Origin of the sequence: Chryseobacterium sp. Leaf405, from assembly GCF_001425355.1 — a bacterium.
GTDB lineage: Bacteria > Bacteroidota > Bacteroidia > Flavobacteriales > Weeksellaceae > Chryseobacterium.
The window spans coordinates 1-41215 of record NZ_LMQN01000009.1; the positions used below are offsets into that span (position 1 = coordinate 1).

Sequence of the window (41215 nt, forward strand, 5' to 3'; positions counted from 1 at the left end):
AAAGTAAACGTTCGTATTATTGTAGCAGACGATCACACTGTATGATATGGGAGGAAGGCGGTTTTACACAATGAAAACAAAGAATAAGGTAACCAAGATCAATACCCAGGCTTTGATTCAGGGGGCTTATCTGGTGGTGATAAAGACAGACAATGACAAAACAGCGAATGCGAAACTCATTAAGAAGTAAACTAAGATGAAAAAGAATATCTATAAAATTTTGTTTGTAGCAAGCATATTGTCGTTCAGCACTTACAAAAGCCAATCAGAAACAGCAGAGTTTCAAAAAAATACTTTCCTGACTAACTCAGAGAGTAATATCCATACCGGAGTTCCTAATATCAATCTGCCATTAGCCAATATATCCGTAGCTTCCGATAATATCAATATCGGAGTGTCATTGTCCTATTCCACCGAAGGAATATCTGCTTTCAAGATGATCAGTGACGTTGGAAAAGGATGGAGTCTTCAATATGGAGGGACTATCTTTAGAGGCACTAGTATATATGATAAAGATTATATTGTTGAAAGTACTTATCCAACAGAAACCATATCTCTGGTGTATAATTATAATTTTTTAGGAAGTTCCGGAAAGTTCTATATAACCAAGGACGAAAATACAGGTCAATTAACAACTGTGCAATTGCAGCCTTCAAAGAATAAAATATTACTTACCAAAGACATTAGTAATCCTGATAAAATCTCATCATTTACCATTATTGACGATAAGGGAAATACTTACATGTTTGATAAGATTAATATAGGCTACATGAAATTCCTTAATATGTTTTCATCTCTTCCTTCCTCCCGTGAAAAAATCTATAACAGTGAATTTTTACTCACCCAAATTACAAATAGTAAAAACCAGCAGGTTGCTACCTTTGAATATGAAACGACCACTGAACTGATCAATCAAACTGTAGGAACCATACAGGAACATAAAATCAAGAAGATTAATGTTAATAATTATGGGAGCATTAATTTTTTATATTATTCTAATACCAATCCACATTCTCTAAAAAATAAAGGAGATAGAGATTGGTATCAGATGGATAAGCTGATATTAAAAGATAAAAACAATAATATCATCAGCCAATATGCCTTTTCAGGTAATGGAGACAGTTTTTTAGGGGAGCTTTCCAGTCTGGATAAAGATAATAATGTACTTCAGAAATATTCTTTTGATTATAATAGAGTATATGGAAGTCATAATCTAGATGGTTCAGGATATGTTAACGGCTATGCTCCATGCAGTTTAGGAGGAGGTGTTTTAATGACTCCAAATATGACCACTCCAGGCACAGTCACTTCAAACGCTTTGAAAAGTATCACCCTTCCCACAGGAGGAAAAGTAGAATATGAGTTTGAAAGCAATTCTATAGCCTTAGATGTTCCACCCTGTACAAGCGGCAACTGCTACAATTATTACGATCTGGATAAAATTTATACATGGACATTCGACAGCACCCAGTCTGCATCCAGCGAGGTCTTTAATTTTCCGAATGGATATCAGGGAGATGTATATGTTGTGCCTTCAATTTCATCATACCCTCCGCTTCATGCCCCGCCTCCCGGAGTTACATATTCTGTTGATATCGATTTGCAGCGTTTAGGCGGTAATATCATAGGATATGAGCCTTTTATTAACGGAAACAATGGTTCTGATTGTTCCTCGATCAGGGTGTATCAAGGTCCTTTATGGCAAATTAATAAAGGTATTGTGAGAGGAAATATATCAGGATACGGCAAGGTAGATTTTTATGCGGTCAAGCAGATAAGCCAGCATAAAAATGCGTTTGGCGGTGGTTTAAGAATCAAAAGTATCAAGAATTATGATGCGGGATCAGTCACTCCGGCAAAATGGGTACAATATGAATATAATAAATTTTCAGACCCTTCAGTTTCCAGTGGATTGACATTAGATCCTGATAATTTGGGAGAAATGGCAATTCTGGGAGGAAATAATGATATTAATGTCATGCAGTATGCGAATGTAAAAGTTATCAATATGTTGGATAACAGCTTTACGAAATATACCTACTATGATGAAACAGATTTGTATAATTTAACAGGATTAAATAATCCTTCAATTGATCTTGGTGGTTATTTAAAAAGGAAGGGATTATTAAAAAAACAGGAAGTCTATGGAGTTAATAATAACCTTTTGCAGGAAACCATATTGACACATGAACCAGATATTGCACCACTTGCTAATGTGAAGTATCACGGAGATCCTGTAAAAAGAGTTTTCATAAAAAAAGAAACTAAAACTGTAAAAGATTATGTAAACGGAAGCTCACAGGCATTGACAAGTTCCGGCGAAAACACTTATGAAAGTCAGTATAACAATTTAGTGTATAGTAAAGAAACATTGCATGACGGTACCATTGTTGAAAAAAGTATTAAGTATGCCTTGGAAAAAAATGTTCAAAAGCTTCTTAATGCCAATATGGTAGGGACACCCTTGGAAACTGAAGTGAAAAATGACGGAAAACTGGTAGGTAAGACGGAAACTAAACTTGATGATCCGGCGACATTATATCCTACTTCTGCTTTAAGCTATAATATTTCCAATCAGAATTCTTCAAAGAAAGTTACTTTTGATAATTATGACAGCAAAGGAAATTTAAGACAGTTCAAATCAGAAAACGGAATTCCTACAGCTACCATTTGGGGCTATCATCAGACGCAGCCTATTGCAAAAATAGTTGGGGCATCTTATGCAGATATTTCAGGTCTCAGCTCAGTAACGGCAGCAATTTCTGCTTCAGATGCAGATGACAATGACTCTTCGAATGAACCTGCTTTGCTTCTGGCACTGGATAATATGAGGAAAGATGATGCTTTAAAAGCATATCAGATTGAAACTTCTACCTATGATCCTCTTATCGGAATCACCAGTAAAACTGCTGCCAACGGATTAAAGGAAACGTATGTGTATGATTCATCACACAGAATGTCTCAGATTCTGGATAAAGACGGAAAAGTTCTTAAAACCTATGATTATCACTATGCGTCTCCGATCTATGCTAATGATGAAATTGGAGCGGATTATATAACCGATAATTGTGGTCCCGGACATTTACCCAACAGATATTTTTATAAGGTTCCTGCCAACAAATATTTCTCTTACATAAGTGAGATCGATGCCTATCAACAGGCATTGCAGGATATTGAAGCTAATGGTCAGAATTCTGCTAATCAGCAAGGGGGATGTACACCTGTAGCCTGTACGATTACGAAAGGATATGATATTCCTACATTCATCAGTGGTTCTGTTACCATGCCGGACTCCTCGAATTTCAGGATTCAGATGAGTTTTCCTTATGACAGCAGTATAAGCTGGATAACAGAAAAGTCAATAGGCAAACTGGATGAAAATTGTATCGACGTAATAGGTGGATATATTGCAAGAACCTTTACTTCCGGACAATGGAAAATCACGATATATCCCAACGGAAATATCCGAGCCAGACGTCCTTCCACGGTTTCGATTCCCAATGGTACGATCATTAATATCGATGTGACAACGCCTGTTGATTATATTCCGGATATTGATGTCCCTTAATAGTAAACCTCTGTTTATAAATAATTAATAAAAAATCATGAAAAAAATACTACTCATCGGAGGTTTGTTAATGACTTTTGGGCAATTAGCTGCCCAGAGTTTTTCACCTACCGGGACAAAAAATTATATATATACCAAGGACTGCCTGGATGCAGACTGTGTAAAAAAAGCGGAAACGGTTCAGTACTTTGATGGATTGGGAAGACCTAAGCAAATCGTTGGCATAAAAGCCTCTCCCGCTCAGAAAGATGTGGTTGGGCATATCGAATATGATCCAGATGGCAGGGTTTCAAAATCTTATTTACCCGTTTCTCAAACTGGAACGCAAAATGGAGCGATTTATGAAAATCCTTTAAGCAATGCTACCGATCCTGAAATTTACGGATCAGAAAAGATTTATTCCAAACAGATTTTGGAGAATCTTCCGTTGGCAAGAGTGAAGGAAGCCTACAATGTAGGGAATGCGTGGTCTGATAAACCTGTAAAGTATACTTACAATACCAATACTTCAGCCTCTGAAGTTAAAAAGTATGGTATCTCAACGGGTTGGGCAGAAAACAGGACGGATTCTCAATTAATTTTTTCAGGAGCATATTATCCTGTTAATTCCTTGATGAAAACCTCTGTTACGGATGAAGATGGTAATACTTCGGTAGAATATAAAAACGGGAAAGGACAGGTTGTACTCACCAGAAAGAATGACGGAACACATAATCTCGATACGTATTATATTTACAACGAATACAATCAGCTGGCATTTGTGATTCCTCCTTTGGCATCGGTTTTAGCAACTATTGATGAAACAAATCGAAACAGCCTTTGCTACCAATACCGATATGATGATTTCGGGAGACTGGCAGAAAAGAAACTTCCGGGAAAAGGTTGGGAATATCTGGTGTATGACAAACAGGACAGAGTGGTTCTGTCTCAGGATGCGATGCTGGGAACTACCACTAATAATTTCGGAACCAAAGGCTGGATGTTTACCAAGTACGATAAGTTCGGAAGAGTGGTGTATACAGGATTCTTTTCCAATACATCTACAAGATCGGCAATGCAGACTGCGATCAATAATATGTCTGCCAATGCAGGAAACAATGAAGAGAGAAGCACTACTCCATTCACCCTAAACGGAATGGATGTCTATTATACCAAAAATGCCTTTCCTACCGGAAGCATGACGGTTTTAAGTGTTAATTATTACGATACGTATCCTCCGCTTCCTTCAGACGTTACTATTCCAACTAATGTATTAGGACAGGATGTTTTAACGCAGGATGCCCAGAATGCTTCTGTAAGTACCAAAACATTGCCTACCGCTTCTTATGTGAAGAATGTAGAAAATGACAGCTGGACGAAAAGCTACAGTTTTTATGACAAGGAAGGAAGATCAATCGCAGTATATTCTATGAATCATTTGGGAGGCTACACAAAAACAGAAACCGAAATCGATTTTGCAGGAGTTACCCGGCGTGCTGTTACCAAACATAAAAGAATAGCCGCAGACACCGAAAAAACGGTTACCGAAACCTTTGAATACGATTCTCAAAACAGGTTATTAGCTCACAAACATCAGGTAGACAGTAATCCCGTTGAGATTCTGGCGCAGAATGTGTACAACGAACTTTCTCAGCTAAAAAACAAGAAAGTGGGCGGAACTTCAGCGAATACTCCTATACAGGATATTAATTATGCCTATAATATCCGGGGGTGGATGACCAAAATCAATGATCCTAAAAACCTGAACGGGAAGTTATTTGGCTACGAGATCAAATACAACAACGTAGAAGGACTGGAAACTCCGAATCTTGATTTTTCTGATTTGAAGGTAAAACCAAAATACAACGGAAATATTTCCGAAGTAGACTGGAGAACCAATACTACCACGGGAGACAACCTCAGAAGATACGGCTATGTGTATGACGGACTGAACAGACTTTCGGCAGGATTTTACCAGAAAGATACCAACCCTTCGGCAAAAGAATATTTTGAGAAGATGGATTATGACCTGAATGGCAATATCAGCCACCTTCAAAGATCGGCAGATGCGCTACAGGGAGCTCCGGCGTTTAGGATAGATGATCTTACGTATGGTTATTCCGGGAACAGGATGACTTCAGTGACCGATTCTTCCACCGGAGATTACCGTGGGTATCCTGATGTATCGGGAATTCCCATCACCTATTACGAGGAAAGCGGAAGCATGAAAAGCCATAAGGACAAAGGGATTCTGGATATTACGTACAACTATCTGGATCTTCCGAATCGTGTAACTTTTGATAAAACCTATGTTCCGAGATTGCCGATTTTTACAGGAGATTATAATGTTAATACGCAATATCTGTACAGAGCGGACGGTGTAAAGCTTAGAAAAGTCTACACTTACGGCAGTGGAAAAGCCAATTCTGAAATTAATGACATCACAGAATACTTAGATGGATTTCAGTATCAGGCGACAGATACAGGAGGAAAACCTTCCCAGTCTATGCCGCTGAAGTTTATTCCTACTGCAGAAGGCTATTATAATTTTGAAAATAATCAATATATTTACAGTTATACTGACCATTTGGGAAATGTGCGTCTGAGCTATTTTAAAAACGCCAACGGCAGCGCAGAAGTTCTTGAAGAAAACAATTATTACCCGTTTGGTCTGAAGCATGAAGGCTACAATCCTACACAGGGAAACCTTTCTTATCAGTATAAATACAACGGCAAGGAACTCCAGACTGAAACGGGAATGTTGGATTACGGATGGCGACAGTATATGCCCGAACTCGGACGATGGAACGGGATGGATCAATTATCGGAAGATTATGATTCTTTTTCTCCGTATGCGTATGTAATGAACAGTCCGATGATGTTTACAGATCCGAATGGAATGTTATCTCAGTCTGTCATGGATCAAATCGCAAGTTCTCCACACGGAACAACTTGGTACAATACAGGATCAGGGTTTACCAGCAATTGGGGGAATTCTATGGACTTTGATGGAAATTCTATCAATTGGAGTAGCGGTTATACCAATGGTTTGTTAGCTGGTGCAGGTGCAGGTCCTGCAACACAATATAATGGTGCTACAGGAGGATTTGGTATTTATAATAATATTTTGTGGTCGTGGACAAATCCTACTTCGACCTTTCAAGGTGGATCAGCTAATATGCTGAAATTACAAACTGAAATTTCGCTAAATAGTAATGTAGGATTGACTGCTAGTTTATCGAATAATATGGTTGGTAAGGAAGTACTTGAAGCTAAAACTTCATTTTTAGGGAGATTATGGGCAACAGGACAACCAAGAACTTGGAGTGGAAATGGAATAACATATAATGTTAATGCAGATGGAAGAATAACAGGAGTTACACCTTATCAAGGAGATGTACCTCTTGGACCAGCTGGGAATGGTAAAAATATAATAAAATTATTATCTAAGGAAAATCTTAAATCAATAAATACATATAAGGGTTTAATAATTGAGCATAAGCAAAAGTTAATAAAATATATTATTAATCCAGATAAGTATGATAATTTAGGTATTTTGAAAAATGCCCCTAGTGAATTAGTACGAAATAAAATAATTCAATCAAGAATTAATCATTTAGAACATGAAATAAGAACATTTCATAGCAATATAATTAAAATATTAAATGGAAAATAGTATAAAGATTCAAAAAGAAGAGTTAAAGCAGGTTTTTTTTACATTAATTAATAAAATTGATAATTTAAACGAAGATGAAATTTATTTTCAAAAAGATTTGTATTGGAATATTAATGATGAAGAATTATATAATGTATATGAAGAACCTAAAAATATTACTATTGGAAGTATAAAAGAAGATTGGGATTTTCTTCAAAAAATATTAACGAGTGATAGGGAAATCATTAATTATGATTTTAATAAAATAGCTAATATTCTTAGATTAATAGGTGAGAAAATATAGTATCATAAATCAAAATTAGTGAAGGATCATGTATCAGATTTAGTGATGGGATGATTTAAGTAATTAACATCTTAGAAACCAACTAAAATTAAAATCAAATTAATACAAAACGAGAACGGGTTATCCTGTTCTCGTTTATTTTTGCTAAAAAAAATATCTCTAAATGATTGAATATTATTTTTATAGTTAGGGATAGGAATATTTTGAGAAGAATCAATATATTTACAGCTACAGCGACCATTTGGGAAATGTGCGTTTAAGCTATTTTAAAAATGCCAACGGCAGCGCAGAAGTTCTTGAAGAAAACAATTATTATCCGTTTGGGTTGAAGCATGAAGGGTATAATCCTACACAGGGAAATCCTTATTATAAATATCAATTTGGAAGCAAGGAACTGCAAACTGAAACGGGTTAGAATGACTTTGGAGCAAGGATGTACATGAGCGATATCGGGAGATGGGGCGTAGTAGATCCAATGGCAGAAGCAAATCCGGGGCTTACTACTTATCGATATTGCTTTAATAACCCAATCATGTTTACCGATCCTAATGGAATGCTTGAGGATGCTGCAATAAATGAGATGTGGAGGATAGGAGGCGAATGGAAAAACAACGGCAGTGGTGGATTTGATTACGGAAGCCATACGGTAAGCTATAGCGGAAGTTATTCTTTTAATCCCGTCGATGTAGATATTCCTGAGCTTAAAATGACTGCTCCTAAGAGTTATCAGGGAAACAGGGCTTTAATGGGATTGATTCTTGGCTTTGAAATACCAAAGCATCTAAGAGAGTATATTGGAGTACAGCCACAGTATACAGACTTTCGTCCGGTTTTGCATAACGGCTCTGCCTATATGATGGGAGGTGATATGTTTGGTATTACAGATTTATTAGGATTGGCATTTTCCAGTATGAAACCTGAAAACCGTGAGTCTGCAATTGGTTTGGCTGCCATTGCGGTAATTCTTACAAAAGGAAGAGCAGCGCCTGCAATTCTTAAAACGGAATTGGCGGTTGAGCAAGGATTATTAAATGAAGAGATCCATGTTATAAGAGGTGGGACTTGTTTGGCTTGTCAATTTGAAAATGGTTCGGGTGTAATAATCGATGCAAAAGGATTACTTAATGGCGTTTCAGTAAATAGTGCAAAAGGCTTAAGTATAAGTGATTTATCTGTGGGAATACCAAATGGAAAAATTGGAACAACAACAGTTAGTCAAATTAAAGCATTGGGAGGGAAAGTTATAGCTTCTCCAACTAAAAATAATCCTTTTCATTCTACATTATCTGGTATAACAGCAGCGCAGGCAGAAAAGTTATTTAACCCTATAATTAAAAATCCTTTAAAATAAAAATAGTTATGACAAAATCAGATTTAGAAAATATTCTTGAGATTTGTAGTAAAGCAACACCTGCTCCTTGGACTTCTTACATTGAGGGAAGAGATTTTGATTCTGGCTCAAGTTTCATAATGACAGGTGAAAATAAAACCAGAAATTATGATATTGAGTTTGTAAAAATAAAACCAGAAGATCAAGATTTTATTGCCATGGCAAGAAATGTTATTCCTATGTTAATTGATGAAATTATTACATTAAAATCAAGAATTGAATAACCATTATTTGGTGACAAAATATAACGTTAGAACTTAATGGAGTTATTATCTTTTTTGAGACAAAAAGTTGATCACATATCAATTTTTGGACATACTCATCCTTTTGTAACTGGTCCAAGCGTTGGTGATTTTGAATCTCTTAAAATTTTAAATCAAAGTAGACAATATATTATAGAAGGATTTAATTCCCCTTTTATGATTAGAAAACCTTAGTTTATGGCAATAATAATAGAAAACGAAAGTAGATGCCCGATATGTGGTGATGTGCTAAATAAATCAAAAGAATATATTTTACTTCCACCTCTAACAAGTAATACATTAGACGAGCTTTTTAAACTAAGTGATTCAGCTATACATTTGGCTTGTTTAGATAAATCTTACTTAAAAAATAAAATATTAGAAAATTTAGAATTAACAAAACAATATTCAGATAGGATTAGAACCCTAATGCTTGAAAACAATCCAAGAGATGTTATTGGATTCAGTTTACTTTCTTCGGATGAAAGTGAATTGATAAGTAAATATAATTATTTTATAGTTTTAAGAAAAGATATTTCAAATTGGAATGAACTTAGTAATTTCAAACATATCGCTCACAATTTTTTAAATGATAATAAATGGAGAGGACTTTCTGAATTTAACCACCTTCAAAATCTTTTAGATAATATTAATATAAAATAAAAGAAGTTCATGTATCACCATCTATAAAGAATACTGGTGGTAAATTTTCAATTCATCCAAATCAATTTCAAGGTAAACAATTTTGGGTTGGTGAATCAGGTTTGAACATGTGGACTAATAGTAGATTTTCAAAACCATTTACAGTAAAGGTTTCCATTCCAAAATCTTTTGTTACTCCAGGAAATAAAAATTATATTTTCATGGAAGCAGATATGACAATTGATGGATTTCCTGGCGGAACGGTATTACCTAATAGTTTAGAAAAGTTTAATTCAGCAATAAGCATTGATTGGATTCGTTATTAAATAAAATATTAAAAAAATGAGAGAGATTAGTCTTATTGCTGATATCGTCTTTTTTGAATCAGCGCAAGAAAAATTTAATTTTGCTTTAAAAAATTCAATAAGAATTTCCTTTTGGTTACCTGACTCCACAGTATCTACTTTTTCTGAGATAATATTTGATAACGAAAGAATTGAATTGAATAAAAATTATAAAGCTCGGATTAATTTAATAGAAAGAGATTTCCTGAAAGGAAGACTATCTGAAAATTGTGAATTTAAAATAGGAAATTATCCTATGACAATTGGCAAAGGGAAGATTCTCAAAGTATTATAAATAATGAACGTATTAGATTTAGTATTGGGATAATTTAAGTAATTAATATCTTGAAAACCAACTAAAACTAAAATTAAAATCAAATTAATACAAAACGAGAGCAGGTTATCCTGCTTTCGTTTATTTTTGCCGAAAAAAACATATGTAAATGATTGAAGATCACTCTTGTTTTTTAATAGTCAGGGATAAAAATATTTGATAAAAATCAATATATTTACAGCTATAACGACCATTTGGGAAATGTACGTTTGAGCTATTTTAAAAACGCCAATGGCAGCGCAGAAGTTCTTGAAGAAAATAATTATTATCCGTTTGGATTAAAGCATGAAGGATATAATCCTATACAGGGAAATCCTGCATATAAATATCAATTTAGAATTTGGGAAGTAATTATCAATTTTCGATGTACAATGCTATACTTCAAGGCTTGAATAATTGAAACTTCCAGTCAAAAGCCCAAGCAATGGAGCAAAGCATGGCATGGGTAAGAAGTGATGGACCAATTCAATACATGGGAAGTACGGGAGATCCTTTTGCAATTTTCGAAGGAATAGGAATGATACTTTCTACCTCTGATAACAGAGGTATGAACTTAGCAGCACTACCATTATTAATGGTAACAGGACACGAAGGAAGTGCTTTAAAGGTTTTAGCTGCGGAAAAGGGGTTATTAAAAAATACATTACCTGTAAGTACTGAAGGAAAATTATTAGGATCTATTACCAATGGACAAGTAGCAATGAAAGGATCAACACAGGCATCAGGTACATTTGATTTTGTAATAACTCAATCAGGAGAAACTTTATTAGGGAGAAAACATACATTTTTATCAAAAGGAGCAGATGTATTCGCAGCTGGAGAATTGAAAATGAGAAATGGAAATGTTGTTGGTATTAATAATTTATCCGGTCATTATGTTCCTGGACCAAATGTAGCAAATACTTATTTAGATATTTTTAAAGCTGTGAATATAAATATTTCCAAAGCTCATTTAAAAATATATAACTCTCAAGATCAAATAACTAAACATATATTACCAAAATGAAAGAAATAATTTTAAAAAATAATAGCTCAGAAATATTAGTTGATTCTAATCTATCATATTACTTATTTTCCTGTTTTTTTATATATCTTTTAGATGATAACAAAACATTGAAAGATGTTATAGTTTCAGAGGAAATAAAAGATTTACATAATAATTTGGAAAATTATTTAAGTGAAATATTAAGAAAGTGGTATGAAGAGCCAAGTGAAAAAGAACTTCAAAAATATTCAACACGTTATGAAAAAATTAGGCTAAACACAAAGATTTATAAAGTTAATTACAGAATGTCTGAAGTAGGGCGGTTTGTATTTTTATTAGATAAGATCATCAAAATGCTTAATGATTCATATATTAATGAAGAAAAATTAAATATTAAAATTAAAGAGATTGAAAATAAAATGTATAAATGATTGTATTTCAATTGAAAATAGTGGTCATGTATCAGATTTAGTGATGGGATCATTTAAGTAATTAACATCTTAAAAACCAGTAAAAATTAAAATCAAATTAATACAAAACGAGAGCAGGTTACCCTGTTCTCGTTTATTTTTGTCGATAAAACATACTTAAATGATTGAAGATCATTCCTCATGTATCAGAGATTAGTGATGGATAAATTTTGTTTAGATAATTATTAGTTAGGGATAGAATAATTTAAAAAATCAATATATTTACAGCTACAGCGACCATTTGGGGAATGTGCGTTTGAGCTATTTTAAAAACGCCAACGGCAGCGCAGAAGTTCTTCAAGAAAACAACTACTATCCTTTTGGATTGAAACATGAGGGGTATAATCCTACGCAGGGAAACCTTTCTTATCAGTATAAATACAACGGAGTAGAATTACAGCAGGAATCCGGGATGTATGCAATGGATTGGAGACATTACATGCCAGAACTCGGACGATGGAACGGGATGGATCAGCTCTCTGAAAAATATTACTCAACAAGCCCATATGCTTATGTATTGAATAATGTTATTAATAGGTTTGATCCAGACGGAAGACTTTCTCAGGCACAAACCGATTACGTATGGAATAATTCAGGACAGGGAGTTACAAGCTGGTCATTTAATAATGACGGCAGTCCCAAAATGGATTCTTATAATTATATGAGTGATTCAGATTCTCAAAGTTTAATAAATTCCTTTTATGGGGTAGCATCATCAGGAAATTCTGCAACAATTTCTTACTTTACAGGTACAGCAAGTCAAACATCTTATATGCTTGGAGGTAATATGTACGGAGAAGGGAATATGGGCTCAATGCATACGACTAGGGTTAGTAATGAGATGAGTTTGGGAGCAGATTGGTATGGTCTTGGGGGGGGAAGCTAATTGGTTTTTTGGTTTGGAAGCAACTTTATCAGGTATAAAAGGAGGTTTAAATGCAGAGAGGATGTATGGAGAAGGTATAAGGAGAGGATTAGAAGGGAATTATGCATTAACAGGAAGAAACTTGAGCCAATTTGGAAAAATGCCTGCTACAAAAGTATCTATGCCTACTTCGTCCTTAGCAAAATGGGGAGGAATTGCAGGAAAAGTTTCTTTTGGTGTTGGCGTATTTATGGATGGAATTGGAGTTTATAATTATTACAACAATCCAAATTCTAAAAATAAAGTACATCCAGGGAAAGCAGGGTTAAATACAACAATAGGTGCTTATGGTTTAACAGGAGCGGGTACTATACCCGCAATATTATATTTTGGAGTGGACGCATTTTATCCTGGAGGCTGGGAAGGCTATGGAAATGATTATCAAAGTATCCAATCTGAAAATGCAGCAGTTATTCCTGGATTTATAACAGCTCCTTATGGATCACAAAAATTTTAATTATGTTAATAAAAAAACTATACTATTACTTTTTCTATAAAATATATAAATTTATGCTATGGACAGCAAATCCGTTTGGAAATTTTTTCAGTAATTTCAGAGCAGGTTTAGTTATGATAGCTCTACAACTTTGGACTTTTTTTTCTATTATAAATTATTATTCGTTTATAACAGGAAATAATGTGGAATTGTCTTTCTTTACACCTCTAATTTACATTCCTTTTATATCTATTTTGGGTTTTAACTATTATACTTTAGATTATTTAGATTTATGGAAAAGTTATAACTATAAATTTGATCAGTTACCAAAAAGAAAGAATATAATTGGAAGTTGGATTGCATCTCTAATAATAATAATAATAATATTAATAACGGGCAATTTTCTTTTTTCTTTTTATTGTCTAGATCAAAAAGCAAGAAAAGAGCAAACAGGATCTTATGCTCCTGAAATTGTTGCAAAGGAAAGAAGAAAAGATTCTTTACAAAAAGCCCAGCAAATAGAAAAACTCAAGAAAATATATGGTGAAGATAAAAAGTAATCTCTAAATGGGTAATGATCTAAATGGGGTTGATGAAAGCATTTTAATAATCAGCTTGGGTAATGTAGGTCATGTATCAGATTTAGTGATGGGATCATTTAAGTAATTAACATCTTAAAAACCAGTAAAAATTAAACTCAAATAATACAAAACGAGAGCAGGTTATCCTGTTCTCGTTTATTTTTTGTCGAAAAAACATACTTAAATGATTGAAGACCATTCTCCATGTATCAAAGTTAGTGAAACAGGAATTTGCAATTGTTGTTATTCTAAAAATATCATTAAAAATGGAACGACAAAACAGGGAAACAGCAATATTTCTGTAAGAATTGTAACAGAAGATTTATCGACTTTTATACATATAAAGCTTACGGAAAAAATATCAATTTGCAAATTATTCGATTAACAAAAGAAGGATTAGGAATAAGAAGACGGCAAGAATATTACATATTTCGACGACAACTTTGCTCAAAAGAATCATCCATGTTGCAGAGAATATATTGGTGCCGAAAATTTCGTTTCACCAGTCTTATGAATTAGACGAAATGAGATTTTTCATTAAAAATAAATGGAATTAGATGTGGCTGGCTTACGCCATCAATAAAAATACTAAACAAATCGTAAGTTTTCAGGTTGGAAAAAGAACAAATAAAACGTTGAGTACAATTATTAAAACCTTAATTAATTCAAAAGCGGACAAAATATATACAGACAAACTCAAAAATTATCAATATTTAATTCCAAAAGAAATTCATTCAAAAGGTTTTTTACAAATTCTATTGAAAGAATTAATCTTACGATCAGAACTCGTCTGAAGAGATTTAACTGGAGAACAATCTGTTTTACAAAAAGCTCTTTAGTCTTAGATTAAATTTTAAAAATTTATTTCTGGGAATAAACAACTACAAATATTCTATCAATTTGAATACAGTTGGATCAAATTATTTTTCCACTGATATATGTAAGGATTTTTAATATTAATTTTAGTAAACCGATTGCATTTTATTAAATAGTTATCACTAATTTTATTCTACAGTTAAACATTATTATTAATTATCAACCAAAAACCACACGAAATATGATACTTGAAAAAGGAACTGCAGCGCCGGATTTTGAACTTCCCGCAACACCAGATCAAAAATTAAAACGTTCTGACTTTTTAGGTAAAAACCTTATCTTAGTTTTTTATCCCGCAGACTGGAGCCCTGTTTGTGGTGACCAAGTTGCGTTATATAACGAAATGTTGAGTATTTTTCATAAATACAATGCAGATATTTTAGGAATTTCTGTAGACAGTGCCTGGTGTCACGATGCTTTTATGGCAGACAGAAAATTACATTATCCTCTATTGGCAGATTTTAATCCAAAAGGTGAAATTGCAAAAAAATATGGCGTATATAATGAAGAGAACGGAACTTCAAAAAGGGCGTTATTTGTAATTGATAAAGAAGGAATCATCCAATGGAGTTATTTGTCACCGGACGGAATCAACCCCGGAGCAGACGGAATTATTGATGCGTTGGAAGAATTAAATAAAAACTCATAATGTATGTCTAGACTAAGAATTCCAATTAACGAAAAAGATCATGTTCAGGGAAATCCGGAAACTGCAAAAATAGTTTTAGTTGAATACGGAGATTATCAATGTCCACATTGCCAACACGCTTTTCCTTTAGTTAAAAAATTTGTGGAAGAGTATGGCGACGATGTTGCTTTTGTCTTCAGGAATTTCCCGTTAACAGATTCTCATGAATTTGCCATGTCAGCAGCAACGATTGCCGAAGCTTCCGGAAATCAGGGTAAGTTTTGGGAAATGCATGATCTTATTTATGAAAATCAAGACCAATTAAGTAACGAAATGCTGAAAGAATGCGTGAAGAATCTGCAATTAGATTTTAATAAAATTGAAAACGACATCAATACCGGATATATTCAGGACAAGATTGAAAATGATTTTGAAGGCGGCGTAAGAAGCGGCGTTAACGGAACTCCTTCTTTTTTTGTGAATAATCAAAAGTGGGAAGATTATGACGGAACGTATGATTCTTTTGTTGAACTACTTAATTAAACTAAAAACAATTTTAATTTCTTTAATTCACTTTTTTTTGATAAAAATTCAGTTGTATTTTAGAAAAAATATATAAATTTGGAAAGTACAACAAAACCAAACAATTAAATTATTATGAAAAATTTAAAAAAAGTTTCAAGAGAAAGTTTAAAAAGTATTAAAGGAGGTTTTAAAAGATGCGAAAGCGATCAGGAAAACCAAGGATGTGGCGATGCACTAACATTCTGCTGTGGTCCGGGAGGATGCAGAAGAATATCAGATCTTCCACCAGGATCTTGTATTATTTAAAAAACAAAGGCTATCTCAATATTGAGATAGCCTTATTTATTATATTTAATTTACTATTATAAAGAATAGTTCGGAGCTTCCTGCGTGATGATAACATCGTGAGGGTGAGACTCTTTCAATCCGCTTCCTGTGATCATCACCATTTTGGTTTCAGTTTGTAATGCGGTAACATCTTTAGCACCACAATATCCCATTCCTGCTCTTAAACCTCCCACTAATTGAAAAATTACTTCTTCCAGCGATCCTTTACTTGGAACTCTTCCTTCAATTCCTTCCGGAACGAATTTTTTAGCTTCACTCTGGAAATATCTTTCTTTTCCGCCTCTCTTCATCGCAGAAAGACTTCCCATTCCCTGATAAGTTTTGAATTTTCTTCCCTGGAAGATAATTTCTTCCCCCGGTGCTTCATCAGTTCCTGCAAGAAGTGAACCTAACATTACTGCTCCTGCTCCACTTGCAATTGCTTTTACGATATCACCAGAAAGTTTAATTCCACCGTCAGCAATTACTGCTACATTTTTAGTCTGAGCATATTCGTAAACGTTATAAATCGCAGATAACTGAGGAACCCCTACTCCCGCAACAACTCTCGTTGTACAGATAGAACCCGGACCAACACCTACTTTTAGAACGTTTGCACCAGCTTCAATCAAATCTTTCGCTGCTTCAGCCGTTACGATATTTCCACCAACGATATCCAAATCAGGATATGCCTGTCTGATTTCTTTAATTTTATTTAAAACTCCGATAGAATGTCCGTGTGCAGAATCGATACCAATAATATCAACTCCAGCTTCAACTAAAGCAGCAATTCTGTCTAAAGTATCTTCTCCAACGCCAACTCCGGCACCAACAAGTAATCGACCTTTTTCGTCTTTGTTAGCATTTGGGTATTCTAACTGATTATCAATATCTTTAATAGTAATTAAACCCACCAATTTATTTTCTGAATCTACGATAGGAAGCTTTTCAACTCTGCTTTTAAGAAGAATTGCTTTAGCCTGCTCAAGATTGGTATTTTTATCAGAAGTGATTAAATTATCTTTCGTCATGAATTCCTCCACTTTTACGTCAAGGTTTTCCTGATATTTCACATCTCTGTTGGTGATAATTCCGATCAATGTATTTTCTGCGTCTACAACCGGTAAACCAGAAATTTTGTATTTAGACATTAAGCCTTTAGCTTCACCTAAAGTATGATCTTTTGAAAGGGTAACAGGATCTGAAATCATTCCGTTTTCAGAACGCTTTACACGATTAACCTGTGCAGCCTGTTCAGCGATTGTCATGTTTTTATGAATAAAACCCAAACCGCCTACTCTTGCCAATGCAATTGCCAATTCAGCCTCTGTAACGGTATCCATTGCAGCGGAAACGATCGGAACATTAAGCGTAATTTTGTCGGTAAGTCTTGATTTTAATGAAACCTGATTAGGTAAAACTTCAGAATAAGAAGGAACTAGAAGCACGTCATCGAAAGTGATGGCTGTCTCTACAATTTTGTTATGAATAGACATCTTTACTTTCTTGCAAAATTAAGGCTTTTTAGCGACATACGAAAATTGATTTTAATAGTTTAAATAAAACTTAATAATCAATAACTTAAATCAAAAAACCGCTCCAAATTGAGGAACGGTCTTCTCGTACAAAATAAAATTTAGTATATGATATGAATGTGAATTCTTATTTATCAGTTGCCGAAGCAATCATTTTTGAAATATCATCTGCCGTAAAACTTCCCCTTACATCAACAAAAACCAATTCTTTATCTGAGTTTACAGTAATCAGCATATTTTTAATAGTTTCTCCTTTTTGCTTCACCCGAATGTTTACATTGTCGCCATCATGTTTTATGGTTGCCCAATCTTCATAATTATTATCATTTAAGTAGTTGGCAAAATCTTTCAGCATTTTTCGATCCCCATTTTCTACGGTCAGTACTTTAATTTTAGAAACTTTTTTTATTAATTGAATAATTTCCTCATTCTCTTTTCCATCCTCTCTCAATGCTTTTTTAATTACAGGCTTTGCCAAAAACATCGGAACATTGATACTTACAAACTTCGCTCCTTTGAAATCGTTCCCAGAATCTGAAAAATATGCCATATTTGGTCTTTCAGAAACAATGCAGGACTGCATCAGAAACATTGTACAAACGATCAGAAAAATATTTTTTATGGTTTTCATGGCAAGTTGATATTTAGAATTTTAATTGATTTGTTTTAACGATCCACCAGATATTTTGCTGATATCAGAAGTAATTTGCGGATTTCCTTTATATTTAATCGTACCTCCTGAAGACGCTTTTACTTTTAGTTTATTTGTCACATTTACAGAAAGATTTGCTCCGGACGTTGATTCCGCCTCTACCTGATTTGCTCTGAAATTTTCACCTCTACAAACCGCACCACTGCTGATATCGAAAACTGCAACTAATGCTCCTCCTTCGATATTGGTATCTGATCCGCTTGAGCCTTTAAAAACCAAACTTTTAGAATTAACCTCAACTTTTATGTTGGTTCCCGAGGTTGCTTCAACATTTGCATTATTTGTAATATTGAATTTACCTTTCACCACAGAACCTGATGATGCATCGACGGTAAGATCAGCCTCATTTACAGCATTTACCGTTGTAAAAGTTGCTCCCGAAGACGTTTTAATATTATCCATTTTTGGCGAAGAAACATTGACACTGATATTTTTGAACTTCAAATTTTTCTGTCCTTTATTATCAACATATACTTTCAACGTTCCGTTTTCTACTTTTGTGATGATGTACTGAAGTTTATCTGCATCAGCAATTACTTTCACATTGGTCGGGCTTTCCTGTTTAAATACTACATTTACGCCCGTACTCACCTGAATTCCTGAGAATTCGCTTACATTCCTAGATTCGCCATTTAAATAAGAAGTCGTATTTCCCGAAGTTAAATTACTTCTCGTATTGGTAACAGGATTGGTATTTGTTTCGCTGGAATTGATAATTTTGTTAATATCATCCATAGACAGTTTCCCATCAAGCTTTACCAAAATACGCTCCTCTCCTCCACCGTCAATACTTAGCAACAGATCATCCAGAATCCCATTTTTCTCTTCTGCAGAAAGGAACTTTATTTTTGCGCCTCCACTGTTCATGGTCATGATTTCGCTGTAATTCAGATGGCTTAAATAAGATGAAATATCTTTATTCATCTGATCCAGCATCTTTCCTTTTATTGTGGTTCCGTCACCGGATTTTTCAGCAATCAACACTTTCAGCCCATTAATTTTGGCTAATAAAGGTTTAATCTGATCCAATTCTGCATCTCCCAAATCTAAACTGCTTAACATTCCGAACATCGGTTTTGCAATTTTGATAGAAGTTACACCTTCCACTTCCTGATATTTGTCAAAAAGCTGGTCTAGTTTATCTTGCCCGTACACATTGTAAAAATGAGTAAAAACGAGTGCGAATATTATGAATATTTTTTTCATGAGTCAATTTTATTTATTTGATTATAATTGCCTGATCAGGTGCATAATCTTTTTAAAGGTTAATTAATAATCGTCGTCAACAACTGTAGGTTTTGCTAATTTTTCACTAACGTTATTTGCAAATATCTGGAATGAATACTTAGTCACATTAATAGCTTCTTCCACATTTTCGATTCTTTTTCCGTTTACGATCACGTAAGAATCTTTGTATCCTGTAGAATCTTTTGATGCTTTATTATAAGAAGAATTGTAAACAAATTTTGGCTTTCTTTCTTTCTTCAATCTTCCTCTCTTCGGTAAAATTTCATCTAAAACATCTTTCTCTGCCATCTGATTTCCCTGGAAAATAGAATCTTTTTTTGTTTCAGCAATAGAATCATTCACGTTATTTACAGCTACCTGTTCCTGATGATCACTATTTTCTTCAATGAAATCATTCTTTTGATTTTTGATCTGATTTTCCACTAATTTCGACTGATCTTCGAGTGCTGATGTATTGTTATAATTAAAAATAAACCCAACACTTAACAGCAAAACCAAACTTGCCGCCATCCAGAACCATTTCGGAAACGAAGGCTTTGTTTTACTATTAATCGGGATAATCGGAGCGTCATTACTGGTTTCAACCTCATCTTCTTTTCCTTCTGCTTTTGTAAGGAAATCCTCAAAATCCCAATCCATTTTTTCTTCCTTTATGTTTTGGAAGATTTCGTCGTATTTATCTTGAAATTTGTCTTTGTTCATAATTCATCAATTGTGAAATTTGTTCTTTTACTTTTTGTCTTGCACGCATCAGATTTACTCTTACTGCATTTTCTTCCATTTCCAGCATTTCCGATATTTCAGAAACTTCATATTCTTCTACATCTTTTAAATGGATCACTGCCTTTTGTTTCTCCGGAAGCTGATTGATAAAACCGATGATATGTTCTTTCAAATTATTCACTTCCATACTGTAAAGTTCTGAGCGATGAAGCTGCATATCTGCAAACCCTTTCTTTACATCGTGATGCTTCAATCTGTTGAGGCATTCGTTCCGGACCGCTTTCAGCGCATAGGATTTTAAATTCCCAAACTGCTCAAGCTCTTCTTTTTTCTGCCAGAATTTTATCATCAGATCCTGCACTACATCTTCTGCTTCATCACTACTCATGACAAACCTTTTCGCAAAACGATACATTTCGTTTTTGAGAATAAAAACCGTATTCTTAAAGGTCTCTTGAGTCATTAATTTTGTTTCTATAAGTAAGACAGTCAGATTTTACATTTCATTACATCAAAAACAAAAAAACTTCAAAAAATTTTGAAGTTTCCTTTATTGATCACGTTAATACGTATCAAAAATATGTTTAAAAATTGCTTTATCATCATCATTCAAAACAACTTTTCGTCTTGCCATAACTTTTTCAGCAACTTCGTAGGCTTTGTCTAATTTAAATTTTTCATCATCTTTAAACCCGCCCCATGAAAAATTATCTATAAGATTAGGAGGAAAACCTTCTTTGAAAATATTGGAAGCAACTCCTATTACGGTTCCTGTATTCAATTGTGTATTGATCGCCGTCTTAGAATGATCTCCCATAATTAATCCGGCAAATTGCAATCCTGTATCTTCAAACGATTTTGTTCTGTAATTCCATAGTTTTACGTGACCGTAATTATTTTTAAGATTAGAAGAATTCGTATCAGCTCCCAGATTACACCATTCTCCGATTACAGAATTTCCGACAAAACCATCATGACCTTTATTGGAATAACCAAAAATAACAATGTTATTAACTTCCCCACCAACTTTACAGTGCGGACCAATAGTCGTTGCACCATAAATTTTTGTGCCTAAATTAAATTTAGAATCTTCACAAAGCGCAATAGGACCACGGAGATTACAGCCTTCCATCACCTCAGCATTTTTTCCGATGTAAATTTTTCCTGTTTTTGTATTAATCGTAGAAAATTCTACTTGAGCTCCTTCTTCTATGAACAAATCTTTTTTATCTCCTAAAAATCCATTCGTTGAGGAAAGTTCCTGGGAGACTTTATGTTTTGTCAACAATTCAAAATCGAAATCGATTGCTTTATCATTATAAGTAAAAAGGTCGGTTGGCTTTTTAAAGAAAACAAGCTCTTCTTTAATATCAGTCATTTTTTCGATCTGATTAAGAGAAAAACCATCCATATTAATTTTAGCAGCAACCAATTCATCTTCATAAACCAACGCTTCTCCTTGTTTCAAATCTTTAATTTGTTGAATAACATTTTCCGTCGGAAGAAAATTTGTTACCAAGAAAAGACTTTCTTTTTTTTCGGGTTCTCTGAATTTATGCTGAAGATACATTTCTGTAAACCATGAAATTTCAGTGGAATCTAAAATTTTTTGCCATCTTTCTGAAAACGTAAGAATTCCGCATCGCATTTCTGCTACGGGTCTTGTAAAAGTAAGCGGAAGAAAATCTTCCCAATATTGCGCATCTGAAAATACTAATTGCATTCTGATAGAAGTTAGATGTTAGAGGCCAGAAGTTAGAGAATATAAGCTGTTGTTTTTATTATTATTTAAACTAACTTCTAATTTCTGGTTACAACAAAATTACAACAAAAAAAGTCTTCCGAAATATCGAAAGACTTTAATATCGTTGAATTACAAAAATTACTTAGCGAATTTTTTGTATTTGTTCATAAACTTATCAACTCTACCTGCAGTGTCAACTAATTTAGTTTTTCCTGTGTAGAAAGGGTGAGAAGTAGAAGAGATTTCCATTTTGATCAATGGGTACTCAGTTCCTTCAAACTCGATAGTGTCTTTTGTGTCTGCTGTAGACTTACATAAAAATACCTCGTCGTTACTCATATCTTTGAAAACAACAAGTCTATAATTTTCTGGGTGAATTCCGTTTTTCATAATACAATTTTAAAAAATTAAAGTTTTGCTTTCGAAATAGTAATGGTATTTCTTCTGCTAAATTTTAGGTTGCAAAAATACAATAATTTTTATAATATACAAATACTCCACTCATTTTTTTTCATTGATAAGAAATTCAAAGTATTTTCGTTAAATTTGAAATCTATTTAAACTTTAATTTCGATGAAATTCAAATTATTACTGGCTTTTTCTTTCTGGATGCTTTTAATGGCTGTATCTTGTAATAAAGATGATATCAGCTTTGATGCACCGTCACAACAGTTAAGTTTTTCAAGAGACACGGTATTCTGCGACACTGTTTATCATCAGGTTCGTTCTGAAACATACGCCGTGAAGGTATATAATAATGAAGACAAAGATATTCTGATTCCAAGAATTCATCTTCAAAAAGGAGCAACTTCTTTATATAAAATAAATGTTGACGGAAAACCGGGATACGATTTTAAAGACGTTCCGTTAAGAAAAAAAGACAGTTTATATATTTTTGTTGAAATCGCTCCGGAAGCAACCGGTCCGGAAGCTATTGCTGAAGATAAAATTCTATTTCAAAGCCCGGCAGGAGAACAGAATGTTGTTTTATTCTCCGTGGTTCAGGATGCTGAATTTTTCATTAAAACATCTTCAAACCCGAATATTATCACCAACAATACAACTTGGACCAATAGCAAGGCTAAAATTATTTACGGAGACCTTACCATCGATGAGAATACGGTTCTGAATATACAAGCCGGAACAAAAGTTTATTTCCATAAGAATAGTGGAATGAAAGTACGGGATGGCGCTTCTTTAAATATTAACGGAACATTTACGAATAATGTCGTTCTTCGTGGCGACAGAAATGATCCAAATTATGATACTATTCCGAAAACATGGAATTCTATTAAAATGGAACCCGGATCAAACCTTAACATGAATTTTGCACGATTATTCGGGGGAACCAAAGGATTGGATATGAAAGAAGCAAATGCTACAATCAATAATTCTTTCATTCATACTTTTCAGGAATATGGTATTTATGCGATTGGTTCTACTGTTATTGCAAGAAATCTTGTGATGAACAATTGCGGAGAATCTGCCGTTGCAGCATTTAGAGGAGGAACACATAATTTTACACATTGTACCATTGCCAATTATTCTGATCTTCTGCATTCATATAACAGAAACGGAGTTGTTGCCGCTAATGAATGGACCAACGATTCCGGAGTGAAAGAATTTGGAGCTTTGATATTTAACCTAAGAAACAGTATTGTATATTCTGATCGGGATAATTCTGTGAATCTTGAATATACTCCGATGAATTTATTCAATGTTGCTATTCAAAACTGTTTAATAAAATACTCCAATCAATCGGAAGCAGGATTTGAATTTAATGACACTACAATTGTGACGCAGTCTATAAAAAATGAAGATCCGTTGTTCGTTAATTATTTTGCAGCTCAAATGAATTTAAGAGTAAAACAAAATTCTCCGGCAATCGGAAAAGGAAATGTAGGCGTTGCAGCAACAGTTCCTACCGACATCTATAATGTTTCAAGAACTTCAAACCCAACCATCGGAGCTTATCAATATCAATAATGGAAATTACGAATCTGCAACACCAAGTCGATGAATGGATCAAAACCATTGGAGTGCGTTATTTCAATGAACTGACCAATATGGCAATGCTGACGGAAGAAGTCGGCGAAGTGGCAAGAATCATCGCAAGAAGATACGGCGAACAAAGCGAGAAGGAAAGCGATAAAAGCAAAGATCTGGGCGAAGAACTGGCAGATGTTCTATTTGTAACATTATGTTTAGCAAACCAGACCGGCGTAAATCTACAGGAAGCTTTTGATAAAAAAATGAAAATAAAGACTGATCGGGACAAAGATCGCCACCAGAATAATGAGAAATTAAAATAAGATCCTAGATTTCAGATATTAGACTATTAAGTCTTACATCTGATGTCTTGAATCTGAAAATCTGAAGAAATAATGAAGTTAGAAAAATCAAATTTAAAAGATAACACAACTATACAAATCAGCGGTTCGAAAAGTATTTCGAATCGTTTGTTGATTTTAGAAAGTCTGTTCAAAAACATACAAATTGGAAATTTATCCAATTCTCAGGATACGCAATTACTAAAAAAAGCACTTTCAGAAGACACTGAAACCGTTGATATTCATCACGCAGGAACAGCTATGCGTTTTTTGACTTCTTATTATTCTATCCAGGATGGAAAAACAACCATTTTGACGGGTTCGAAAAGAATGAAAGAAAGACCGATTAAAAATCTGGTGACGGCTTTACAAAATCTTGGCGTAGAAATCGAATATCTTGAAAATGAAGGTTTTCCGCCATTAAAAATTAAAGGAAGAAAAATCACCGAAACCAAAGTGGATGTTCCGGCAAACATTTCAAGCCAGTTCATCACTTCTCTCCTATTAATTGCTGGAAAACTGGAGAATGGCTTGGAAATAAATTTGGTTGGTGAAATAACTTCAAGGTCTTATATTGAGATGACTTTGAATATTTTAACCAAATTCGGAATTCAAAATAGTTTCATCGGAAATACAATTAAAGTTGAAAAATTTGAAGTAAATGTTCACTCGCCAATTGTGAATTATGAAGTAGAAAGCGATTGGAGCTCTGCATCCTATTTTTACTCTTTCGCAGCCTTAGGAAGAAAAACAATTCATCTGAAAAGCTTTTATAAAGAATCAACACAGGGAGATTCTGCGATTGCAAAAATTTATGAGACGTTTTTTGGAATTAAAACCATTTTTACGGAAAACGAACATCAATTGACGCTTCAACCGGATCCGCATTTCCAGTCTCCTGAAAAGATTGTGCTGGATATGAATAATTGTCCAGACATTGCCCAAACGCTTTGCGTGACAGCGGCGGCTTTGAGAATTCCATTTGAAATTTCGGGGTTGGGAACGTTACGGGTAAAAGAAACCGACAGATTATTAGCTTTACATAATGAACTGAAAAAATTGGGAACAGAAACTGAATTTACGGATTTAACGATCAAGTCAATCAGTTTTGGTGAACCACAGGAAAATATTTCCATTCGAACCTATCAGGATCACAGAATGGCAATGAGTTTTGCACCATTTTGCTTGATCAAGGAATTAAATATTGAAGAAGAAGATGTTGTGGAAAAATCTTATCCGATGTTTTGGGAAGATTTAAAAATTATTTTAACTAAAAACTAATGAGTACAAAAACTATAATCATCACAGGAACCTCATCAGGAATCGGTTTCGTGTTAGCAGAATATTTCGGAAAGAAAGGTCATAAAGTCTATGGCTTAAGCAGAAAACATACCGAAAGTCAGTACTTTAAATCTATTCCGACGGATGTTACGGATAATGAAGCGGTACAAAATGCCATCTCAGAAGTTCTCAAAACAGAAAACAGAATCGACGTTCTAATCAACAATGCCGGAATGGGAATGGTAGGCGCTGTAGAAGATTCCTCGAAAGAAGATATTTTAAAATTATTCAACCTGAATTTGGTTGGCGCTGTTCAGATGATGACTGCGGTAATGCCGAAAATGCGTGAAAATAAATTCGGACAGATCATCAATGTTTCCAGTATCGGAAGCGAAATGGGATTGCCTTTCCGCGGATTTTATTCGGCCTCAAAATCAGCTTTAGACAAAGTTACCGAAGCGATGAGATATGAAGTGTATCCTTGGAATGTAAATGTTTGTTCGCTGCATTTAGGTGATATTAAAACCAATATTGCGGAAAACAGAGTAAAAACAAAAGTTTCCCAGCCTTATAAAAATGTGTTTGATAAAGTATATGCTTTAATGAATTCTCACGTTGGCGATGGAACAGAACCGTTGGAAGTTGCAGAATATATAGACCAACTTTTAACTAAAAATAAATGGAAAGCTCATTATTATTTTGGTAAATTCGGGCAGAAAATCGGAGTTCCTCTGAAATGGATTCTTCCGCAGGGAACTTACGAGAATTTGATGAAGAAATATAATAAACTGACTTAGTTTCAGTTAAACTTATTAAGTTTTTTATTTTATTAAAAATAAAACAGCACTTTTGTCATTCCGTAGGAATCTCAGCAAAGAGTTTTCCTTTAATAGTCCAGATTCCTACGGAATGACAATAGCAAGATTATCAAACTCTTATTTATATAGTTGAAATTATTTCTGAAAATATTTTTTGTACTGTTTTGCGTTTTTGTACAAGCGCAGAAGAAACATTATTTCCTTATCGATTCAGAAACGAAGGTCAAAAAAAAGGTAAAAGATTCCACTTCTGCGGTTAAATTTCTGGATTCTCTGGCTCAGAATAATTACTTTTTCACCCAATTAAAAGACGTAAAAATAAAAGGCGACAGTACGGAAATCATTTACGACAAAGGAAAAAATTTTAACGAAACGTATGTAAGCCTAAGTGACTCTATTTCACATAAAACTAAAATTCAGAAAGAATTTTTTACCAAAAATTTAGATTCAACAAAGAAAAGTATTAATAAAAAATATATTGATGATGGTTTTGCGTTCAGCAGATTAAAATCTAGATACAAAGGTCAGAAAAACGGTTATCCCGTTGTAGAGCTCGACATTAACAAAAACGATAAAAGGACAATTGACGGTTTTGTGGTGAAAGGTTATACCAGCGTTCCCAAAAGGTTTATAAAAAATCTTGAAAAAGAATTCAAAGGAAAAACGTATGACGACAAAAATTTAATTGCCATTAATAAAAGTTTTCAGGGACATCAGTTTATTTCTTTAGAGCGCCAGCCACAAACGTTATTCACAAAAGACTCCACGCAGATTTATCTGTTCATGGAAAAGAAAAAAACGAATACCTTCGACGGAGTAATCGGTTTTGGAAATGATAAAACAGATAAATTTACCTTAAACGGAACGCTAAACGTAAATTTTAGAAATATGTTTAATGGTTTTGAAACCGTTAATTTATACTGGCAAAGAAACCCGGACAAAGGGCAGAATTTTGACCTTCAGACAGACATTCCTTATCTTTTTAAATCGAATGTAGGTCTAAATATGAAAGTAAATATTTTTAGACAGGATTCTACTTTTGCCAATGTAAAGGCACTTCCGGCATTATATTATCACCTGAATGCCCGAAACAAATTGGGGCTGAGAGGAACTTTTGAAAGCTCAAGCATCATCGACACGCTGTACGTTCAAGGGAAAGATTACAACAAAAAAGGAATCGGAGTTTGGTTTGAAATGGTAGAACCTACCGATATCGATCTGTTTCTCTACAAAACAAGAATCAGTGCCGGGTACGATTACCTGACGACAACGTACACAAAAGACAATATAAAAGCTCCGCAGAACCAGTTTTACTTTTTTGGAGAACATAATTATCATATCAACGGCAATCACTTTCTCAATATAAAAGCTGAAGGGGCGATGATGGACTCTAAAGTCGATTTTTCTGCCAATGAATTGTATCGTTTCGGAGGCTGGAATTCCATGCGGGGCTTCAATGAAAGCTCGCTCGCAGGCGATTTTTATTATTATGGAGGGCTGGAATATCGTTATCTCGTGGGAAGTCAGGCGTTTTTTGATGTCTTCGGACAGTACGGTCAGCTCAACAACAAATCATTGAATGTGAAGCCCAAACTCTACAGTGTCGGGCTCGGCTTTAATTTCTTTATTCCGATCGGTTTGATGAGTTTCCAGCTTTCGAACGGTAATGAATTTGGAAATCCTTTTAAGTTTAATGATATAAAAATTCACTGGGGAATTCTGAGTAGATTCTAACATCAAAGTATCATTAATCCTATATAATAATATATTTAAAAAACTGAAAATTCGTGAATCTGTCACATTTTTCATGTTTATAATTGTATTAATTTTTCCTATTGTCTCATATTGAAATCATATTTTTATCGTAATACCCCATTAAAATTCCGGTAACAGTACCTCGCTAAATTTGCTTTCAAAAAAAATGAAGAAGACTTTAGCTACTTTTGCAGTTCTGTTACTTCCCTTCTATCTCACCGCCCAAGAAATTAATATTTCAGGAAATGTAAAATCCGAAAACGGCGGTAGTGTGTCAGGTGTAAATGTCACCGACAAAAATACAGGAAAGACCGCCATCACTGATGAAAACGGTAATTTTTCCATTTCAGCCAATCCAAAAGATATCCTTGAGTTTTTCTCACCTGAATTTTCTTCTTACACGATTGAAGTTTCAAACAGAAGAAATTATTCTGTTGTTTTGAAAAAAGTAAACGAAAAACAAATCGAAGGTGTTGTTATCACTGCTTTAGGTATTGCCAAGAAAAAAGAAAAAATCGGATATTCTACTCAGGAAGTCAGTACAAAACAATTTGAAACGATTACCACACCAAGTATCGGAAACTTATTCTCTGGGCAGGTTGCCGGTCTTAATGTTTCAAACCCAACAGGAATGCAACAGGCTCCGGAATTTACTTTAAGAGGAAATTCAAATTTAGTTTTCGTTATCGATGGAGTTATCGTTGAAAAAACGGTTTTCCAAAATTTAGATCCGAATAATATCGATAATATTAACGTATTGAAAGGGGCAACAGCTTCTGCTCTCTACGGTTCGAGAGGTCGGTACGGAGCCGTTTTAATCACCACAAAAAGTGCAAAAAAGAAAGGCTTTACCGTTGAATTTTCTCAAAATACAATGGTGACAGCCGGATTTACCAACCTTCCAAAAACACAGACCGAATACGGAAACGGCTCGCACGGAAAATATGAATTCTGGGACGGAGCCGACGGTGGTGTAAACGATGGAGATATGATTTGGGGACCAAAATTTGTTCCCGGTTTAAAAATCGCTCAATGGAACAGTCCGATTAGGGATAAAGTTACCGGACAGGTCATTCCCTGGTATGGCGGAGTTTCGGGAAGTCAGTACAACGACAAATCTAGATATGAAAGAGTTCCGATTGACTGGCAATATCACGATAATCTGGATACTTTTCTGAAACCTGCGGTAATAAACAATAACAATTTTGCCATCAGTTATAAAAACAATAAAGACGTTTACAGACTTTCGGGGAATTTTATGAATTATGACGACAGAGTTCCCAATTCATACTTACAACGTTATGGTATCAATTTCTCATCTGAAAATCATATCAGTGATAAATTAATTTTTGATACTAAGTTTAATTTCAACCAGACTTTTACTCCAAATATTCCAAATTACGATTATAATCCAAGCGGTCATATGTACACCATTTTGATCTGGATGGGCGGTGATGTTGATGGAAAAGATCTTAAAAACCATATGTGGATTCCCGGACAACAGGGAACAGCACAGGCAAACTGGAACTACGCTTGGTATAACAATCCTTGGTTTGGTGCTGAGTATTACAAAAATAAAAACAGAACTGATGTCATCAATGCGCAAACCGGTCTGGAATATAAAGCTACCAACGATTTCTCGGTAAAAGGAAAAATTTCATTGGTTGAAAATCATAATAAACAGGAAATTTTAAGTCCATATTCTTATTTCAATTACAGTGCGCCGAGAAGTGGTGGTTATATTTTGAATGATACCAAAACATGGAATCTCAATTATGATGTCTTAGCAACTTATAAAAAGAAAATTTCTGAAAACTTTGATTTTGCCATCAACGCGGGAGGTTCAGCCTTTTATTATAAAAACGATGTTGATAATGCTTCAACCGACGGTCTGAAAGTTCCTGAATTATACACCTTAGACAATTCGGTAGGAGCTGTAAAATATTATGATTATTTAAAAGAAAAATTAATCTACAGTGCTTATACAACAATCGACGTTGGCTTATACAACGCATTCTTCCTTAACGTTTCAGGACGTAACGACTGGTCTTCCACACTTCCAAAAGCCAACAGATCGTACTTCTACCCTTCTGCTTCATTAAGTGCTGTTGTTTCAAATTTGGTTAAAATGCCTGAGTCGATCAGCCTGTTAAAATTATCCGCTTCCTGGGCAAAAGTAGCGTATGATTTTCAACCTTATTCTATCAGAAATTATTATGTAAACAATAACGGAATTACTTTCAATGGAAATCCAACCTATTACTATCCAACGACTTTAAATGTTGAAAACACATTGAAACCCGAACAGACAAAATCGTATGAATTAGGTTTAAGTGCGGGATTATTTAACAACAGAATCACTTTTGATGCGACCTATTTCAGAACGTTAGATTATAATAATATTCTTCAGTTCCCTACTGCACAATCCTCAGGTTTTACTTCTCAATATGTGAACGGAAACGAATATACCACGAAAGGTCTTGAGATTTCGTTGGGTTTAACGCCAGTTAAAACAGATTCTTTCACTTGGAAATCGTTAATCAACTGGAGTACGTATGAACAGAAACTGACTTCAATCTACGCAGATATGCCGAATTATAACAATATCAAATTAGGCGAAAGAATGGACAGTTATTACGATATAACATGGCAGAAATCTCCGGACGGAAAAGTTATTTTGGATGCTACTACCGGAATGCCGACAAGAGCTAATGCACCAACGAATTTAGGACATTTTAATCCGGACTGGACGTTTGGTTTCAACAATACCTTTAAATATAAAAAGTTTACTTTAAATATCGGAATCGATGGAAGTATCGGCGGTGTCATGAGGTCTCAGGTCGTAGAAAAAATGTGGTGGGGCGGAAAACATCCGAATTCTACAGCATACAGAGATCAGGAATATGCAAATCCGGGAACTTACTATTTTGTACCGGATGGGGTGAATTACAATGCTTCAACAGGAACTTACACACCACACACAAAAGCAATCAGTTTTCAGGATTGGGCACAGAATTATCCTTATCAGGCGAGAGTTACAGAAGATGAAAGTGAATTGTTTGCCAATGTTTTCGACAGAACTTTTGTAAAATTAAGATCTGTAATTCTAGAATATGATTTCTCTTATTTACTGAATCCAAAAGGTTTTGTTAAAACTTTTACGGTAAATGTTTCGGGATACAACCTTGCCATGTGGAAAAAGTCCAAAAATCTGTATTCAGATCCGGATTATAAAGTCGGAACATCAAATGACATTCAGGATCCTTCAAGCAGATGGATCGGAGTTGGATTCAATCTTAAATTTTAATTAAAATTAAAACGAAAAATCAAAATGAAAAATATTTTAAAATCAATCTTTATCGTAGGATTATTTGCACTGACTTCCTGCGAATCTGATCTTGATAAAATCAACGAAAACCCAAACGATCAGGCAAGTGTAGATCCTAAGTTTTTATTAACGTACGTTTCTTCAACCGCTTTTCAGGTAAATGGTGACAATATGTACGCTTCCAGAATGCTGATCGGAACAGACGGAGAAAATAGTTATCAATATATGAAATGGGGTGACGCTTCGTTCGATACTTATACTAAAGGTCTTTTGAACACGGCAAAAATGATGCAGGAAGCAGAAAAGATCAACAATAAAAATTACCAGGCGATCGGTAAATTTTACAGAGCGTATTATTTCTTTAATTTAAGCTTAAAATTTGGGAGCATTCCTTATTCTGAAGCCGTAAAGGGAGAATTATCATCAATCACGCAGCCAAAATACGATTCCCAGGAAGCGGTAATGGCAGGGATTTTAACAGAATTGAAAGAAGCCAACGATTTAATTAATCAAAACGATAAAATCGAAGGCGATATTGTTTATAACGGAGATGCAACCAAATGGAAAAAATTAATCAACTCTTTCCGTTTGAAGATTTTAATTTCTCTTTCTAAAAAAACTACCGTTGGAAGTTACAATGTCGCTACAGAATTCGCATCGATTGCAGGAAACCAGACTTTAATGACATCCATTACTGACAACGGAGAACTGAAATTTGCAGACGCAGCGGACAGCCGATATACGATGTTTAACAACAGTGGATATGGTTCGAGTTTATATATGGCGAATTATTTTATTGATTTATTTAAAGCAAGACAGGACCCGCGCTTGTTTACTTTTGCAGCTCAGACAACCGGAGCAAAAGAAGCCGGAAAACCAATCACCGATTTTACAGCATACAACGGAGGAAATCCGACTTCACCGTATTCTGATAATGCAGCGTTGATCACCGCAAAAAATATTTCTAAAGTCAATGATCGTTTTTACAAAGATGCAACCAATGAACCTTCATCGGTTTTAAGTTACTCTGAATTGGAATTTATTTTAGCTGAAGCTGCTGCAAGAGGCTGGATTTCCGGATCTGCGAAAACGCATTACGACAATGCAGTTAAAGCAAGTTTTACGTTTTATCAAACCTATGTTAAAAATTCAACCCAATATTTTACAGGATTTAATGTGAATAATTATCTGGCGACCCCTTTGGTTGTTTATGATAATTCAGCAACATTACCGGCTCAGTTGGAAAAAATCATGACACAAAAATACATGACGATGTTCCATCAAGCACAATGGACTTCTTACTACGATTATCTGAGAACAGGATACCCTAATTATCCTTTACAGACGGGAGTTTCAGCACCATTCAGATTCAGATATCCACAGTCTGAGTACAATTATAACAGTGCTAATCTTCAGACTGCACTGACTTCACAATACGGAGGAAACGATAATATTAATTCTAAACCGTGGTGGTTACAGTAAAAACTTTTTAATTTTAATACTTTCAAAGAAATCGCAGGGAAATTCATTTATCTTGCGGTTTCTTTTTTATTTCGATTGAATATGGACAGAAGAAAATTTTTAGAAAAATCGAGCTTACTTTTAGCAGGATTAGGAACATCCAGCCTACTACATCCTTCAATTTTAAAAGCTTTAACAATAGAACCTGATGCTGAGTCTACTTTCTACGACGCACAACATGTGGTAATTTTAATGCAGGAAAACAGGTCTTTCGATCACGCTTTCGGAGCGTTAAAAGGCGTTCGTGGATTTTTAGATCAGAGAACTTTTATTAAACAAGATGGTCATTCTGCATTCTTTCAAAAAAATGACGCCGGAAAATATGCAACTCCCTCTCGACTGGATTTGAAAAATACAAAATCTACTTGGATGAGTTCGCTTCCTCATTCCTGGGACAATCAGCAAAAAGCGTTGAATAAAGGGAAATACGATCAATGGCTTCAATCAAAAGCTTCGGGAAATAAAGATTATAAAGATATTCCGTTGACGTTGGGGTATTACAATCGTGAAGATTTACCCTTTTATTATCAATTGGCTGATGCGTTTACAATTTTCGATCAATATTTTTGTTCATCGATGACAGGAACTACACCGAACAGGCTTTTTCATTGGTCGGGAACGTTGCGTGAACAGCAAACTGGAAAAGTAAAAGCAAATGTTTACAACGAAAATATTGATTACGATAAAAATCATCAGGCAAGATGGAAAAGTTTCCCCGAAATTTTAGAAGAACAAAATATATCATGGAAAATATATCAGAATGAAATCAGTCTTCCGAAAGGAATGTCTGGTGAACAGGAAGCCTGGTTGAGCAACTTTACAGACAATCCGATTGAATGGTTTTCAAAATTTAATGTAAAATTTTCAAAAGGATATTATCAGAATATTCCGAATATTATTTCTTATTTAAAAAAGGAAATTGAAAAAAATCCGAATCAAAAAGAAAGATTCGAAGCTATGATTTCCGAACTTGAAGAAGATAAAATTAAATATCATCCTGATAATTATACAAAACTTTCTCAGTACGAAAAAAATCTTCACGAAAAAGCATTTACAACAAACGTAAACGATCCGGATTTCTGGAATATAGAAATCGGAAAGGACGAAAATGGAGACAGATTGGTTGTGCCAAAGGGTGATGTTTTATTTCAGTTCAGAAAAGATGTTGAAGATAAAAAATTACCTTTGGTTTCGTGGCTGATTGCTCCGGAACATTTTTCTGATCATCCCGGTTCGCCTTGGTATGGTGCATGGTACATTTCTGAAGTATTAAATATTTTAACCAAAGATCTTGAAACGTGGAAAAAAACAATTTTCATTATTAATTATGATGAAAATGACGGTTATTTTGATCATGTTTTACCTTTCGCTCCACCGATGAATCCGAGCCAGCCTGTTGATATGAATGGAAAAGAAGGGGTGGAGTATGTAAATAAAAATCAGGAATATATGTCTAAGGAAAAGCTGAAAGATTACGAACGAATTGAAGGAACAGTTGGTTTGGGCTTCAGAGTTCCCATGATTATTGCTTCTCCGTGGACGAAAGGTGGTTTCGTAAATTCCGAAGTTTCAGATCATACTTCTGTCTTGCAGTTCTTGGAAAAGTTTATTCAGAAAAAGTTTAAGAAAGATGTTAAGGTAGAAAATATCAGCGATTGGAGAAGGGCAATTTGTGGAGATCTGACTTCAGCTTTTAATTCATCGAGTGTAAAAATCCCGAAAATGGATTATTTAGACCAAAAGGAATATGCTCAAACCATTAATTCTGCGAAAAACAAACCCGTTCCCAATTTGAAATGGTATGAAGAAAACGAACTTAATAACAATTTACTGGAAATTCAGGAAAGAGGTTTGAAGCCATCTAATTCTCTTCCTTATAATTATCTGGTGAATTTAGAAAGAGGAAAAATTTCGATGATCAATTTAAAAGAAAGAGCTGTCCCATTATTGATTTATGACAGGACTAAGTTCGATAGTGACGATTTCCATTTTTCTTACGCTTTATATTCAAAACAGGAATTATCGCACGCTGTAAATGCCGGAAAATATAATTATGAAGTTTTCGGCCCGAACGGTTTTTACAGATATTTTAAAGGAGAAAATCACCCTGAACTAGAAATTTCGTTGAAAAATAATTCATCAAAAAATGAGGTGGAATTAATTATAAAAAATTTAAATAAAAACAACACTTCTATTATTTTTGAAGATTTTTACAACAAAAATCAAAAGAAAATTTCATTGCAAAAAGCTGAAGAAAAAATCATATTCAATCTTGAAAAAATGAAAGGCTGGTATGATCTGAAAATTACTTCAGGAAATAATATCTGGCATTTCGCCGGAAGGTTGGAATCGGGAAAACCTACAGTTTCAGACCCTCATTGGGCTTAACGTAAACCTAAAAAACATTAAAAGTCTTATACATAATTTGTATAAGACTTTTTTAATACATCTGATTTAAATCATAAATGTTTGATTTAATTATTGCTAATATGCAAAAGTTTTCAAAGTAATATTTTTAATAAATAATTGGTAATGAACACTTAATTATAAAATAAATTGAAAAAATATTTGAAAATATTTCATAGTATGATGAATTTTATTAACTTCACCCAACTAAATAACGATAACATGAAAAAAGTAAATTTTCCTTTGATTCTGTCTTTGGTAGCATTAGCATTCTCTGCTCAAATGCACGCACAAGACACTAACACCGACAATCACACGATAACGATCTCTGTACCGGAAGTCGCACTGGTAGACATAGAACCTGCCGCTACTAAAAACATCACTCTGGGCTTTACAGCTCCAACAGAAGCAGGAAATCCAGTCATAGCAAATGCAGCCAACACTACCCTTTGGCTTAATTATTCTTCTATTAAATCTGTTGCCGATCCTACTCGTAATGTATCTGTAAAATTAAATGCCATTATTCCTGGAATTGACATTCATGTGACTGCCGCCGCTGCTACAGGTGCCGGAGGGGGAACATTGGGAACGCCGGCCGCTCAGCTCACATTAAGTGCTGCAGATCAGACAATTGTTTCAGGAATTGGTAGTGCTTACACAGGAAATGGAGCCAACAACGGTCATAATCTTACGTATGCATTAGCTCCGGGAAGTGGTCCTGGCGGAGTTGCTGTGTATGCAGATTTGCAGGCTGTAGCAACTACTGTAGCAACAGTTACGTATACTATTTCGGACAACTAACCGTCCAAATTTCATCTTTAAGTACAAGCAAGAAGAAATGAACTATCTGTTTCTTCTTGATCTTGTATGGTCAATATTTTACAACCTAAACTTTACATACATATGGTAAGGCGCATTCTCCTATTGGTAATTCTCATCTTTCAATTCTGTTTTTGTAAAGCCGGAATTGTAATCCTAAATGGTCTTTCCCATTCTTACAAAGTAGAAAACGGAAAAGTATATAAAGGGAAAATTGAAATGGAAAATACGAGCAATCAACCACAAAGTGTAAAAATATTTCTTCAGGATTTCAGCTATAAATCTGATGGAACTATTAATTATTCAGCACCGCAAACTAATAACAGAACTAATGCTGACTGGATTAAATTCAACACAAATTTAGTTACCATTAAAGGAAAACAAAAAACTGAAGTGTATTATGAAATTACCATTCCCAATACAATTTCTAATCCCGGAAGTTATTGGAGTGTGATTATGGTAGAACCGGTGGAAGATCTAAAGCCTGATGACAGTAAACAGGGTGTAAGCATTACCTCAGTGATACGATATGCCATTCAGGTAATTACAGATTTTAATGCTGATAAAGCAAAGCCCGATCTTAAGTTTGAAAGTATAAAAATAGAGAATGAAGAAGGCTTCAGAACCGCACAAATCGCAATAGCGAATAACGGTAATCTTTATTGTAAACCTACAGCCTCACTTGAAATATACAATCGTAAAACGGGAGAAAAAATCGGAACATTCTCAAGCATTGCGATGGGACTACTACCCCACACTTCCAAAAAATTCTCTATTAAACTTAATACATTAACTCCGGATAAATATAATGCAGTCATCATTGCTACCGATGAAAACGAAAATGCCTTTGCCCTCAATGTGGAACTAGAAGTAAAAAATGATTAGAATTTGGTATATATATATTTTTTTTTTATTCCCTGTACTTATTTTTTCTCAACAACCATCATCACAAATTGTTAAAAAAGATAGTCTACTGCCGGGAACATCTACTTCTATTTCATTTATCTTAGAAAATCCTACATCAGAAAATAAAAAATATATCATTCAAGTTAGTACTTCAAATCAAAATATCATTCCTATTTTATCTAAAGGTGAATTTACTATTTCTCCTAATGAAATTAAAACTTACATCGTCCCTTTGCGAATTGCCACAGAAGCTGCGCAGGGAAAATACTCAATAATAATTCAGGGAACAGATCAAAATAATGGAAATCAATTTACAAAAAAAGAAGATATTACTATTTTTGGAAGCAGTAAATTAACTGTATCTGCTCTTAATTCTCCTGAATTTATCAGAGCCGGAGAAATGATTAAAGCCTCTTTCCTTTTAAAAAATGAAGGAAATATCATTGAAAATCTTATTCTTGAAAGTAAAAATGCAGTTGTTGATCATGATGCAAATTTAGTTTTACAGCCAGGTGAAACCAAAATTGTCACTATTCATAAACTCACCAGCACAGAATTGGGACAAAATGAATATCAAAATCTGAATCTTACTGTTTATCCACAAGAAAATTCAACAGAAAAACAATCCGCTTACGTCAGTACAAAAGTCATTTCCATAAAACCTGTTGAAGACGATATTTATCAAAGGCTTCCTATTGCAACCTCTCTAACTTTTATCGGAATGCAAAATATGGGCGTTTATGATGATGGCTTTCAGGGAGAAATTTACGGTAAAGGCAGCCTTGATAAGGAAAATAAAAACAATATTGAGTTTCATGCCGTTTCTAAAAATCCGGTGGAATTCAATTCATTTACACAATACGAAGAGTATTTTATTAATTACAAACGAGAGAATCTTTTCGTTCATTTAGGTGACAAAAATTATTCTGCTTCATATTTAACGGAATTTGCACGATACGGACGAGGCGCCGAAATACGATATGACTTCAAGAAGCTAAGTTTGGGTGGTTTTTATAATCATCCAAGATTTTTCCGTGATATAGAAGATGAATTTAATATTTATTCAACAATTAAAATCCGAAAAGAATCTGAAATTACAGCAGGATATCTACATAAAATACCAAGAAAAGGAGAAATGAATCTTGGAAATATCAGACTTGATTCTGAAGCTCATCTTCCTTATACAAAAGGAAAATTGAAAATTTCAGAAAATATTACTGCATCCGGAGAACTCGCATACAGCAAAACAGATGCAATGGATGGCAGTGCTTATTTGTTGCAAACACAAGTAAATTACACAAAACTTAACGGAAGTTTGATGTACATGAAAGCAAGTCCGCATTTTGCAGGTTATTTTACCAATACCAGAACTTTTAATGGAAATCTTCAATATAGATTGACCAGCAAATTAAATATTTTTGCCAATTATATGCGGGATGCTAAAAATTTTGAACGTGATACTCTATTTCTGGCAGCACCATACAGAAATTATTTGCAATATGGATTACAATATAAATATCTTTCAAGCGGATCTGTAATGTTATACAACGGCTTTCAAAAATACCAAGATCGTCTTGAACCGAGACAATTTGATTATTATGAACGTTTTTTTAAAGTAAGTATCGATCAAAAAGTGGGTATATTTCAGATAAATATTGAAGGGCAATTCGGCAAAACTGAGAATTATCTTACCGGGTTTTCAGGAAATTCAAGTTTTTATACGGCAAATTTGGCTTTCGAAAAACTCAGAACCTCTTTCAATGTGTTTGCAAGTTATGCGATTACATCAAGGTATCAACTGCAAAATCAGAGGCAGATCTACTATGGAGCAAGAATTATCAGTAGACTCTCAGACAAAACCAATTTCAGCCTTTTTTATCAGAATAATTATATGCCCGAGGAATATTTCAAAGATAGAAATCTCTTTGAACTTCTTTTTCATCAACAATTATTTCCTGGGAATGAATTAGATATTTCGGGAAGATATTCACTTCAGCGGGGCGAATTGGGAAATAAAGACTTTATATTTTCATTGAGATACACAGTAAGGCTAAGAGTTCCGGTACAGAAAATTGCCGAGTATACTTCATTATCCGGAAACATTGGAAATCTTGGAGTTCATAAAACAGAAGGTATAAAATTAATGTTGGGAAGTTATCTTTCTATCACCGATAAAAACGGAAATTTTATGTTTAAAAATATTATTCCGGGAAATTATTATCTTGAAATAGATCGTTCAACGACTAATATTAATGATATTTCCAATATTACACTACCGGTATATTTAAGTTTAGCAAATAAAGAGAATATTTTTAATTTCGGATTAACCACGGCATCAAGTATTGAAGGAACCATACAGCTTTCTGAAAATGAAACACAATATAGTTTTGCTAAACTTCAGCCCAATAAAGATAAAAAGAAAAAAGAAAGCATCATTATTGAAGCAACAAATGGCGAACAGACGTATAGAAAAATAGGTTTTATCGGAGAAAATTTTGATTTTACTTATCTGCGTCCTGGAGAATGGAAAGTAAAATTATACCGAAACGGACTTGATAAACGATATAAAATTGCAGTGGAAAATTTTCAATTTAATCTGAAACCATCACAAAAACAAAAAATCTCAATTCACATTACAAAACAACAAAGTGAAATCAAATACCAACAGGAAAGTATAAAAGTAGGTTATAACCAAATGAAAAAGAAAAAATGAAAGTAAATACCTATATTCTATTGATTATTTTCTGTCTGATTTCAAGCATTGATTTTGCGCAAACAACAGGAAACAGAACAGTTGCCATTACCTTACCAGTAGTTACATTATTAGACATAGAACCAGCAGGAACTATAACATTGAATTTCTCTGCTCCCACAGAAGCAGGGCAACCTGTAACAGTTCCGGCTTCAAATAATACAAAATGGATTAACTATACTTCAGCAATTGCCTCAGGAGGACTTACAAGAAGAATAACCGCTTCAGTAAATCAAGTCATTCCCGGTTTAAATATCACAGTACAAGCAGCAGCCGCTTCAGGTTCAGGTGGAGGGACATTAGGAACTGCAGGAGCCCAAGTAACTCTAACCACAACAGCTATTAACATTATTACAGGAATTGGAGGAGCCTTTACCGGAAATGGAGCTAATAATGGACATAGGCTAACTATTAATCTTGCTGTTAGTAATTATGCTAATCTAAATTCACGTACGAATACACCTGTTATAATAACTTATACCATCACTGAATAAAAAAATAATGAAATTGAATTATCTATATTATAATAAATTTATTTATATCACTTTTTCGATATTAGTCAGTTGTTATTATAAATCTCAGACTATAACCGTCACCGGTACCAACTGGACAGTAGCTGTACCTACAATAACAGAAGCAGGAAGTAATTATGCAGGGCTTTATGAAAGTGCAACAAATCAGGTAATACTGGCAGTGAGTGTCCCTTTATTGTTAGGTACAGGAAAAATATCTGTACATTATGAAGCCAATCCCACCTGGCACAATTCTCTAATTTTATCCGCAAAGAGGACTAGTAACGGATCTACGACATGCGTGGCGTGTACAATTACAGGAGGTAGTGCTTATCAGGTAGTAACCCAAACTGCTATTGAATTATTTAGAATACAAGCTATATTGGCATTAGGATCATATACCGGAATCAATATCCAATTACAATTAAGCGGAGTATCAGTAACAATTCCCGCAGCAGCATATCAAAGCAGAATAGTATTTACTGTCGGTCCAATTTAAAGTAAAATTCATTTTTTCAGGAGCTTAACCTCTCCAATCTTACTCCTCATGCCTTTCGCTGTCTTTCAAGAGCCCATCCTTACTGCTGGGTAACCATTTCTATCGGGGTTAGGGT

Annotated in this window: 41 protein-coding genes and 1 pseudogene; 35 read left to right on the forward strand and 7 right to left on the reverse strand. The window is 34.3% G+C overall.

Annotation, left to right across the window (positions count from 1 at the left end; translation table 11 throughout):
* The first annotated feature begins 37 nt into the window (after positions 1–37).
* From ASG22_RS20695 to ASG22_RS20950, 22 genes and pseudogenes are all read left to right on the forward strand, one after another.
* Entirely contained in the window at positions 38–190 is a 153-nt protein-coding gene (locus ASG22_RS20695; RefSeq protein WP_262483945.1) for a T9SS type A sorting domain-containing protein, read from the forward strand.
* A 6-nt stretch (positions 191–196) separates the two neighbouring features.
* Positions 197–3568 (forward strand): DUF5977 domain-containing protein, encoded by a 3372-nt coding sequence (locus tag ASG22_RS05605; protein WP_131726151.1) that lies wholly within the window; start codon positions 197–199, stop codon positions 3566–3568.
* 37 nt (positions 3569–3605) lie between these two features.
* A complete protein-coding gene (locus ASG22_RS05610; protein WP_055981847.1) occupies positions 3606–7223 on the forward strand; it encodes a DUF6443 domain-containing protein in 3618 nt (1205 codons plus the stop codon).
* A complete protein-coding gene (locus ASG22_RS05615) occupies positions 7213–7506 on the forward strand; it encodes a hypothetical protein (RefSeq protein WP_055981850.1) in 294 nt (97 codons plus the stop codon). The genes ASG22_RS05610 and ASG22_RS05615 overlap by 11 nt, the downstream gene beginning before the upstream one ends.
* Before the next feature lie 250 nt (positions 7507–7756).
* Positions 7757–7921, forward strand: a complete 165-nt coding sequence (locus tag ASG22_RS21535) for a hypothetical protein (protein ID WP_317038848.1) — start codon at positions 7757–7759, stop codon at positions 7919–7921.
* 18 nt (positions 7922–7939) lie between these two features.
* Positions 7940–8857: an RHS repeat domain-containing protein gene (locus tag ASG22_RS21540; RefSeq protein ID WP_082504952.1), complete on the forward strand. Its 918-nt coding sequence runs from the start codon at positions 7940–7942 to the stop codon at positions 8855–8857.
* Between the two features lie 8 nt (positions 8858–8865).
* The gene (locus ASG22_RS05625) at positions 8866–9120 is read left to right on the forward strand and encodes a hypothetical protein (RefSeq protein ID WP_055981856.1); all 255 of its coding nucleotides are present in this window, start codon (positions 8866–8868) and stop codon (positions 9118–9120) included.
* A 216-nt stretch (positions 9121–9336) separates the two neighbouring features.
* Positions 9337–9801, forward strand: coding sequence for a hypothetical protein (locus ASG22_RS05630; RefSeq protein ID WP_055981859.1), 465 nt, complete (start codon positions 9337–9339; stop codon positions 9799–9801).
* Between the two features lie 107 nt (positions 9802–9908).
* Entirely contained in the window at positions 9909–10106 is a 198-nt protein-coding gene (locus ASG22_RS05635; protein WP_055981862.1) for a hypothetical protein, read from the forward strand.
* A gap of 16 nt (positions 10107–10122) precedes the next feature.
* Complete coding sequence (locus ASG22_RS05640; protein ID WP_055981863.1) at positions 10123–10419, forward strand: hypothetical protein; 297 nt, start codon at positions 10123–10125, stop codon at positions 10417–10419.
* A gap of 248 nt (positions 10420–10667) precedes the next feature.
* Positions 10668–10850 carry a hypothetical protein gene (locus tag ASG22_RS05645; protein ID WP_131726152.1) on the forward strand — a complete coding sequence of 61 codons (183 nt, stop codon included), beginning with the start codon at positions 10668–10670 and terminating at the stop codon, positions 10848–10850.
* Between the two features lie 32 nt (positions 10851–10882).
* Positions 10883–11464 (forward strand): hypothetical protein, encoded by a 582-nt coding sequence (locus ASG22_RS05650; protein WP_055981870.1) that lies wholly within the window; start codon positions 10883–10885, stop codon positions 11462–11464.
* On the forward strand, positions 11461–11874 hold the full coding sequence (locus ASG22_RS05655) for a hypothetical protein (protein ID WP_055981873.1): 414 nt from the start codon (positions 11461–11463) through the stop codon (positions 11872–11874). Before ASG22_RS05650 ends, ASG22_RS05655 begins: the two co-directional genes overlap by 4 nt.
* A 295-nt stretch (positions 11875–12169) precedes the next feature.
* Positions 12170–12799 (forward strand): RHS repeat-associated core domain-containing protein, encoded by a 630-nt coding sequence (locus ASG22_RS21545; RefSeq protein ID WP_317038849.1) that lies wholly within the window; start codon positions 12170–12172, stop codon positions 12797–12799.
* Entirely contained in the window at positions 12783–13295 is a 513-nt protein-coding gene (locus tag ASG22_RS05665; RefSeq protein WP_157844704.1) for a hypothetical protein, read from the forward strand. The genes ASG22_RS21545 and ASG22_RS05665 overlap by 17 nt, the downstream gene beginning before the upstream one ends.
* 53 nt (positions 13296–13348) lie before the next feature.
* Positions 13349–13834, forward strand: a complete 486-nt coding sequence (locus ASG22_RS05670; RefSeq protein ID WP_131726153.1) for a hypothetical protein — start codon at positions 13349–13351, stop codon at positions 13832–13834.
* A 205-nt stretch (positions 13835–14039) separates the two neighbouring features.
* Positions 14040–14240: a hypothetical protein gene (locus tag ASG22_RS21325; RefSeq protein WP_238586860.1), complete on the forward strand. Its 201-nt coding sequence runs from the start codon at positions 14040–14042 to the stop codon at positions 14238–14240.
* A 172-nt stretch (positions 14241–14412) separates the two neighbouring features.
* Positions 14413–14511 (forward strand): annotated as a pseudogene (locus ASG22_RS21615) (transposase); the annotation flags it as partial.
* A 53-nt stretch (positions 14512–14564) separates the two neighbouring features.
* Positions 14565–14705, forward strand: a complete 141-nt coding sequence (locus tag ASG22_RS21620) for an IS1 family transposase (protein ID WP_409991364.1) — start codon at positions 14565–14567, stop codon at positions 14703–14705.
* A 207-nt stretch (positions 14706–14912) separates the two neighbouring features.
* Complete coding sequence (locus ASG22_RS05680; RefSeq protein WP_082504954.1) at positions 14913–15380, forward strand: redoxin domain-containing protein; 468 nt, start codon at positions 14913–14915, stop codon at positions 15378–15380.
* 3 nt (positions 15381–15383) lie between these two features.
* Complete coding sequence (locus tag ASG22_RS05685; RefSeq protein WP_055981886.1) at positions 15384–15902, forward strand: DsbA family protein; 519 nt, start codon at positions 15384–15386, stop codon at positions 15900–15902.
* 114 nt (positions 15903–16016) lie between these two features.
* A complete protein-coding gene (locus ASG22_RS20950; protein WP_157844705.1) occupies positions 16017–16190 on the forward strand; it encodes a bacteriocin-like protein in 174 nt (57 codons plus the stop codon).
* A 56-nt stretch (positions 16191–16246) separates the two neighbouring features.
* On the opposite strand, the gene guaB is transcribed toward ASG22_RS20950, so the two are convergent.
* From guaB to ASG22_RS05720, 7 genes are all read right to left on the reverse strand, one after another.
* Positions 16247–17707 (reverse strand): IMP dehydrogenase, encoded by a 1461-nt coding sequence (gene guaB / locus ASG22_RS05690; protein WP_055981889.1) that lies wholly within the window; start codon positions 17705–17707, stop codon positions 16247–16249.
* A gap of 166 nt (positions 17708–17873) precedes the next feature.
* Complete coding sequence (locus ASG22_RS05695) at positions 17874–18377, reverse strand: DUF4252 domain-containing protein (protein WP_055981893.1); 504 nt, start codon at positions 18375–18377, stop codon at positions 17874–17876.
* A gap of 21 nt (positions 18378–18398) precedes the next feature.
* Positions 18399–19664 (reverse strand): DUF4252 domain-containing protein, encoded by a 1266-nt coding sequence (locus tag ASG22_RS05700; RefSeq protein WP_055981895.1) that lies wholly within the window; start codon positions 19662–19664, stop codon positions 18399–18401.
* Between the two features lie 63 nt (positions 19665–19727).
* The gene (locus tag ASG22_RS05705) at positions 19728–20408 is read right to left on the reverse strand and encodes a hypothetical protein (protein ID WP_185113785.1); all 681 of its coding nucleotides are present in this window, start codon (positions 20406–20408) and stop codon (positions 19728–19730) included.
* A complete protein-coding gene (locus tag ASG22_RS05710; protein WP_055981898.1) occupies positions 20383–20892 on the reverse strand; it encodes an RNA polymerase sigma factor in 510 nt (169 codons plus the stop codon). The genes ASG22_RS05705 and ASG22_RS05710 overlap by 26 nt, the downstream gene beginning before the upstream one ends.
* Before the next feature lie 99 nt (positions 20893–20991).
* On the reverse strand, positions 20992–22152 hold the full coding sequence (locus tag ASG22_RS05715) for a GlmU family protein (protein ID WP_055981901.1): 1161 nt from the start codon (positions 22150–22152) through the stop codon (positions 20992–20994).
* A 159-nt stretch (positions 22153–22311) separates the two neighbouring features.
* Positions 22312–22563 carry a type B 50S ribosomal protein L31 gene (locus ASG22_RS05720; RefSeq protein ID WP_034678914.1) on the reverse strand — a complete coding sequence of 84 codons (252 nt, stop codon included), beginning with the start codon at positions 22561–22563 and terminating at the stop codon, positions 22312–22314.
* A gap of 183 nt (positions 22564–22746) precedes the next feature.
* On the opposite strand from ASG22_RS05720, the gene ASG22_RS05725 reads away from it, so the two are divergent.
* The 13 genes from ASG22_RS05725 (at position 22747) to ASG22_RS05785 (ending at position 41100) form a co-directional block, all read left to right on the forward strand.
* Complete coding sequence (locus ASG22_RS05725; RefSeq protein WP_055981904.1) at positions 22747–24159, forward strand: hypothetical protein; 1413 nt, start codon at positions 22747–22749, stop codon at positions 24157–24159.
* Complete coding sequence (locus ASG22_RS05730) at positions 24159–24485, forward strand: nucleotide pyrophosphohydrolase (protein WP_055981907.1); 327 nt, start codon at positions 24159–24161, stop codon at positions 24483–24485. Before ASG22_RS05725 ends, ASG22_RS05730 begins: the two co-directional genes overlap by 1 nt.
* 72 nt (positions 24486–24557) lie before the next feature.
* Positions 24558–25784, forward strand: a complete 1227-nt coding sequence (locus ASG22_RS05735; RefSeq protein ID WP_055981910.1) for a 3-phosphoshikimate 1-carboxyvinyltransferase — start codon at positions 24558–24560, stop codon at positions 25782–25784.
* Complete coding sequence (locus tag ASG22_RS05740; protein WP_055981913.1) at positions 25784–26581, forward strand: SDR family oxidoreductase; 798 nt, start codon at positions 25784–25786, stop codon at positions 26579–26581. The genes ASG22_RS05735 and ASG22_RS05740 overlap by 1 nt, the downstream gene beginning before the upstream one ends.
* 150 nt (positions 26582–26731) lie before the next feature.
* Positions 26732–28336 carry a hypothetical protein gene (locus ASG22_RS05745; protein ID WP_055981914.1) on the forward strand — a complete coding sequence of 535 codons (1605 nt, stop codon included), beginning with the start codon at positions 26732–26734 and terminating at the stop codon, positions 28334–28336.
* A 187-nt stretch (positions 28337–28523) separates the two neighbouring features.
* Positions 28524–31664: a SusC/RagA family TonB-linked outer membrane protein gene (locus ASG22_RS05750; protein ID WP_055981917.1), complete on the forward strand. Its 3141-nt coding sequence runs from the start codon at positions 28524–28526 to the stop codon at positions 31662–31664.
* Positions 31665–31688: 24 nt separating this feature from the next.
* Positions 31689–33167, forward strand: a complete 1479-nt coding sequence (locus ASG22_RS05755; RefSeq protein ID WP_055981918.1) for a SusD/RagB family nutrient-binding outer membrane lipoprotein — start codon at positions 31689–31691, stop codon at positions 33165–33167.
* A gap of 81 nt (positions 33168–33248) precedes the next feature.
* On the forward strand, positions 33249–35594 hold the full coding sequence (locus tag ASG22_RS05760; RefSeq protein ID WP_055981921.1) for a phosphocholine-specific phospholipase C: 2346 nt from the start codon (positions 33249–33251) through the stop codon (positions 35592–35594).
* A 240-nt stretch (positions 35595–35834) separates the two neighbouring features.
* On the forward strand, positions 35835–36413 hold the full coding sequence (locus ASG22_RS05765; protein WP_055981939.1) for a hypothetical protein: 579 nt from the start codon (positions 35835–35837) through the stop codon (positions 36411–36413).
* A gap of 102 nt (positions 36414–36515) precedes the next feature.
* Positions 36516–37316, forward strand: coding sequence for a WxL protein host-binding domain-containing protein (locus ASG22_RS05770; protein WP_055981923.1), 801 nt, complete (start codon positions 36516–36518; stop codon positions 37314–37316).
* Complete coding sequence (locus ASG22_RS05775; RefSeq protein ID WP_055981926.1) at positions 37309–40050, forward strand: hypothetical protein; 2742 nt, start codon at positions 37309–37311, stop codon at positions 40048–40050. The genes ASG22_RS05770 and ASG22_RS05775 overlap by 8 nt, the downstream gene beginning before the upstream one ends.
* The gene (locus ASG22_RS05780) at positions 40047–40583 is read left to right on the forward strand and encodes a hypothetical protein (protein ID WP_055981929.1); all 537 of its coding nucleotides are present in this window, start codon (positions 40047–40049) and stop codon (positions 40581–40583) included. Before ASG22_RS05775 ends, ASG22_RS05780 begins: the two co-directional genes overlap by 4 nt.
* A 199-nt stretch (positions 40584–40782) precedes the next feature.
* Positions 40783–41100, forward strand: a complete 318-nt coding sequence (locus ASG22_RS05785; RefSeq protein WP_238586861.1) for a hypothetical protein — start codon at positions 40783–40785, stop codon at positions 41098–41100.
* The last annotated feature ends 115 nt before the right edge of the window (positions 41101–41215 follow it).

Excerpts from the sequence above, each read along its gene's own strand:
- ASG22_RS05605 (WP_131726151.1), top strand. The coding sequence starts at position 197 with ATGAAAAAGAATATCTATAAAATTTTGTTTGTAGCAAGCATATTGTCG.
- ASG22_RS05610 (WP_055981847.1), top strand. The coding sequence starts at position 3,606 with ATGAAAAAAATACTACTCATCGGAGGTTTGTTAATGACTTTTGGGCAA.
- ASG22_RS05615 (WP_055981850.1), top strand. The coding sequence starts at position 7,213 with ATGGAAAATAGTATAAAGATTCAAAAAGAAGAGTTAAAGCAGGTTTTT.
- ASG22_RS21540 (WP_082504952.1), top strand. The coding sequence starts at position 7,940 with ATGTACATGAGCGATATCGGGAGATGGGGCGTAGTAGATCCAATGGCA.
- ASG22_RS05625 (WP_055981856.1), top strand. The coding sequence starts at position 8,866 with ATGACAAAATCAGATTTAGAAAATATTCTTGAGATTTGTAGTAAAGCA.
- ASG22_RS05630 (WP_055981859.1), top strand. The coding sequence starts at position 9,337 with ATGGCAATAATAATAGAAAACGAAAGTAGATGCCCGATATGTGGTGAT.
- ASG22_RS05635 (WP_055981862.1), top strand. The coding sequence starts at position 9,909 with ATGTGGACTAATAGTAGATTTTCAAAACCATTTACAGTAAAGGTTTCC.
- ASG22_RS05640 (WP_055981863.1), top strand. The coding sequence starts at position 10,123 with ATGAGAGAGATTAGTCTTATTGCTGATATCGTCTTTTTTGAATCAGCG.
- ASG22_RS05650 (WP_055981870.1), top strand. The coding sequence starts at position 10,883 with ATGGAGCAAAGCATGGCATGGGTAAGAAGTGATGGACCAATTCAATAC.
- ASG22_RS05655 (WP_055981873.1), top strand. The coding sequence starts at position 11,461 with ATGAAAGAAATAATTTTAAAAAATAATAGCTCAGAAATATTAGTTGAT.
- ASG22_RS05670 (WP_131726153.1), top strand. The coding sequence starts at position 13,349 with ATGCTATGGACAGCAAATCCGTTTGGAAATTTTTTCAGTAATTTCAGA.
- ASG22_RS21325 (WP_238586860.1), top strand. The coding sequence starts at position 14,040 with ATGATTGAAGACCATTCTCCATGTATCAAAGTTAGTGAAACAGGAATT.
- ASG22_RS05680 (WP_082504954.1), top strand. The coding sequence starts at position 14,913 with ATGATACTTGAAAAAGGAACTGCAGCGCCGGATTTTGAACTTCCCGCA.
- ASG22_RS05685 (WP_055981886.1), top strand. The coding sequence starts at position 15,384 with ATGTCTAGACTAAGAATTCCAATTAACGAAAAAGATCATGTTCAGGGA.
- ASG22_RS20950 (WP_157844705.1), top strand. The coding sequence starts at position 16,017 with ATGAAAAATTTAAAAAAAGTTTCAAGAGAAAGTTTAAAAAGTATTAAA.
- guaB (WP_055981889.1), bottom strand. The coding sequence starts at position 17,707 with ATGTCTATTCATAACAAAATTGTAGAGACAGCCATCACTTTCGATGAC.
- ASG22_RS05695 (WP_055981893.1), bottom strand. The coding sequence starts at position 18,377 with ATGAAAACCATAAAAAATATTTTTCTGATCGTTTGTACAATGTTTCTG.
- ASG22_RS05700 (WP_055981895.1), bottom strand. The coding sequence starts at position 19,664 with ATGAAAAAAATATTCATAATATTCGCACTCGTTTTTACTCATTTTTAC.
- ASG22_RS05705 (WP_185113785.1), bottom strand. The coding sequence starts at position 20,408 with ATGAACAAAGACAAATTTCAAGATAAATACGACGAAATCTTCCAAAAC.
- ASG22_RS05710 (WP_055981898.1), bottom strand. The coding sequence starts at position 20,892 with ATGACTCAAGAGACCTTTAAGAATACGGTTTTTATTCTCAAAAACGAA.
- ASG22_RS05715 (WP_055981901.1), bottom strand. The coding sequence starts at position 22,152 with ATGCAATTAGTATTTTCAGATGCGCAATATTGGGAAGATTTTCTTCCG.
- ASG22_RS05720 (WP_034678914.1), bottom strand. The coding sequence starts at position 22,563 with ATGAAAAACGGAATTCACCCAGAAAATTATAGACTTGTTGTTTTCAAA.
- ASG22_RS05725 (WP_055981904.1), top strand. The coding sequence starts at position 22,747 with ATGAAATTCAAATTATTACTGGCTTTTTCTTTCTGGATGCTTTTAATG.
- ASG22_RS05730 (WP_055981907.1), top strand. The coding sequence starts at position 24,159 with ATGGAAATTACGAATCTGCAACACCAAGTCGATGAATGGATCAAAACC.
- ASG22_RS05735 (WP_055981910.1), top strand. The coding sequence starts at position 24,558 with ATGAAGTTAGAAAAATCAAATTTAAAAGATAACACAACTATACAAATC.
- ASG22_RS05740 (WP_055981913.1), top strand. The coding sequence starts at position 25,784 with ATGAGTACAAAAACTATAATCATCACAGGAACCTCATCAGGAATCGGT.
- ASG22_RS05750 (WP_055981917.1), top strand. The coding sequence starts at position 28,524 with ATGAAGAAGACTTTAGCTACTTTTGCAGTTCTGTTACTTCCCTTCTAT.
- ASG22_RS05755 (WP_055981918.1), top strand. The coding sequence starts at position 31,689 with ATGAAAAATATTTTAAAATCAATCTTTATCGTAGGATTATTTGCACTG.
- ASG22_RS05760 (WP_055981921.1), top strand. The coding sequence starts at position 33,249 with ATGGACAGAAGAAAATTTTTAGAAAAATCGAGCTTACTTTTAGCAGGA.
- ASG22_RS05765 (WP_055981939.1), top strand. The coding sequence starts at position 35,835 with ATGAAAAAAGTAAATTTTCCTTTGATTCTGTCTTTGGTAGCATTAGCA.
- ASG22_RS05770 (WP_055981923.1), top strand. The coding sequence starts at position 36,516 with ATGGTAAGGCGCATTCTCCTATTGGTAATTCTCATCTTTCAATTCTGT.
- ASG22_RS05775 (WP_055981926.1), top strand. The coding sequence starts at position 37,309 with ATGATTAGAATTTGGTATATATATATTTTTTTTTTATTCCCTGTACTT.
- ASG22_RS05780 (WP_055981929.1), top strand. The coding sequence starts at position 40,047 with ATGAAAGTAAATACCTATATTCTATTGATTATTTTCTGTCTGATTTCA.